Genomic DNA, 43,240 nt, shown 5'->3' on the forward strand with positions numbered 1-43,240 from the left:
AAACTCTTCAATTTAAGATTTTGTTCGGCTCAATGAATACTGAACATTACATAAGTAATGTTTGAATTGACTGTGCTGAATCTTTCGATTCAATGGTCACTTCGTTTCATTGAAACCTAATTTGATACCGAAGTATCGAATTGGATTATCATCAACGAGTGCCCACACAGATTGATAGGTCTATATTGTTAAAGAGCAACTCTTCTTTGTGATTGACATCACTTCGGAAGAGGCGGCCATTCTAGCGAGATAATTTATCGTGTCAAACACTTTCTTCAAATTATTTCGTTTTTCTTTTCAGCCTTATCAACTTCGCTTAAACCCTTCTGAGCCCTTGCCCTGTCGACGAGGAGGCATTATAGAGATCGCGCTCACATTGGCAAGTGTTATTTTTCAAAAATTGCAAAAACAATGGTTAAACGATGAGTTTTCGATCAAACCTTTATTTATTCAACTTTACCCCCAAACTCTCACACAACTTATCCACAGAGTTGTGCTTTGAGACGTATTTTTCAAGTACCATAAATAAAGAAAGCTGCTTTATTGCAGCTATCTTTATTAAACTTAACCTAAACTCTATTTAAAGAGTATTATGGCTATATGCCAGACCCATCTTGTTCAGAGCCATCATCTTCGTGTAGGCCACATTCTCGCTTTAAGCCAAAGAATCGAGTTTCTTCCTCCGACATTCCCGGCTCCCATTTACGAGTGGTATGTGTATCACCAACTGAAAGGTAACCTTCATCCCATAATGGGTGGTATTTAAGGCCGTGTTGTTCTAAGTAGTAATGAACGTCTTTATTAGTCCAATCAATTACTGGTAGAAATTTAAACACACCGTTCTGAATTGATAGAATCGGTAAACCTGCACGAGATTTACTTTGCTCTCGACGCAATCCAGAGAACCACGTTCCAACATTAAGCTCTTTTAACGCTCGACGCATCGGCTCAACTTTATTGAGCTTGTTGTATTTTTCAATTCCCTCTACACCCTGCTCCCATAATTTTCCATATCGAGCTTCTTGCCAATTCGCACTTTCTTTGGCTCGATAAACTTTTAAATTTAGGTTGAGAGCATCTGTCAGCTCATCGATAAATCGGTACGTCTCAGCAAACAGGTAACCAGTATCGGTTAGAATGACGGGGATGTCCGCTTTGGCGCGAGTAACTAAATGAAGCATAACCGCGGCTTGAATACCAAAACTAGAAGAAACCGCGAACTCGCCTTCTAGATTATCTAAAGCCCACGCTACTCTCTCTTGTGCTGAAAGCTTTTCGAGCTCGACATTAATTTGAGCAAGACGGAGGATTTGCTCCGTCTTTGTTAATGTCAGTAACTCTGTGAGCTCCAGCTTGGATGCTACAGAATCAAGCATGAAAGTCCCTCTTTGATACGAGCACTTCTTGGATAATGCCAGCACGAATAGTGAAATCGCCAAAGGCTTCGCCTTCTTCACGCTCTTTCGACCATCGAGCCACCAGCAGATCAATCTCTTCTAAGATTTGCTTATCCGTGATGTTCTCTTTATACATTTTTGGTACTCGAGTACCGGCACGGTTACCACCTAGGTGCAAGTTGTAACGACCCGGCGCTTTGCCAACTAGACCAATTTCAGCCAACATTGCGCGACCACAGCCATTTGGACACCCAGTTACACGCAAAATGATGTTGTCATTTTCTGGTAGGTTGTGCTTCTCCAGAATCCCCTCCACATCAGTAACAAACTGAGGAAGGAAACGTTCAGCTTCTGCCATCGCTAGCGGACAAGTTGGAAAAGCAACACAAGCCATTGAGTTCTTACGCTGTTCACTTACGCCGTCGTCCATTAAGCCATGTTCACGAGCGATCTTTTCAATCTTCGCTTTTTCGTTTTTAGGTACACCCGCAACAATTAGGTTTTGGTTTGCTGTCATGCGGAAATCGCCTTTGTGGATTTTGGCAATTTCAGCAACACCCGTCTTAAGTGGTTTACCTGGAAAGTCTAATAAGCGACCGTTTTCGATGAAAAGCGCTAGATGATATTTACCATCAATTCCTTCTACCCAGCCAATACGGTCACCACGTTCTGTGAATTCATATGGACGGCTTTGCTCAAACTTAACACCAGCACGTTTCTCGACTTCCGCTTTAAAGACATCGCTACCTACACGATCCAATGTGTATTTGGTTTTTGCGTTCTTACGGTTTGAACGGTTACCCCAGTCGCGCTGAGTTGTTACTACAGCTGCGGCAACATCAAGTGTCTTGTCCAGCGGAATAAAGCCAAAGTCGTCAGCGCGGCGCGGATAAGTTGATGTATCGCCATGCGTCATCGCTAAGCCGCCGCCGACCAGGACGTTAAAGCCTACCAGCTTACCGTTATCTGCAATCGCTACGAAGTTGAGATCGTTAGCGTGTACATCTACGTCATTTTGCGGTGGGATAACCACTGTAGTTTTAAACTTACGTGGTAAGTAGTTCTTGCCTAGAATCGGTTCGTCTTCTTCCGTGCTTTCTACTTTTTCACCGTCTAGCCAAATCTCTGCATAAGCGCGCGTCTTTGGTAATAGATGCTCACTGATCTTCTTCGCCCATTCGTAAGCTTCTTGGTGTAACTCTGACTCCACTGGGTTAGTGGTACACAACACGTTACGGTTTACATCACCCGCGGTTGCAATCGAATCAATGCCAATACTGTTGAGCGTTTGATGCATCAACTTAATATTCGGTTTTAATACCCCATGAAACTGGAACGTTTGGCGAGTCGTCAGACGAATACTTCCATATAAAGAGTGCTCCGTTGCGAACTTGTCGATCGCTAACCATTGCGTTGGCGTGATGATGCCTCCAGGCATACGAGCACGAAGCATCACATTATGTAATGGTTCCAGTTTTTGCTTTGTGCGTTCATTACGGATATCACGATCGTCTTGTTGATACATACCGTGGAAACGAATTAACTGGAAGTTGTCGGCAGTAAAGCCACCTGTAATAGGGTCCTGTAAATCTTGCTCAATAGTGCCACGTAATAAGTTGCTTTCTCGCTTCAGGCGCTCGTTATCAGATAGCGGCCCTAACTCTTCACCTAATACAACCTGCTTATTATTGTCCGTAGAAAAAGTCATTAGTACACATCCCTCTGATAACGTTTCGCTTTACGTAGGTCATTAATAAATTGTTCTGCATCGTCACGCGGCATCTTGCCTTCTTGTTCAGCAACGATAACCAATGCGTCATGCACATCTTTTGCCATACGCGTTGCATCACCGCAGACATAGATATAAGCGCCTTCTTGGATCCACTGCCACACTTGAGCTGCGTTTTCTAAGATGCGATGTTGTACGTAAACCTTTTCTACTTGGTCACGACTAAAGGCAACATCCAATCGGCTTAGTACTCCTGACTTGAGATACTTTTGCCATTCCACTTGGTACAAGAAATCTTGAGTGAACGTGCGATCACCAAAGAACAACCAGTTTTTGCCTTCAGCATCGCGGTTTTCACGTTCCTGAATAAAGCTACGGAATGGTGCGATCCCTGTGCCAGGACCAACCATGATAATTGGAGTACTATCATCTTCCGGCAGTTTAAAGTTGTTGTTATGCTCAACAAATACTTTAACTTCATCTCCCTCTTCGAGACGTTGTGCTAAGAAACTAGACGCACCACCATATCGTTTTTCGTCGTTTTGTTCGTACTCAACCAAAGCAACCGTTAGGTGTACTTCTTCATCGACCTCTTCTTGGCTTGATGCAATAGAGTAAAGGCGTGGAGTAAGACGACGAAGCAAACCAATCAACTCATCTGCGGTTAACTTGGTTTTCTTTTCTGCCAGTACATCAACGATTTGAGTATTTGCAGAGTACTCGCGAAGCTTATCTTTATCTTCAACTAACTTTTGTAGCTTCTTGCTACCGGATAACTCGGCAAACTTTGTGATGAGCTGCGGGTTAGATGTTGTGATTTCATATTTACTCACAAGAGCACTGTGGATTGACAAGCTTTCACCATCAACGTCAACAGTCTCAACCCCAGACAAACCGACCTTACCAAGAATGGCATTTGCAAGTTCCGAGCTATTTTCAAACCACACACCTAGTGCATCACCTGGCTGATACGTTAAGCCCGAGCCTTCTAAGTCGATTTCTATATGACGAACGTCTTTTCCAGAGTCACGGCCCGTGATTTTTTGACTGGTCAGTAACGTCGCAGTGTACGGATTTTGTTTATTGTAAGGAGAGTGCGCAGTCGCAGCTTGACCCACAGGAAGTTGAACCACATCCGCTTCAGAGCCAGAAGAAAGTGTATCTTTTACCTTGTCTAACGCATTCTTACGCCATTCAGTTGCGCGGGCTTCATAATCCACATCGCAATCAAGACGCTCGATAAATGGAGTCGCGCCTAGCTTTGATAGGTAAGTGTCGAAGTCTTTACCGGTCTGACAGAAGAACTCGTAGCTAGAATCTCCCAATGCAATAACACCATATTGCAGGTTTGGCAGCTTAGGAGCCTTCTTCGATTGCAAAAACTCATGTAGCTCAATGGCATTATCAGGCGCTTCGCCTTCGCCGTTAGTCGATGCCACAATAATGACATGCGTTTCTTTGGCTAAGTTTTTACCTTTGTAATCGCTTGCATCAAAAAGTTCGACTGCAATTCCTTCTGCTTTTGCTTCCTGTTCCAGAGCTTCAGCAACACCTTTAGCATTGCCCGTTTGGGAAGCAAAAATAATACTCAACTTACCTGCTGGCTTCGCTGATACGGCTGCCGTTGCTTGTGCAATTGGCGTTACCGCTGTGTTTGGTTGATTTTGAGCTAATCCCCAAAAATACCCACTGACCCAAGCAAGTTGCTGTGAAGACAACTCAGAGACAGTTTGTTGGAGTGAGCTAATTTGTTGGTCATTCAGAGGGCTTGCGATTGGAGGATTTCCTCCTTGCCCATTATTATCTTCAGACACATTCTTGTGAGAATACTCATTCTTTTGAAAAGACATTATCACGACATCCCTATTCATTGCGTGACGATAGAGTACCCACTCTCCTTAATAACAAGAAAGAATAGAAGTGAATGTTTTATAACTTTTTGGAAGTAAGAACGGCTTACTTTTTGCTCATCGATCTTCAATGCGGACTTGTTGAAAGCCTACTGCCATTGCCGATTTTGACGCAGTATCCAAATCTTCATAAAGACATTCTTCGCCGTGACTGTCCGTTAGAAAAACAAAACCACCGCGCGCATGTCTGAACTCTACAACCCAACCACCCTCTTGGATTGCAGGCTCAATAATCGCTTCGATAAGCTGATTTTCACGGAATAGATGTCTTAGTTCATTTATTGTCATCGCTATCCCTGCTTTAACTTTCACATTGCTCCTAGGTAAGCATGGTCTAAGTCAGCCAAATAGGGAGAAATTTCGATTAGATATAATGAAGTGATATAAAAAAACGCCGCTTATAAAGCGACGTTTTAAGTAAATCGAATATCTAACATGGCTGAATTTAGAACGCGTATTCCGCACTCACAAAGAAGCCGTTAGCAAAAATAAACTCTTTCCCTAGATCCGACATGAATTTATCGGACTCTAAATCAATCACACGGTAACCTCCACGAAAAGCCAGTCGAGCTTTTTCGAGCGGTACATTGTATTGAACACCTGCCATGAAATCGGTGCTTTTGATACCTTTGTTGTCACCAAAGTTTATCTCACCAATCACATCAAAGTTTGTATCCGGAACTTGAATTTCTGCGTAACCATACCAAGCCCAAATCAGCTCATCAAATTCTTCTACACGCCTGCTTGAGCCAGCATCAATGTATTTAGTGTCACTTAAATTACTGAACGTGAGACCCGCATCAAAGTGCAATAAATCATGCTCTAGAACGTGGTAATACAAGGTTAAATCGAGCTTATCGAACCCCATGTAATCCGCATCAACACTTGAGTAACGAAGGCGCGCATTAGGGACATATTTAACATCATGTTCAATCGCCGCGTAAAAAGTGCCTGCGGTACTGCTATCTCGTCTCACTTCATTAACTTTAGTGTCGGCAGCCCATACCTCTGCGCCGACTTTTGTCGATACAGAGTACTCTGCAAAAACAGGAAAAGATACTGCCAACGATAATGCCGTTAAAGCGATGTTCGCTTTATTTGTCATGTAGTATTTACTCCGAGATAGCTGATATTCACGTAGAGGACGTGAGAGGAAATATACCATATTCTCACGCCTCTCCATCAACTAAATGATGTTACTCATTATTTATAGCGGGGCTGAGCGACGTAATTCTTGAAGAACCAAATACCCAATGCAATCACGATTAACCATGGTAATAGTTTAAGTACCGCTCCAACCATTCCCAGTAAAAACATCACAACTAACGCAATACCAGTTGCTGCGAATACGGTCATCATTGTGATACCCGTAACCAACAAGGTCGCCGCGAAGACTAAAATAAAGATTAGCTCCAACATAATCACTTCTCCATTTGTTTTCAATAAACAGAGCAGTTTCCATACCAACTTACAGAAACGAAGTTAAGATTATGATTTTTAATAAAAAAAACAAAGCCAGAGGCATTTCTGCACTCTGGCTTTATCATTCTTTAGTTGGTAATTTTAGCCATTCACTGGCGAATTTTACACATTCAATTCTTTTGGAATCTTAGCTAGCGCGTCTTGCAATACTTCTAGACCAGAACCTGGTTTGTGCGCATTTTCACTGATATGACGACGCCATTGACGAGCACCGGGCATGCTTTGGAACAAACCTAACATGTGGCGGGTAATATGACCAAGGTACGCACCTTTCGCTAATTGCGCTTCAATGTATGGATACATCTCTTCAACAATTTCGCTGCGTTTCTTCACTGGAGCATTAGAGCCAAACAACTCTTGATCTACCGATGCCAGTAAATATGGGCTTTGGTATGCTTCACGACCAATCATCACACCGTCAAGATGCTGAAGATGTGCTTTTGCTTCTTCTAATGATTTCACGCCACCGTTAATCGCAATCGTTAGGTGTGAGAAGTCTTGCTTCAATTGGTAAGCGCGTGGGTAATCCAATGGTGGGATCTCACGGTTTTCTTTTGGGCTTAGACCACTTAACCATGCTTTACGTGCGTGGATAGTGAACTGCTCACAGCCACCCTTTTCTGAAACAATAGAAACGAAATCCGTTAGGAATTCGTAAGAGTCTTGATCATCAATACCAATGCGAGTCTTGACTGTTACAGGGATATCGACCACGTCTTTCATTGCTGCGACACAATCCGCAACTAACTGCGGTTCAGCCATTAGGCAAGCACCAAATCGACCGTTTTGTACGCGGTCAGATGGACACCCCACATTTAGGTTAATCTCATCGTAGCCACGCTCTTGCGCTAGCTTGGCACACGTAGCCAAATCTGCTGGGTTTGAACCACCAAGTTGAAGGGCTAACGGATGCTCTTCTTCGTTATAAGCCAGGAAATCTCCTTTTCCATGAATGATCGCACCTGTCGTCACCATTTCAGTGTACAACAGGGTTTCTTTGGTCATTAAGCGATGGAAGTAGCGACAATGACGATCAGTCCAATCTAACATGGGAGCCACGCTAAATCTCCAACTCTTTGACACATCAATATTACTAGACAAGTCTATATTTTGCAAAGAATTATGTATTTTCTGTTCTCGATTCATTTTCAATTATTCTCAATCATTTTTCGCTATTGCGTGCCCCATATGAATCCCATAATATATGGGGCACGCATTCAAACAACTATCAAGGAACCATAGATGGCCAGCTTTACATTGGAGAAACGTAAAACTAGCAAAGGGGTGCTGCGATATAGATGTGTTGTTCGATTAAAAAAAGGTAATGAAGTAGTATATCGTGAATCTCGTACTTTCGGGAAAAAAGCCGACGCAAAAGCATGGGGGACAGCGCTTGTATCCAAACTCGAAACGCATGGCCTACCAGGCAAATCCCCGGAAGTCACTCTTCGAGAACTGATCATCATGTACTTAAATGAACCTCACATTGCGCAAAGTATTGGTCGTTCAAAACGTTACGGTCTCAACATGTTAATCGATACAGAATTAGCAAAAATCCAAGCGAACACGTTGACCGTTGCCAACCTAGTTCAGCACTGTAAAGATCGTAATGACGCAGGGACCAGTCCTCAAACAGTATCCGGTGATATTTCATATCTTCGCAGTGTTCTTAAAGCAGCAAAGCCAGTTTTTGATATAGATGTTAACGATTCTGTCGTACAGGAAGCTTACTATACTCTTTATCAACACAATCTAATCGCCAAATCAAACCGAAGAAGCCGACGCCCTACAACGTCAGAGTTGGAAAGACTCAAGATAGAACTTAAGAAAAGACAAGAACATCGTGCTGCCCATATCCCGTATTTAGATATTCTGGATTTTTCTATTTTGAGCTGTATGCGAATTGGAGAGGTGTGCAAAATTCTCTGGGAAGACGTTGACGAAGGAACTAGAGCTGTTAAGGTTCGAAATCGTAAAGATCCCCGTAAAAAAGGAGGGAATCATATGTGGGTTCCACTTTTAGGGGAAGCTTGGGAAATTTTGAATAGGCAGCCCAGAACAAATGACCGTATTTTTCCCTATATAAGTAAAAGCGTTTCTAGAGGTTTCGAACGTGTAAGAAATTCCCTAGGTATCCAAGATCTTAGATATCACGACCTAAGACGAGAGGGTGCAAGTCGCTTGTTTGAACAAGGCTTCTCGATTGAAGAAGTTGCTCAGGTGACAGGGCATAGAAATCTAAACACCCTTTGGCAAATTTACACGGAGCTTTTTCCAAATCGCGTCCATGAAAAATTCAATTTACTTCAAAGACAAAAGCTATTATCAGAAAAGATAGTCTAATTATCTTCAATAAACTAAGTGCATGTAACCTAGGCGTAAAGTTTGATTACTAATATTTAGATTGGAAGCAGAGATACCCTGAAAATACAATATCAGTTCAGACAACCCAATGCCTTTTATGCCGAGCTAAACATGAGTTACATTAAGTATAAAAATACGCAGTCACTCATGGGCTTTGATGTGATGGACGCACCTCCCTTCTAGCGTCGTTGTACCAAACTAATAGTACAACCATTAAGAGCAGGAGTAACAAGTATGTCTATTAAAGTTGTCGGTATTGATATAGCGAAAATCTCTTCCAAGTGTGTGTTCTGGGTACAAATGGACAAAAACTTCTTAGAGTAATGTAAGCGCTCAATGAACCAGTGAAACCTTACTCTGCCTCACCGATTTCCACATTCCACGGCATGAGGTCAGACATATCATCGTTGAGATCGCGCTTCGGCAACTCACTAAACAGATGTTGGAAGTAGTAGTACGGGTTCATATCGTTGGCACGACAAGTCATCACAAGGCTATACAGGTTTGCACTCGCATTTGCACCGTCCACCGACGTGGAGAACATCCAATTTTTGCGACCAGTCGTGAACGGTCTGATATCTCGCTCAGTCACGTTGTTATCGATACTTATGTCGCCATCTTCCAGATAGGTAAGCAGTTTTTGCCATTGGTTTTGTGTATAGCCGATGGCTTTGCCAAGTAACCCTTTGGGTAGGACGTTTTGACTATCAAGCCATTGTTTGAATTCATCCAATATGGGTCTGGCTTCTTGTTGTCGGAGTTGGTATCGAGATTTCGCATCTAACCCTTTGGCTTTCTTTTCAACTCCGTATAATTTGCTAATGAAGTTCAGCGCTTTCTCGGGCTTGCCTGCTTTTTTCGATGGTGATGCTTTTTGAGCGTCAGTGAGTTTTCTGCGGACATGCGCCATGCAAGCCGCTTGAGTAACGTCTTCAAGTTTGTCGTAAGCGCTGTAGCCATCCGAGAGCAAGTAACCGGAGTAACCCGCTAAAAAGTCTTGTACGCACTGTGCTCGACGACTTGGTTGATAGTCATAGATTACTACGGGATGCTCTATGAACTCACCGCTACGATAGACCCACATGTACGATTTAGATTGCGCTTTCTTATCTTCTTCACGCAAAACTTGAACCGTGGTTTCATCAGCGCAGATAAGCTTTTCTTGCAGCAACTCGTTTTTCATCGCTTCAATGATGATCTGTACCTTGCTTCCCAGTTGAACACACCAGTTGAACACACCAGTTGGCAAGGGTTGCACGACTAATATCAATACCAGAGCGGTTAAGAATATCCACTTGGCGATAAAGCGGCAGTGCATCGACATACTTTGCTGTGACTACGGCGGCGAAGGCGTCAGCGCTTCCAATGCTTTTAGGGATCATGCTGGCGGGCTTTGGTGCAGTGACGATCTTTGATTCAGTCTGTGTTTTTTCACAATGTCGGCAGGCGTACTTAGTGCGTTCGTGGCGTATAACACTGACCTTCTGCGGAATGATTTTCAGCTCCTCGGAGGTTTCAACTCCGCACTGATGTAAAGGCTCATCGCAGCACTCGCAATATGGGGCATTGAGTTCATGTTTATGAACTTCACGCTCGAGCTCTTTTGGAAAGGGCTTACGGCTAATGCCGATCAGTTAAGCGATAAATGAGATCGGTTGAACGATCCTCCAACTCGTTTATAAAGGCTCTAAGAATTCAATCTTAGAGCCTTTTCTTTTGCAATTAACTACAGCCTTATCACTTGCTAATCGCTATGTACCAAACACTGACCAACTGGGAAAGCTAAGTGATATTCTCTCCCCTGATTTTATTAACCAATGCCTTGAAACTACTGGTGTAGCAACTATTCGTAAACGTCGAATCCCCCTTGATATGGCTGTCTGGTCTGTGATTGCTATGTCTTTATATCGACAAGAGCCTTTATGGAGCATTGTGTCAAAAGCCCAACTGATGCTACCAGGTAGGAAATCGTTGGTAGCCCCAAGCGCTATTGTTCAAGCTAGACAACGACTAGGAGATGAAGCGGTAAAGCAAGTTTTTCATCAGAGTCAAAGGCTTTGGAATCAAGAGGCACAACATCCCACATGGTCAGGGTTGAAGCTGCTTGCCGTCGATGGTGTGCTTTGGAGAACGCCGGATAGTGATGAAAATCGAGAAGCCTTCAAAGCCCCTTCAAATCAGAATGGCGACGCGAGCTTTCCTCAAGTTCGCATGGTATGTCAGATGGAAGTGACCAGTCATATGCTTATTGCTAGTGCTTTCGATAGCTATAAAACGAATGAAATGAAGCTGGCAGAAAACCTAATCGAAACTACTCCAGACAATAGTTTAACGATGTTCGATAGAGGCTTTTTCTCGCTTGGTCTGTTGAATCGCTGGGCTTGCACTGGTCGCGAGCGTCACTGGATGATACCAATGAGAAAAGGGACTCAATACACGGTAATAAGTAAACTTGGAAGAAACGACAAGCTTGTTGAGTTGAAATCTAACCCTCAAGCTAGGAAAAAATTCCCAGACCTACCAGAAGCCATACAAGTACGACTGATAACTCGAACAATCAAAGGGAAAGAGGTCAATATCTTCACATCCATGACAGACGCAATGCGTTACCCAAGTTCAGAAATAACGGACTTGTATAGCCATCGTTGGGAGATAGAGGTAGGTTACAGAGAAATGAAATCAGCGCTTCTTAAAAATGAATTTACACTAAGAAGTAAAAAGCCAGAGATGGTTCGCCAAGAGTTATGGGGACTGCTTTTAGCCTATAATATACTGAGGTATCAGATGGTTAACATGGCCTCCAGCATACCTGGCTTATATCCAAACCAACTGAGTTTCACGACTTGTGCTCACGCCATTATTCATCTAATCCATGGCTTCTGGCTAGAATCAGCTGGCACGATACCAAAGAGGATCACTCACTTGATAGAAGAGACCTCTCACCATGTATTGCCTATCAAACGAGAAGATAGGATATACCCGAGGGCCGTCAAAGCAAAAGTCAGAAAATACCCTAATAAAAAGAAAGCCAGTCAGCTTAACTGACTGGCATTAGGGCTTACGGCCTGTTTTTTTCTTGTCATCGTCGGATTTAGCCGTACTTTTTTGCTGTTCCGCTTCGTTAAACGTACCTTTGGGTGTTTTTTCACTTTGTGATGAGAAGTGCTTTGATTTACTTAAATTGAGCTGTTCAACCAACAACTCAATTTTGGTTTTGAGATCGGCAACCTCCTCTTGCTTTGCCGCAAGCAGTTTATCTTTAGCTTCGTTCTGTTGGTGAAGCTCAAGCAGCATAGCTTTTAACTGGTCAATATCATCAGGGAGGTCGGTCATATCAAGGCTCAGGTCATCTTAATGAGTTAAGTGTGACAGCGAAAAAGGATCGTTCAAGCCCAAAATGACGATCAGTATCAGGGCTCACACTTCTAGATGATAAAGGGGTCTATGAGCTTTAGCGTGATCGAGTGTCAGTCCAGAAAGAAGCCAACTCAGTTGTTGCTTAGTAATATGAATCGCGCCGTCTTCGCTGGGACTTGGCCACTTGAACGTGCCTTTTTCCAAGCGTCGATAATAAAGCCAAAAGCCATTGGTGTCCCAAAATAAGATTTTCAATTTATCTCGGGAGCGATTGCAAAAGATGAACCAAGATTCACTGAACGGATCCATCTCCAGAGTTTCGGCGACAATCAGCGATAGCCCATCAATGGATTTACGCATGTCAGTGACTCCAGAGATGAGGTAAACCTTACCTGATGGCATCATTGCAGTGCTTCAACCCAAGACTTAATTTGTGACGGGCTTAGCGTTGTCGGCAACTCTGCTCGAATGCCATTGCTGAGTGTCAACACTACACAGCTGGTACTGGCGGTTAGCTCCGATACTACTATGGGCTGCACCTTGGTTTCAGGCTCAAGTTGTGTGAGCTTTTTCGACCAATAATGAAACGTTTGATAACTTAGTTTTTGCTCGATGCAAAACTGTTTGATGCTTAATTTACTTTGTTGCTGCTGTTCTAGAATGGCAGCCCAGTGCTCTCGTTTACTTTGTTGATCCATAGTACCTCCGATAAAAAAGGCACTATGGCAAACGATGAATTAAGTTGTAAGGTGTGGTTCATTAAGCGCTTACACCAAAAGTAAAACCATAACCAATACCATGCCAAGAACAATGTTAACTGATATTCGCTGGGAACTGCTACTCCAAGTTATGAAAAGTACAGGTCGTATTTACGATAAAACTGAACATCGAATGACATTTGAAGGAATACTTTATCGAATGAGAACAGGTGTTCCTTGGCGAGATCTCCCCTCTGAGTTCGGAGAGTGGAGTACTGTTTACAGACGATTTAATCTTTGGTCAAAGAAAGGGGTTTTAGATAAACTTTTCAAAAGCTTATCTAGCATGGCTGATTTTGAATGGGTCTTTCTTGATGGCTCTATAGTTCGAGCGCATCAGCATAGTACAGGTGCCGCGACTGAAAGCTCAGAGCAAATAGGAAAAAGTCGCGGGGGCAACTCAACCAAAATTCACTTAGCCGTAGATAGTGGCGGCCTACCGATTTGCTTTGATTTATCAGAAGGACAACGCCACGATATAGTACATGCCGAAAGCTTAGTTGAGCAACTCGATGAAGTTAATACCATCGTTTGTGATAAAGGATATGACAGCGAACCTTTCCGTACTTTTGTTAAGGAACGTGGCGGAGAAACGGTAATTGCTAAACGCAATTACGGACAAGATATAGACAAAGACAGCATGGATTGGTGTCTATACAAGTATCGTCACTTGGTTGAAAATGCCTTTGCGAGAATTAAGCATTATCGAGCTATTTCAAGTAGATATGACAAGCTAGAAAGAAATTATGCCAGCATGTTATCGCTGGCATTCATGTTAATGTGGCTACCGATGTATTGTTGAATACGAAATGTACAGCAAAGATCAACACGCCCTAGAAACCGTAGCAAACATGCCACCGTGTTTGATTGGAATGGAAGCTTTTAGCAGCGCTCATTTTTGGGCCCGAGCTTTTGAAAAAGTAGGACATGAAGTTCGACTTATTGCTCCTAAGTTTGTCTCCCCTTATCGATTGTCAGGTCGAACAGGAAAAAATGACACTGCTGACGCCCAAGCGATTTGTGAAGCGGTTCAACGTCCTCATATGAGATTTGTTAGCATCAAATCTGAAGAACAACAATCCATCCAGTGCCTACATCGAGCTAGGCAAGGGTTGAACGAAGAAAGAACGTCAGTGTGTAACCGTATTCGAGGTTTACTCTCTGAGTTTGGGGTCATTGCTCCGCTATCACCAGAACGATTACGCAATGAATTTGAAGCAATGAAAATTCATCTTCCAGCTTTAGCTACCACCTGTATCGATGAGCTATTTCTTCATGTTGATAACATCGAACGTAAGCTTCTGAAGTTTGACCGACTCATTAATCTAGTTCATGTTCACCATACAAATGAACTTATTTGTATCAAATGCTTGATCCAATTCTTCATCCTTCTCCGATGAATACACTTTGCCATCTTTCGTCCAGTAATCTCCCGAAGATAGATAGGTGTAGAGGCGCAAGTATTCATAAGCGGCTTTGTTTGGCAAACGAGACGATAGACGCTCACAATATTTCTGTGCGTCAGCCTGACTTAAGAAGATGTCATGAGACTTTTTGTTACCTCTGAATCTTGGCAATAGATAAGTAAAGGCTTCATCTTTGTACAGTACCTTATTGGTGTAACGCTGAAGATCGGGCTCTTCTGCAGACTCCAGCTCAGCGATGACTGTAGGTGGTAACAAACTCTCAGAGAATCTTACTGTATCTTTAGGTTGAGCCTTTTCACTGTTCGCATCAGTCTTGTCTTCTACCGCTAAACGTGTAGGGACCGCCTTCGGAGCACTGGCTTTGCTCGCAAACGGGAAGAAGTAGTCGCCACCATTTTTAAGATTTAGCTTAAGCGACTGAGTTTTATGATTGTTCACGGCTCGCACACTATAAATACCCACATAGTTGCCCGTTACATCCACTCGCTCGCCAGAGCCGACTTTCTGGTCATTAATGTAGAAAACCGTTTGTGGTGAGTTTGAACGGAACACAAAGCGCACGTTATCAAGATCAAGTGCTTGTCTCAGTTCAACCTCTGTATTCGCACTGTAATTGTGCTTGTAACTTGCGTCAGCAGTGAAAGAAAGGTCGCCGTTTAATTTTTGGTTTGCATCCACGACTTTAAAGCTCGTGAGTTTGATTCGAGATAAACCACCTTTGCTTAATACAAAAGCGTTCTTGATAGAAGGGAGATTTCGGTTTACGCACGTTGATAAACTTTCCGCAACGTTACACTGCAATTGACCAGAATAAGTATCGTTTATCACACGTTTTGATTCATTCAAATGACGCGCTTTTATCTTTTCGTACAGAGCAAGGAGTGCGTCATTCTTCACCCGCTCAATTTGACTTGCCTCTTGTTGGTCTTGTGACAATTGCTGCTTAGTTTCGACCAACAACTTCCCTGCGGTTTCAATTTCATTTTTCATTGAATTCACTTTGGCAGACATATTGCGCAAAGTCAGAATTAAGGATTCGTCATATACACCATCAACCAACTTGTCTTTCAAGCGATTAGAGTCAGATTTGATCATCTCGACATTGGTCGCCAATTTGATCTTGGTGGACTCTATTTCAGCATTCAATTTATTGTAGTGCGAGATGTTTTCATCAATTCTCAGCGCACTGTACTGCTGGTCGTAAGCAGTATTAATGCTGCTTAATGTATCTTGCTCGTTAAAGTTAATGAGCTCTGAGGCAGCGGTCATACCACTCCACGCTACCCCCACCATAATGGCTATTATTGTTTTAGATTTACTCACTGCCACTCCAAATTGCCCCACCACGACACCATTGTTGTTAATGCTTCACCTTGCGTTTTAGGCAAGGTGAACGCTCTACGATTAAAACCTATTCCGTTGGCTTTACTTCGTCTGGTTTTATTTGATCTGGTTTTGCCTGATCATTCTTAGAAGCCCATATTTCTGAGCGTCTGTTTTGTGCTCGCCCCTCAGCGGTTGAATTCGACGCAATCGGCTGAGTTTCACCAAATGAACGAACGACAATACGGCTTTTATCCACGCCTTGCGCAATCAAACCGTTAGACGTTGTCAACGCACGTTGCAAGCCTAACGATTGGTTATAGCCTTCAGAGCCCTTGCTGTCGGTATGACCATCTACCGCAATAGCACTATCGCTATTTTTAAGCGAACCTGCGAGTTGATCCAGGGCTTTGCTGCCCATTGGTGTTAAGTTGGATTTATCAAAACCAAAATGCAGACGCGCAACCAAGCCATCACCTTGATGATTGTTATGTTGATTGCTAATCCATGTCGTACAGCCTGTTTGATCCAACCCTAACTTTGATTTACCTGCCAATGCTTGTTTGAGCTCACCATTGTTAGACTTCTGCTCTATTTGTAAAAAGCCCTGTCGATGTTGAGCAATTCCGACAACGTCATCCACTTTGATACTATGTTGGTACTCGCTGAAGGTATTGTCGCAATAAACGCTAATCCCCTCTTCTGCCTTAACTATCAGGCTAAACGGCAACGTCGAGATAGCGAATGCACCAATGACTAACTTTTTCATATTTTCCTCTAGTACAACTTAGTTATTCCGCTTGTTTTTGAGCCTTTGCGGATGAGTTCTTCTATCTTTTCAATCAATTCATCTAAGTTAGATACATCAATGATGTCTTCACTTGGATTAACAACACAGTCTTGAAAACCACTTTGTTGAGATGCACGGAAATCGATACCAATAACACCGATGTATAAGCCCGGAATCTCTGCTCTGGCTTTATCACACATATCGTTGTCTACTAGCCCCTTCAGAATGCCGTTGTTAGGGCTTTCTTGCCCGTCACTCAAAATCAGCAACATCTTGATTTTCTTGTTGTAAGCTTGCTGCTCTTCTTCATCGGTACTGTTTGGGTCTCCATCATGAAGAACTTGAGACCCTCTTAATATGCCTTGAAACGCTGCGGTACCACCGTCTGCCCACATCGACTTAATCGAGTCCAAATCTGAAAGTTTGTTCGACAATGGGATGTTATAAAATTGCGATGAATATGAAGAACCATGAGCATTAAACAGTCGGGTGCCGCTCACACCATAGAAATTAGGCTTTAATCCTGATTTATCAGTAAACATGGTCGATACCGAAGTCGGTAAATCAACATAGTTGTAGACATCAGCTACGGCGTAGCGATCTGCTTCGAGAACATCACGAATACGTTTGGCATAATTCTGATTCTCTGACCGAGGACTTTGGCAGTACGACTGCCGATAAGCACAATAGTACACTTCGCTTGCCGAATACGTGCGCCAGTAGTCCCAATCGATATCGTTGTAACTATAAGGTGACAAATAAGCCTTGTACCCGTTCTTGTAACTTAGTTGGCTTGTCGCATTGGCTCTATTGCCTGCCACAATTTCTCTGGTGCGAACGTTAAACGGCACAAAACCAACTCGGTTAAGCAGTTTGTCTCCGGTGGTGTCTTCTCCAGGCTCATCACAAACGTCTTTCCACTCTCCGTCGACGAAGTCTTGACGGATTTTTTTACAAAGAATCTTGTTTGATATCTGATCGATCGCGGTTTTCAAATCGTCAATTTTTTTGCTCCGACTTGAGCCCCACTTATCATTCATCGAGCCAGAAAAGTCCGAGACGAAAACGATATCAATGTTGTTATCCCCAAGATAAGCAGGGTACTTTCTTGCCAGCGATCGTCCAGCTAATTCCTGCTGCTTATCAAACGATGGGATAAAGCTGCTTGCAAACCAAGAGTCATGCGTTGTTCTGGCGTTCACTGTGTATTGGATATACTCAAGAGCACCAGTATCCTTATCTTCCGCTTGATAAAAACGTTGAGCAGAAAGGTTGGTTGACTTGATATCTCTCACATAGTTTTCGACATACTTCGTTGCCAGCGCACGGGCTGCACCCGGTTGGTCTTCAATCGTAACGGCCATTGCCGCAGCTTCCGCTGAATCCCTTAGTCGGCTCGACTCCTGCACATAACGGGTGCCCTCAACAGCCCAAAAAGTGACGCCCATAATAGGCACGAGCAACAAGCCCATCCATACAGCGGCGACGCCCTTTTGTTGTTGGAGACTTCGATGCTGATATTGCTGCATTCTCATTTCACTATCTCCCTGGCATTATTGAAGAAGAGCCAACTTTTACGGTTGTGCCAGTACCGCCATTAAAGAACGGCTTGAACCAAGAGCTTTGCTCCTCACAAAGGCTGACGCGGTACAATGGATACACCACGCCCTTTTCCACCGGAGCCAAATCTGCGTGTGCGAGTATTGAATCCGTTTTGCAATTTAGTCTGTTGTATTTACTGCTGGTAAATACCGCCACATTCACTTTATTGGTCAATGACTCGATTTTGATAGCCACATCGTTTGGGGGCGTGCCGAGCATTCGACTCGCGACTTTGGATAAGTCTTCTAAATCGGCATTGGTTACCGCTAGATTTTTTCCACCTAACACGTCGCCCTCAAAGTAACGCGAACGCTCTTTGATTACGTTCACCAACGCAAAGCTAGAACGATCAAGCTTGGCTCGCAAAAGTAACTGATAGCTCAAATCCGCGGAAAAAAGGTAAACACCCCATAACGCAGTAAGAATAAACACAAGCTCAACCGTAAATGAGCCTTTTTGGCGTTTTGGAGAACATACACCTTGTTTACGGAGCGTCATCTTTCCACCCACCCCTCATGCTCTAAGTTCAGTACCATTGTGCTTGAGATATCTCGATCTGCTGCACCGGCAAGTTTTATGATCGGAGAGTAACGATAGGTGACCGTTATCTCCGCTAAGTTGTATTTGAAGTTCAAGCCCTCATCCGAATAGCCTCTATTCGCAATGAAGTCATCATAGGTTTTGTAGTAACGACCTTTGATAGAAAATCGCGAGCTATCGATTAAGAAATGCCACAAGTTACCATCAGCTTCGATCAGAGATTTAAACTTGTCCTCGTACTGCTGATTTATGCCTTTGCCCTCGTAAATCTTGGTGTTTCGTATAGTTTCTCGAAGAGAATATTCCGTCATGTTCACAACATAGATTTGGTAACTCGACTCAAAGATGGCAAAAGTGGCAAAGAACAAAACGAGCGCGCCCATGACGAACTCGATCGCCGTTACCCCTTTTTGTTTAGAAAGCAATTTCATCATTAACTCCTATATTGAGTTAATTCGACGGCGATACTGTGGAGCTCTTGATCCGAAAAATCACCTTTGAGTAGTTTCTTCGCCGCATCCATCTGCTGCGCTTTCATAAGGGCAATCGCTAGGTTTGCCTTCACTACTTTATTTTCCGGATTATCTTTTAGTACTGGTATCAGTGTTTCGATGGCTTGCTCGTATTCACCATTTGCCATATGAATCATCGCGATGTTGTTCTTGATCGCGACATCATCATAACCACGCAAACGTGCATTGTTCAGCTCTTGGTAAGCCTCTTCGTATTTGCCTAACTTGGCGTACGACACACCCAGTAATACATGGATTTGTCCCGATTCATTACCCGTTTTAATGGAAGATAAATACGCCTCTACCGCGCTATCAGTGTCATTTTTTGCATCAAACACTTGCCCTTCTAACTGGTACAAGTCAGGGCTCTCTATCCCCTCTTTTTGCAAATGCTGAACATAAAAGTTTGCCGACTCGATATCCCCTTTATGGAAATACGCCCATGCCAGCTTTTCTTTCACTTCGGGATCTTGCGAACCCTGCTCTAACTGAGATTTGTAGTGAGAGATTAAACCATCGTAGTTTTTCACTTTTTCCATGCTCGCGACGTCATCTTGTAGCTGACTCTGCTGCGAAGGTGTCGATTGACAACCTGCCAACACGCCCAGCACTAACAAAACGAGAGAAATGCGTTTTCCAATCACTGGTTACTCTCCTAAATATTTAATGTCATTTGCATGATTCCCGGTGCGAGAATCAGAATAACGATCGGGAACATGATGAAGAGGATCAGCGGGACACTCATCTTAGCGGAGAGTTTGCCTACCTTTTCCTCAACGGTCAGGATTTGCACTTTTCGCATGTCTTCAGCGAGATCGCTCAACACCTGAGTCACCGATGTACCGTATTGCAAGTTTTGAATGATAGTCAGCACGAAGCTTCGTATTGGCGGCGTTGGAATACGATCACTGAGGTCATTTAGCGCTTTTTCTAGCCCGTGGATCTTTGCCGAATCTGAGGTACGTTTTATTTGGTAGCAAAGGTCAGAGTCAAACTCAGCCAACTCTTTACCCAGATAAACCAATGCCGCCTCAATCGTCATACCGGTTTGCACGCAAACTGACATCATGTCCAGCAAGTACGGTAACTGAGATGATGTTTTACTGATCAACATCTTGCGTCGCATTTGAAGCAAAGTATCCGGCAAGACAATCACGCCAATAAGCGTAAAAATAATGATGATTAGCTGATTATTTGCTGTCATATCCGACAACAACACCAATCCTGTAACAACCACAAGCACCGCTAATTTGGCAGGGAAGTAGAACTTCGCCCACTCTGTGTTGTAATAGCCGGCCTCGATGAGTTTTTGTTCCAGCTCCTGTCGATGCTCTTTACCGAAACGAACAAAAAAGCGGTTAACACGGGAAGGCGCACGTACAGCATCGCCGCCAATATAAAGGGCGACTTTTTTGCGTCGTTGTTCTGTACGAAACGAATCGAAAATCAAGAAAAGCAACGAAACAAACAGTACTATAAGGGCAATCAATAGCATCATGCGCGTACTCCTCTGACTAACAACCAAACAATGAACAAGCCAAATAACTCACTGCCAAGTACATAAAACAACACGATACGACCAGAAGGGTCATACAAGACGAAATTGACGTTGTCAGGGTTTACATAGTTTAGAATGATCATGAAAATCAACGGAATTGCCGCAACAATCTTGGCAGAAATTCGCGCTTCAGACGTCATGGCCATCTTCTTTTTCTCTAGGGTTCTTGCGTCCACCAAAACTCGAATAAGTCTTGCTAGTACGCCTTTCAGCTGACCGCCTCGCGCAATATTTGCTCTAAGGGTTACAGTGAAAAACAGAAACTCTGGGTAAGGGTAGTTTTTACACGAACGTTGAAGTACCACTTCCGGAGACTCACCCAACTTAAGTCGGTCCCCCATCAGTTTAAACTCGCGCCCAATCGAGTTATCCATCACCTCGCCAACATAACTGATGGCTTGCATTAAGCTGTTACCCGCGGTTACCGCGCTCATCAGAATGTTTAGCGCATCAGGGAAAGTGTTTTTAAAATCACGTCGCCTTCTTGTCACTAGGTAGCGGTAACCCATAATGGTAAACACCAAAGACAAGCCTACGATCAACCCGGTGTTCGTCATCAAAAACAACTTAACCACGACGTACCAAGAGGCGATGAGACTCGCCGTGATATACAAAGCGATATACAGCGATGAACGTGGTCCAAGTACTTTTAGTGTTGGAGAAATAGACTCTTTGAACTTTTGCCAACTTTGTTTTCGTACCAGTGATTTTACGTTGATAGCATTGAAGTTTTCCGCTTCAGCTTCTTCAATGTTGAAAAACTGATCGACCTTTTTGACCTTTGAGTCTCTGACCAAAAGCAGTACGAACGCAAAGAGGATAAGTGAGAGCCAAAGCATGTTATATCCCCTTAAACGATGCCATCAGCTCGTCATACAGCCCGAAGAATTGGGCTTTCTTTACAAGCTCAGATCGTTGCATGATGCCGCTGGTTACGAAGTCACCTTTAACGGTTTCTCCAAAATGTGCATCGTCATAACGGAAACGGTAGATCTCTTCCATCACCACACTATCGCCTTCCAAGCCGACGATTTCAGAGATACTGGTGATCTTACGAGACCCATCGCGCAGTCGGTTAACCTGGACAATCATTTGCACAGCGCTGACGATGGTTCTTCGAATCGCATCAAGCGGCTGATTTAAGTTCGCCATCATGACCATCGATTCCACACGCGCAATCGCATCTCTCGGTGTGTTGGCGTGCAGTGTAGACATAGAACCATCGTGTCCCGTGTTCATGGCCTGCAACATTTCAAACGCTTCAGAGCCACGACACTCACCAAGAATGATTCGGTCTGGACGCATACGAAGTGCGTTAATCACCAAATCACGCTGCGTCACCGCCCCAGTCTGCTCAACGCTCGAAGTTCGCGTTTCCAATCGAACCAAGTTAGGTTGTTGCAAGCGTAATTCCGCCGCATCCTCTATGGTGACAATACGCTCATCTTCAGCGATGTATTGAGACAATGCGTTAAGCAGCGTCGTCTTACCTGAGCCCGTACCGCCAGAAATCAGCACATTCATTCGACAACGAGACGCAATCATCAGCACTCTCGCCATGTCAGGAGACATAGAACCAAAACCAATCAAATCTTCAAAGCCGATGTTCTGCTCTCTGAATTTACGTATTGAAATCGAGGTCCCATCCAACGCAATGGGTGGGATAACGATATTCACACGGCTGCCATCTTCAAGTCTGGCATCAACCGTTGGAGACAGTTCATCAACACGTCGTCCAACACGCGAAGCAATGCGTTTAGCAATTGCTAACAACTGCTCTTCGTTGACAAAAGACACCTCTGACTTTTGGACTTTACCGTGTCTTTCAAAAAAGATGTTGTTAGGTCCATTTACCATGATGTCAGAGATAGACTGATCTTCAACCAAAGGCTGCAATGGACCTAAGCCAAACAGTTCATCAATTAAGCTTTTCACCAAGCCTGACTTCATCATCGAAGTGATCGGACGTTGGTAGCTGTTTGCAAGAAGATCAACAGCGGCTTGGATTTGAGCCTCTAAGTCTCGGCGGCTCATTTTCTGAACCACTTCAGCATCTAGTGCTTCAAATATTTGCCCGCGAAACGCAAGGTATAAGTCTTTATTCGAACTCATTTAGCACGCACCCTCTTCAACCAAGATCCCATGCCTTTTTGATCAACAGGTTGACCATTAATCAGCTTGACCAGTAGTTCCATAGAACGGTTAATATGACGATCGTGCTTATGACCTCGTTTGCCATCAATAATGATGTGCGACAACGACTTGCAGTACCCCACTTCGAGGTCAACATCCGCACCTAAGTATTTGGTAAGGTCAGGACGTTGTAATACATACGCGTTTTCCGGGCGGTGATAATTCACCAATGTAATCACACGAGTTCGGGACGATAATGTGAGCTGTAAATTAGAAATTTTCTCAAACAGTCGTTTGGCACTTCTTACAGAAGAAACCGACGCATCCAAAACCAGCACTACCACATCAAAGTTTTCTACCAAGAGTTGAGGTTCAACTTTGAAGTCCACACCGCCCGAGAAGTCTTCAATAATGAAGTTCGTGTTTCGAGCTAAAAGATCACAGAGCGTCTGGTTATAGTTGAGAATATCGCTTTGACTCATGTCGCCATCGATAGCCAACAGACGCAGATTTTTTCGTGCGTTAAACAGGTAGCTAAGCGCCCCCTCTACATCCATTTCATGCAAGGGAGCAGTAAACTCATCGATACCGCGCGGTTTAAAATCTTTCAGTCCCAACAAAACATCGATATTGGTATCTGCGTATTGGTGATCAACCAAAATGGTATCGGAACCTTGAGTGGATAGTAACGAACTCAATTCAGTAGTAATGAATGATGCACCAACACCACCTTTTGAACCCACCACTGCTACACGCTTCGCCTTACGCTTCTGGCTGACACCAGAGAACGTCTTCAAGTTCTTACTAACATGGTTTAAGAAGTCTGCGAACTCTTGTTTGTTCACCGGCCAAAAGACGTAGTAAAAGCCCATGTCTTTGAGGGAACGAAGCGTCGAAATTGCATCTTCTTTCCCAATGACCACGACACCTTTGTGTGTTGGTAGTTTGCTAGCGAAAGACTTAGCATCTTCAACGACGTTGTTCGATTCGTTCAGTTCAAGGATAACAATATGACTGCTATGTTGTTCCGTCAGCTTGGTTAAGCCTGCGTTAGCTCTTACACATTCTGGGTCATTCCAACCTTCGAATCGAAACACTTCCTGAACAAGGCTTAAACACTCTTGTGATTGATAAAACAACGTACATCCAGCAACACCTGTCGTCGAAGACTGTGCCGGTTTTGCTTTCGTTGTTAATGCTTTAGTTAAATCAAACATTATTATTCTCCTACCAATCTAGACTTGTAGGACACTTGTTTAAGACGCATCGATTCAACAAAACAGTCTGGTTCACCTAACTGAACTTGAATCTGTGCAGGCGAGCATTGCTGGGTTTGTAAACGCGTTAACGTCACTTGGATATTCAGATCACTTGGTAAAGCTGGCGTATAACGATATTCCACTCTTTGCGGGGCAATAATGTGTGACGGATACTGCTCAAATGTCTTCTTTAACATCGTTTTACTGCGCGCGGATTTGTAATCGATCACGTAAGTGGCTTCTTTATCCATCGATTCGATTTTTTGAATCAGTTGCTTAATCTGCTTTTCTGTTTCTGCACGATTCTTTACTGCAAACTCAAAGCTATGATGCTCTTTATACACCACGGCTTCAGCGCCATTTCCGCCAAAATATCGCTCTGTTGCGCAACCAAAGAGTGACGATGTCAATAAAGCAATAAGTACTAGCTTCTTCATTGAATAAACCCTCCTTCAGATAGCAGACGAATCGTCGCATCCGATGACGTGTTAGAATTACCGTCAGAATCAATATTCAACCAACGCGCTAACGTTGAGGTTTTCTTGATGTGTGGCAGCTGAATATCTTTCGGTTTGATTGGTTCCACGAGGTTTACTGTTGCCACGATGATCAACTCAGTTCGCTTTCTTTCTGTCGTTGCTTTACGAAATGCAGCACCAAGTATAGGAATGTCGCCAATGAAAGGGATCTTTTGCATTTTCTCTAAATCAGCACTGCTCATTAACCCGCCAAGGATGAAGCTGTCTCCGTCTGCCAGTTCAACGGTTGTCATTGCACGTCGTGAAGCCAATTGCGGGACTCGAATCCCTATTGCTTCAACGTAGCTTTCTACTTCGCTCACTTCCGGAGCTAGCTGCATTCGGATTTTGTCTTGACTAAGTACTTTTGCTGTAAGGTCGAGCTTAATACCAAACTCTTTAAACGAAATATTTACTCCGTTGCTGTCAGATACAATGACAGGCACTTCACCACCGACAAGGAAGCTCGCCGATTCACCGGAAAGTACCGTCAGGTTCGGCTCCGCCAAGACTTCTGCAACCTGATCATCACCCAATGCAGTGATCAAGGTACTTAGGTTTGCCGCATCAAATTGGTCAAATACGAACTCACCCGCTTTAGAACCAATAGAACTCCAGTCGACCCCAACTGTTTTACTAAAAGATTCATTAACTTGAGCGACTGAGATTTTGACGTTTACCTGTTGTGTCGTTGCAACCTTAATGCGTTCAATGATTCCTTTCCAAGTCATATTGCGAGCGAAAACCATGCTCTCTGGCTCTTCATGAGCTGAATAGTCAGATTTGAACTCCAGCTTTTCGACTTTCTCCCACTTCTCGGTTTTTGCTCGTCCAAGTAAGGTTGCCACCATGCGATAAATATCATCACGAGTTTCTTCAGAATCAACAACACCACTCACTGCGACTTGCTCGCCCACCGATTGAACCTTGACTTTGGCATCAGGAAAATGGAACTTGAGTTGACGTCTAACCTCGCTTAGATCCAAATCAACGATGATGCGGTCAGAAAGCAACACATCATCGTCTGTTCCATAGACAATCAAGCGAGACTGACCAATGCCATTGGCAAAAACCACTAGCGTATTGTCATTAATGATTTTGTAGTCGGCGATATCAGGGTTACTGATAAACACCTTTCCAACCGGCATCTTTAATTGAATGTGCTGACCGTCATTAAGTGTGATAGATCGGTCAGCAGCAAAAGTGTTTGTTATAGAAAGCAAGCCAATCAAAAGAGAGGTAAAGGAGACGCACAGTACTTGCTTAATTCGATGGTGTATCATCATTACAATGCCTCTCTAGGATCATTAACGTTACCGCGTAACTCTTCGATTCCGGTATAATTGTCGATAACATTGCGTACTTCCGCGTATTCCGGCTGCGTATAGGTTTGGCTTCGATAAATTTCGATATGCATAGTTCGTTGAGCCAACGCTAGCTTTGCCAACTCATCTGGCTTCACTTCGATAACCACCGTCGTCATACCGTCTTCTTTATTTGGTGTTCGAGCGGTAATGTTGCTGTTTTCACCCTCGCCATCACCAATATTGAGTACTTTGACATGTTTTAGGAACATGGACGCTTTTACACCTCGAAAGCGCTTCGGCTTATCCATATTTTCAGCAAGGTTAGCGTTTGGAGAGCTCACGGTAAGAATGTCGATATATGAGCCAGGACGAATGTAATCTTTGATTAAGTTCTGAGCACTTACTTGCAGTGGATACAAGGTCATGCCTTCCGTTACCAGTAGATCGATATACCCTGGTTGACCGGGAGAAACTTGGTACTCTGGTAACACAACATCGCCTGGATTTAGGCTTCGGTTTAATAAAACGGATGGTGAAAAACTGATTTGTGCGTCTTCTCTGACGCCAAGCGTTAGTGCTTCACTAAGTGGGAGCTGTTGTTTGATAACTCCTTGTGCACTAATCGCATGTCCTTTTTCATAAGCTTCGGTGGTCATCCATACAGCAACATGCTGTTCATCTTTGTTATCGACCACTTCAGCGACAGCTTCGGGTTGAGGTTGACTCTTGAACAAGTCGACAACGCCAAGCGCGCCTACGATCAAGGCAACAATAGCAACAAGTAAAACCAGTCGAGATCTCATAATGTGCCCATTCTTGGAGGTTTAAATATGTGGCGTATTTTGAGTTAAAATTATTAAATAAAATCCAACACTAATTGCTATCCCATACGGGATTCCTTCTTGAATATTCACCTTATTGCTTATAATTTTTCTAGTAATCAAATAAATAACTGCTAAAAAACCGCCGGCAAACGCCGTCATAATATAGGCCCATGGTAGGTCATTGAGAGGGATTGTCAGTGACAACACTGCGGCATATTTAATATCACCAGCTCCAATCCAAATCAGAGCATAGAGTATTAACCCTATCCCTAGCACCAGCAAAAAGGTTGTAATCTGAAGATCTAATGGTGAAAGAAAACTCTGCAACAAGAGGAGTAAAAGCAAAGCGTTATTTTGTATTTTACGATGAAGAAAATCGACAATAGATACATACAAACACATCACCATCAACATTAATAAATATAACATAATAAACAAAAAGCCAACATTTGTACTGTGAAATTCAAATGATTTTGGATAAAAAACACCAGAATAAAAAATTCTAGTGTTTTTTATTTACTATGTACTATTTTGCTGCATCTTTCGCTGTAGAGATGCTAGATCCGATTGTAGTGAAAGCCTCTTTTAATTGCTTAATAAATCCACCATCCTCACTAACAGCAAAAGCAACCAAAACTGCCATTGCGACACCGATTAGACCGTACTCAATTGCTGTTACACCACGTTCATCACTTTTAAAATGTGATAAGAATAAGGTTGTTTTGACATATAATTTAGTTAACATTGATTAATACTCATAAAGTTAGTTTATAGAGACATAACATTAACAATAACTAATAACTAATTAAAGTATAATATAATTTCAAGTTGTTTCTTTTTTGAGACGTCGCGTTAGAATTTATATGGAATTTGATGTAATAAAGGGTCGCGGTAGGAATGGCAGTCACCTGCCACCCCCCGCACAGATCCGGACGTGCGCTACTAACGCATCCGGCTCCTACCTCGAGTCATACCGTCAAATCGCTTATCAGGGTATGGATGCATTATTCGTGGGGACGGGATCCACAATGCCAGATAATGACTGAATCGCTCCCACGGCATCCTTTTGCGTTGGCTTCGCCTTTTCAGGGCTTGTAGCCATGCTTTCTTTACTTCAAGAATAAACATTCCAACTGATTTCAGGTTATGCGGGACCGCATAGTAATTCATGTGCCCCATCACCACCCTGTTCAGCCATGAACCTGTCTCACCTATTGGCCGGTGCAGTCGTTTTCTTTTAAGCTCCTGACGGATCTGCTTAAGCTGCCCTCGTAATCGAGAGCGCTTGGTCTTCCGCTTCACCGTGAACCACCCTTTTCGGGTCCGCCCCATATAATGGGTAAAACCGAGGAAGTCGAAACTGCTGCTCCGCTCCCTGGCTTCGTGCGCTTCTCTTGCCGCACTCGCTCCGAATGGGATCAGCTTTGTTTTATCCGGGTGGAGCTTCAACCCAAACTTTTCCATCCGGGCTGATAGCGCTACCAGATATTGCTCCGCGTCTTCTTTCGACTCAAACCCCAGGACACTATCGTCGGCGTAGCGCACTACGCTAACTCGACCTAGGCATGCCTGTCTATATTTATGTGTCCACAGGTCAAAGACATAGTGGAGGTAAATATTAGCCAGCAATGGCGAGATCACAGCACCCTGTGGTGAGCCGATATCGGACTGCATTCTGTGCCCATGTTCATCCAGCGTGCCTACCTTCAGCCACTGGGTGATCAGCCTGAGCATACGCTTATCAGATACCCTGTGTGACACGAACCGTAGCATCCAGTCGTGTTCAATGGTGTCAAAGAACTTGCTGATGTCCAGATCCAGTACCCAGTTTACCTGGTTGCGTTTAATAGCAACTGATAACGCATCAAGTGCATCATGTTGCCCTCGCCCAGGCCGAAAGCCATAGGAAAAACCAAGGAAGTCCATCTCATAAATCTGGTTGAGGATAGTGACAACCGCTTGTTGTACTATCTTATCTTCCAGACAGATGATACTAAGTGGCCTTTGTGAGCCATCTTCCTTGGGGATGAAGACTCGCCTTGCTGGTTTTGGACGATACCGCCCCAGTTTCAGCGACAGTAGGAGTGCCTGAATGTTAGAAGGCAATGTCTGTTCATAGGCCTGCCAGGTAACACCATCACATCCTGCTGCTGATTGTCTTTTGAGTTGGTTAAAACTCGTGACAAGTAACTCTTCATCTATGAGTGAGAACAGATTATTAAATGTTTGTTTCTTGTTCCTCTTTGCAAGTTGACGTACAGCCAGCAAGCGGGACGTCCCGGAAATCCGGCGCTGAGTCCGGCCGGGGGCGCAGTGTTGGCTGTTGCTCTTGGTTGAACCCCTTCCCTCCACCAACTCCGCAACCACTTCACTGGTTTTGTTCGCTGGTTTCCGCGGTACTATGAGTTCATCCGACTTCCTGCTCATCCCTACGGCTCACCTTGCGGGTTTGCACTACAGGCTCCTTCCGTTTGAAAGGCCCGAACAGGATCTCTCAGGTTCCGTACGTTGAATTTCTCTGCATGCACAGGGTCTCCGACCCCGGGAGGCATTGCCTTGAGCTTGCCTTTTACGCTCAGGCAATTGTTGGTTTCTGTTTCACTTAACAACATCACCGCCTCCTATATGGTGATAACGTGGCTCAATACCTGGCCTACAGATGCCTCTACTAACACTTCACATTGCCAGTTACCTGACACTGCGCATAGCTCGAGGACCGGGCGAGTGGCTAACTCTTACCCGGGAGGGACTTTCACCCTCTATTCAACGCCAGCTTTGCCTGACGTTCTAAGCGTTCACCGAGGTATCTTGACTTACCAGATCTGAAGAAACATATGCAGTTTATAGATCAAAAACGTTTGGGTACGGTCTCTTCGTCACAACAGCCGTGATGATTTCACTCAACACTGACATTGCCGATAAGCCACGCTTTTTGCAGGTTTCGATGAGGGTATGTATCCTACTTCGGAATTTATCACCTGCATCCGAGGTCGTTCCGAAGCTAATTTTCCTTTGAATGACAAAACCTCTAATACATCGCTCAGCTTCATTATTGGTTAAGGGGATTGACGTTTTCTTGAGGAAAACCCACAAGCTCTCTCTATGTTTAAGCAGTAACTTGCATCGCCCTCTATACCGCTTGACCATCACACCTGTCCCTTTGCTCAACCAATGATCGAACGATTTTTGTAGCCTGTGCATTCGCCGCAAGTACCGTGAATAATCCAATTCACCTTGCTCATAACGATGCCGAGTATGGAAAATGGCGTTCGTCAGCAAACAAAGATGTTTGCCAATATAAGCGGTGTGGCCACCGCCACTATAATCCGCCATTTGCTGAAGATTGCGCTTCACATGTGCCCAACATAACTGATGACGGTCTGCGGCTATCCAGTTATAGCTTGGGCATTGGTCGCTAACCACAATGCCTGCATAGTCTTCATCGATGACCTTTTTTGCTGAGGAGGTTGAGCGTGAATAGAGTATTTGTTCATAGACAAGGTCATCACTGGCCACTAACCAACACCAACGAAGGCCCGTTTCATCATTTCGGTGATGAGAGGTTTCGTCAGCATGAATCAAAGTCGCTTTCTTTAACGCTTGTTTTATCGCCTGATGCAATGGCGTTAGCATTGAAGCGACCTTCGTTTGCGCTTCGCTAATCGCGCCGACCGAAAAGGTTGTGCCAAGCTGTTCTTTAAGTAGAGATTGGATTTTCCGAACACTGAGGTGATATTGCCCTGCAAGAACTCCAATGTAACTTAATAAGTTCGGCCCTATAATCCCTTGCGATGCATCGTCAGGCTTTTGAGCCTTGACGGTTTCTTTACAGTGCCGACATTGGCCTGAAAATAAACGGTATTCGGTGATATCGACAGTGGGTTTTGGAATATCGAAGACCTGATGGCGGTAGTAAGGGCCACCTTGAACATCGATATCAGACTGGGCACAGCAAGGGCACACTTCAGGAAAACAATCGATAACTACATCCGTTGCTTTCAGTCGTGAGAGTTTTCGTTGATGCCCTGTGTGGCCTTCTTTAGCTCCTCTCGAATTGCAACCACTAGAGCTTTGATCTTTTTTCGCTCATGCTTGTCCTTAGGGTTGTCAGACGAAGGTGGTTTCGATGAATTTTTGGAGTTAGTAGCTTGTTTATCGGTAAGGTGGCGCAACTGTTCCCACAACTCTTCAATCAGTGCGTTTGCTTCGTTAAGGTCAGAGGCTACGGGCGGTTCCTCTTGATATTTAGGGGCTTTCTTTCTGCTCATAACAAACAGGATGAAGCACTGGAATGCTCACTCAATAGCCAAAAATGGATCAAGTGCTGAGTGTCACACTTTTTCTGTCAATAGGGGCTTGGTGAACACTTACGAAACGGTCAATGACCAACTTAGCCTTCGGGGCATGCTGTTTTACCGAAGCGATGTATGCCTGTCCCATATCGGTGGCGACGGCTTCAATCGGTTTTTTACAACGCGGCTTCCGTTTCCAAAAGCCGTTAAGGCTTTCGGCCTTCTTTCCTTTCTCTGTATAAATGACGGCACTTGTCTTCATATCAATCACAACCGTCATGAAGCCACTTTTTGAGCCACAGTAAATCTCATCAATTCCAATGTGAGTGACGTTTTTAAGACAAGGTTGAGAGTATCGCTTTTGCAGGTAATGCTTCTGAATATCTTTCACTGTATCCCAACAGACACCACATAGCTTGGCAATGGCATTGATGGTGACGTTCAAGGCTGACAGCGAGAGAACATACTGTTCAAAGCCCTTTGTGTAACGCACCTTGGGACGAGGAACAAAATTAAGCGGCAAATACCCGAGTGTATTACAGGCTCGGCATTCAATCCGCTGGTTTGCTATCTGGATGTAACAGGGGCTAGTGCCAATTGGCGTAGCGATGAAACGGCGAACCTTACCACCTTTTTTTATGACATCACGACTACGACATGATGGACATTTAATATGAGGATTGTGTGCTACGTGAAAGATGGTCGCGTCACCATCAAACTCTGTAGAGCAATAATGGAAAGGGCCGCGTATTCCAAAGCGATGGTAAAGAAGTGAAGTTGACATTAACTGGCTATTTTTGGCGATATGGTATCAGAAAAGCCATTCAGGTATCGATTTTCCGGATGAACCGTCTTTTCTTTCTGTTCCAAGACTAAGCCAATTTTTTTGACTATAACTGTTTGGTTCATAAGTCTGTCCTTAGTTGAAAGGCCGCGGCGCTAAAGTTTTCAGTTGATTTCAGTTCATTTCGTCGACGATTATTATGGTATCTGTGCCAGCTGAATAATTAGCACTCTGGAACTGTCCAAGCAGGGCTATTTGACGGTGATTTTAAGAGTGAGGTGGGATGATTTGGGGGAATGGCTATTACATAACCATAAAGTGATACGCTTTCACATGTGAAAGTGGGAGTCACGCAGTAGCGGTAACTCCTTTTGGTTATGCTTTAATCACAGTGGTGGTCTTGCTTGATTGTTCTGTATAGTTGCTTCGCTTTTTCTTGGTCGGGCGTTGTAATAAGAAATATCTTATTTTCAGTTCTTGAATAGAGTGCTCGTGGCCCGCGATAGACATTCAACATAGCTCTGAGCATGATTTTATGAGCATTCAAATCTTTATTTTTCAATATCTCATCTAGTGCGTCACCCGATGTCACCAAGACTTGGTTGTCATACTCGATATTGACCTCACCAACCAACAGGCTTCCAGATCCGATAGCTATTTGGTTTTTGAGTTCTTTGATTGCATCTTCAATAGTGATAATTTTCATTTTGTCCTCCAGGTAAATCTATTGTCATTTTTTCATATCTGATGACGTCTGCTTAGCTATCAAGTTGCCCTTCTAAGGCACACACACTTGTTTATGGCGGGCTTATCTTTGTTCTGACGTAAAATATTAAAAAAAATAAATAAGTATTTGTTTTGGGGTTGCGTTATTAGCTTTTCATGAGACGCTGGATATATACAAATAAATGGAGATATCGAGATGAATAAGTTTTTTAGCGCAATCGCGTTGACGACTTGCTTGGCAATCACAGGCTGCGTTTCAACTTCAGAGCCTGCTGTTTACGACAGTAGTCACAGCCGTGCTTACAATATTGCACAGGCTGGTGGTTTATATGATGTAAAAGACAAGAAAGTCCCGCGAGCTGACTATGAATCGCTGAGCTTCGCTGGTGATGCAACAGCAAACACGCTACTTTTTACTTCGTCAGCGGGCTTGGGCATGAGCCTTTCAGAAGGCTTCGGTATCGGCTTGCTCACTGCTGCTCTGGAAAACCCAGATCCAGCCCAACGCAATAGCATCGTAGCTTGGATGCCACAATCTGAAGCCGAATCGCCAGAACAGGCTCAGAAGCTGCTGCTTGAGCAGGTGATGCAAGCGATGTCGGAAACTTTAAATGAGCTTGGTGCTGGCTATGAAAAAACATCAGCCACCGATGATGAAATCACTGAGTTTTACTTCTATAGCGATGAGTTAGGATGTCCAAAATATGAACAGGGCATGACCAACCGCGATCTTTGCTACATGCGGGCGCAGATCATTGAGCCTTACCTCCACGTTAGCCCTGAGTTCGTCGAGAGCAGCACTCAAGCCTACACTTTCAGTTCCAATCACAAGTATCGCTATCATAGATTCCGTGTTACGGCTGGAAAAACCGCAACTCTTCCATTGGAGCAAATCTATGCTTCAGTCAGCAAAAAGTTGCCTGAGTGGGCCTATCTATACATCGCGTCTGGCAACTTACAGTTCGGTGAGCAAAGCGTAACCGCGCCTTACCTGCTTGAGCAAGGTCAGCCTCATCTGTTCATCACTCAAGATGACTCCTGAGTAAGAGGCCAAGCTGATGATGACATTAACGACATTTTCCGAGAAACAATCTGACTCACAAGCATATGTATACTGGCGTGTTGGCACCAAGCGAGGCGGCATTCTTGACGTAACTTTAGGGTTTGAGCATAGCGACAGTGCGTTGATTGCGGAGCTGTATGCCATCCAACATTTGCTCTTTGTTTTGAAAGTTCTTGGCCGTGAGCCGGGTTCTGGCAACGGTTATCGTTTGACTGTATCGAAAGGTGCAATCAAAAAGCTTGCTCTTGGGCGTTCCGATAAAAAATATGCCTTTAAATATTCGGCCTTCCTGCGAAATCGTATGGTTGGTGTCACCATCGAGGTTTCACGGTCGCAGGTTTTTTTTACCAGTGATTGACGATACTCCAATAGTGGATCTTGCTGTTGGTTCGCACGATGGGCTCTGTGAGCTTCAGACCATTATTACGCCAGCGATGGGCAAGGTGAGAATTACCAAACATGCTGTCGAGCAGTATTTATCGCGACTCAACTCAGGTAAGCCTAAGAGTCCTTGGCTTTCGCTGGTTAAGCGTTTAAAGCATCCTAAGTTATGCCTCTCCTTCTTGACGGACAAGGTTCGCCAGCATAAGGCTCAAAAGTACGGCACCGCTGATAACATTGAGGAGTGGCGGCATCCTGACGATGAATTTCGCTTCCTTGTGTTAAAAAACGGGGATACTCGCACATTAGTGACCAGCTACCCTCGCTGTTGATGGTGGGCTCCGACTTTCACATGTGAAAGTCGGAGGCTAAGTAAATGCTGATTGTTTTTCGCGGCCAGCTACCTCGTTTTCAGTGGCCTTAGGTCACTAAAGTAATTACATTTTATCTGGGGTCATTGGTAATAGCGCACTCTGTAGTTGCCCATTCTGGGCGCAATCCTGTTGTTTTAATGCTTTGGTGGTTCACCGCTTCTGCCAAGCAACTTCCATAGCAGGCAAAATGCGTAAAAATGATCTCTCAGTGTTGTTTCGCTAAGCTCTTCTCGTCGATGGTAGTAACGGTGGATATGTGCCCGGCCAACCTGGGCTGGCTGTTTTACACCATGCTCGTTAGCCGCAATATCTTCCAGTGCCGTTATCAGCCGCTTAACCATATTTCGTCGCGCAATCTTACCGCCGTGACGCACATATTCGTGGCATCGTTGTTTGACCCATCGTTCCATAATCTTCAGCCCAAATAATTGTTTGTTACGTCAATACGACCGTGACCCAGTTCTCTTGCTACTTGAGTACGGATCTCTTTATCCAATGCCCTCGCATGTGAAACGCTGATCTTCAGTTTTTCAGCAAGGTATTGATGGTGAGGCCTACCGTGACCAACTTCCGCTCGAACTGGGCATTCAGCTCGCATCAGTGTCAGGTAGCGCTCTTGAGCATAATGGTGGCGCTCTCCATGAAAATTTACCGGTAAACGGGCGGCTTCTTTATAAGCGTCTTGACGAAATTCTTTATAGGTCTGGTGAGCAGGGATCAGGCTTCTACCATCTTGAATTGCAGCCGCTCGTTGTAAAATTTCTACTTGTTGCTGAGAGAGGATGGGCACGCAACGGTGGCGTCCTCCCTTTGTGCCATCTTTAATATCAATTACAGACTTTGTTGTCGCTTGTTTAAGCGCGGCTTCAGCATTTAACTTGGCTGACTCTTCAAATCGCAATCCAAGTTCCCGTTGCAGATCCAGCAGCACGCCAATTCGGTCCGACGCAGCTGAGATTGCCAGATTATGAAGCTCAGGCGTGGCACTTCGGCTTTGTTCACAAACCCCGGTTCTGGTTGGTAAGCCGCCTTCACGCACCGGATCTACCCGCACTTGATTATCTCCTCTGGCGATCTCCATCACCCGATTAACTGCACTCATGTAGTTTTGTGCAGTCGCCGGTGAGATCTGGTCACGCTCAAAGCGATCTCGCAAATGCGCAGCATATTGTTGTAGGTGATGAGTCTCCAGCTTGCGCATGTCTTTTATCTCAAGCTCCGATTTGGCCCATGTCGCAAACACCCGCCATCGATCATGGAGTATTTCTCGTGTTTGAAAACTTTGCACATCTTCCTTTAGCGCATTTAACCCAGCTCGGATCATATCCCTGTTTTGTAAGCCAAAATTGTAAGCGTCTGGATTTGCTCGTTCGCACCTCATTGCTCTCGTCCCTCAGGTTATTCAACTAGCGGCCATGCTTTTCATCATTGATTGGTAAGTGATAAGGCAGTTTTTCTAACAGCTCTGCTTGCTGCTTGGCCTCCGAGATCTTGCTCGGCACATAGGGTAGATAAGCCCGATACCCACGGTTTTAGTTACTGATAAACAGTTACGAATGAACATCGCTATGGAGAAAGCAACTCGTTCAACTACCTGGTTCGTTGCATCGATGCGTTGTACCGGTAGCAGATCCGGCTAATGTCATCGTCTTTGTTTCCTTGTATTGATGGAAGGAACCTGAGATAAGCAGGATTTTTCGTGCATTTTCGTGCGCGGTGCGAAAGCCCTGACGCATTGAGCTTCAAGGCTTCCGTCGGGGGTAGCTACCCCCGTCTCTGTTCCCTGACGGTAAACAGAGACGGGGGCGAAGCATCAGCTCCGCAACAATAGCAACATCAGTTGCAGGTTGTTGCTCAGGAGGAGATCGAGCATTTTTGACTGGCTCAGGAGGGAGCCTTGAAGCTGAGACCTTTGGCTGGTCGCAGGTAAGAAGCATTGTGCTGCGCAAAACGCATACAGCAGCAATGCAGCAGCACAACGCTGCACACAATAAGAATAGAAACATGATGTTTCCTCCGTTCTGTTAGATTTCAGGCGGAGGAGTGCCCTATCGGGGGTCACATCCCCCAGATGGGTTAACTATGTAGAGCCATTCGGCTGTAAGTATTTTGAAGTGGTTTATGCTATTTCTTGGTAACGATGACTAGCTATCAGCGACCGACTTTGGGCGGTATTCCATCTTTTATGATAGTTTGGTTAGTCTGTGTGTCAACTGCTATCAAAAGAGGCTTTTTAGGTTGCTTTTCGACGTAATTTTCAGTCCTTTCGTCACAACTATTAATCCAAAAGCAACTTTTCGATGGCTTTCAAACGGTAACTCTTCACCCGCGAGCTATTGACTGTGGTTTACGCTAGGAATGCTGGCACCTGATAATTCACTTTAAGCATGTGGTGTTCGACGATTTCACGTAACCATTTATAGGCCGAGATCTGCTGAAGTTTGGCAGTCTCTATGAGTGAGAACATGCGCTCACGGAACAGATCTCCTCGATATGAGCGAGTCACGTAGCAGCACTTTCTCATCAATATATAATTACGGAGGACCCGCTCTGCGGCATTGTTCGTTAATGGGCACTTGGGGTCATCCATAAAACGCCACACCATAGCATCATCAGATATGAGATTTTGGCACCGACCTCGATAACGTTTCGAACATTGATAACTGCCCAGTTTGAGCCAATGAAGCCAGCTTTTTCTCAACCGCCTGAGCCGGCGATAGTATTGGGTTTTGTTGATCTTCTCTTCGATATATCGATGATGGCACCTGAATACACTGTGGGCGATCAAAGCGAGTTTTTCCCCGATTTTTTGATTTTCAGGACAAACACTCTCCTCTATGGCGATGACGTTTCTTAAGATGTGCGCCCAACATAGTTGCCGTTTTGATTCATCAATGTATTTGTAGGCCGAGTATTGGTCGGTCACTAAAAGGTGTGAAACGGCTTCGCCAAGCAATCGCTTTGCGGCATGTTGGTTTCGGCCGCTGTTGATTTGAAAGAAAGCAGCGTCATTACTCAGTGCTGCCCACATCCAGCGTTTTTCGTTATTGCGTTGATGTGAGGTCTCATCGGCCATAATCAGTTGAGAGGCTTTAAGTGTTTCATGGAGCTGTGTGTGAGTATCCTCTAAGTACTCCGTCACTCGGCCTTGTGCAGCTGATATCGCCCCTGTAGAGAAGTTAAGTTGAAACACATCCTTCAGCATAGATTGTATTTTACCTATGCTTTGGTGGTGCTGCGTCGCTTGAATTGCGATAAAGCTATGTAGATTTGGGCCCATCTGAACATCAGGTACACCCGTAGGAAGCTCTGCTTGATGCTTATCACCACACCATGAGCACTCTCCTTTGAAGACCTGATGCTCTACAAGAGTGTAAGAGATATCAGGCAAATCAAAGATTTGGTGTCGTTTATAAGGCTTTCTATTTGGAATAACACAACCACCGCAATGGCATGTTTTATTTGGTAAATATTGCTCAACCGAGGCACTGTCTTCAATGGGGTGAAGCAGTCGGCGGTGGCCTTTATGACCTGGTTGAGCTCCTGGCTTTTTTCCAGATTTCTTCCGATTCGGCGAAGTATTCTTGGCTTTATTGTGCAAAGGCTGTTGAGATGACGGCACAGAAGAGTTTCGGCTATTTTGGTTTAGTCGGTCTTCGAGTTCGGCCAGCTTGTTCCATAGAAAATGGATGATATCTTTCGCCTCTTCAGGCGAATCGAAATCTGGTGGTGGAGGTAGCGTTTTCTTATTCATACCTCCAGATTGCCAGCTCAGAAAGATCACTCAAGTTGAGTATGGGATCAAGTTAACCTTGTCACATAACTTCGCTGTCAAGGCTTCGCGGGTGAAGAGTTACATTATATTTACGCTTAGTTCTAGCTGAGTTTTCTTTGATTTTTTTGTTAACAAACCAAATGGGTAAGTATTTTTCATTTATCAACATTGAAACTGGAGCATAAAAGCTTGATGAACCAAAGAATTCTCCTCCTTCGTCACAAGAGCTTTTATATCTAGTTTTCACTGTCGCTTTTATACTTTTATTCGTTTTGCCAGCCGCGACTTTCACACAAACAAAAGCTTGGCCATTTTTAATCAAAACTTTTTCTAGCTGATCAGCAAAGTGCTCAGCTTTCTTTTTTATTTCATCAACATTGTAATCAAACGCCACTTTCGACAGGTTACGTGCAACAAGTGAACTACTATTTTCATCAAACTTAAATTCACGCCGTGTGCGTTGCAACAAATGTAATAAATCATTTTTAGCGTTAAATTTTAAGCTTGTAAAAATATCTGGCAACTGAATCTCAACATATCGTCCAGCCAACCAAAAGCTCAGCATATTAATCATAAATTTGCCTCCTTTCTTTTTTCATCAATATAATTAGCTAAATCGATTACGCTTACTAAATACTCTGACTTTTGAGATTCACGAAAAGCGGTGATTGGTAGTCGATTAGCTGTCGCTCGATCCTTAGCAGTCCTTGGAGCCAAGCCAAAGTATTTCTCAGAAATCTGGCTCAATGGGACTACAGCTGTATTAAATTCAGCCATCAACAAAAAAAGTGTATTCAAAGTAAACTCCTCCATTTCCAATCTGAACTCAATTATTATCGTGCGTTTTAATGTGCAACATATAACGTGGATCTGCCCTTTCCGGGCACTTAGAGACGTTTTTTTAAGTGTTTAAGGGCTTTGATGTGTAATTCGAGGGAACTAAATCAGAAGGTTGCGATCTGATCGGCTAAGTAAGTTAATCATCCTAGTCTCATGCCGAAACCTCGCTACAAAACAACGAACTGGAAACAGTACAACAAAGCCTTAATCAACCGCGGTTCACTCACTTTCTGGATTGATGAAGAAGCCATTCGCCAGTGGAAGCAGAGCAAACAAAATAAACGAGGTAGACCTCGTCAGTTCAGCGACTTAGCCATTACTACTGCGCTTATGGTGAAACGAGTTTTCTCAATGCCGTTGAGAGCATTGCAAGGGTTTATCGATTCTGTTTTTTCATTGGCTAACGTCCCTATAGTCTGCCCACATTAAAGGGTGGGATCGAACTTTAACCACTGAAAATAAAAGACTTTATTTTATTGGGAACTTTTCAAGGTAATCACGATCTGATCATGAAGTTAAAAATATGAGAAACTCGTGCATGATTATCATTGAGCAGCTAAAAAAAGTGAAAGATACCCGTTCGCATATCAACCAAGTGTATCCTGTTATGGAAGTGGCTTTCTTGGTCATAACCGCCATGATTTGTGGTCAAAATAAGTGGACTGATATTAAGGATTTCGGCGAAGGAAATATCGAGTGGTTGCGTGAGTATCTCCCCCTACGACAATGGTCTCCCCACTCGGCATAATATTGCCGCGATAATGAGAACTGTTGTACCAGAGACGCTCTTGGAAGCGATGGTAGGCTGGGTCAATTTGCACAGAGAAAAGCATGCTCAGCCCATAATCAGCGTTGATGGGAAGGTTCTAAAAGGAGCGAAAGCAAGCAAACAAGAACACCCTCTCTATATGGTTTCGGCATTTGACGTAGATGAAGGTTTGACTCTCACACATCAACCTTGTGACGGTAAAGGTATGGAGCTAATAGCGATAAAAAACATGCTCGACGCTTTGGATGTCAGAGGGTGCTTATTAACTGCTGATGCGCTTCATTGTCAGGTTGAAACACTGAATAAAGTGGTTGATAAAGGGGGTGATTTCTTAGTGCAAGTCAAACTGAATCAGCCAAGTTTGTTAGCAGAGATTGATGCGCAGTTCCAAGACTATTGGGCTTTGCCAGAAGAACAACAGGAATCGTATATCACTGAAGATAAAGGGCATGGAAGAGAAGAGATTCGTGAGGTTTACGTGCTTCCTGCCTCCTTCAGCGAAGAACTCAAAGATAAGTGGAGTGTTGTAAAAAGCATTGTTGCGGTGGTAAGGGATAGAAGCATCAAAGGGAAAGGAAGCTATGAAACATCGTACTACATTTGCACAGACCATTTGTCTTTAGAGTTAGCCTCAAACGCAACAAGGAAACACTGGCACATCGAGAACCAGCAGCACTGGGCTTTGGACGTTATTTTCAAAGAAGATGAGCAGCGAATTTACGCTGGGGACTCGGCATTGAATATGGCTTGTTGTCGCCGATTTGTGCAGAACCTCTTCAGGAAGTCAGAAGGGAGCGTGTCTGTACCAAGGAAGATGAATAAGGCTACGTGGGACAAAGATTATAGAGCAAAAGTTCTCTTTACATCAGCTTAACAAAGTACGTTCGCGCCCTTGCCCACATTACAGTTGTATCAGTCGAAGAGCTAAGCAAGTCGAGGTTTCATTTAAACCAAAGAGTAGAGGTGCAATACAGCATCTAGCTATTGATGCAACAGGTCTCAAGGTTTATGGCGAAGGTGAATGGAAGGTCAAGAAGCATGGTACTGACGGGAAGCGTAGAGTCTGGAGAAAGTTGCATTTAGCGGTAGGCACCAGCACTCACGAAATCGTCGCGGCAGAACTGAGTTTATCTAATGTTACCGATGCAGAAGTCCTCCCTAACTTGCTCAAGCAAACCCGCCGAAGAATTATCGAGATATCTGGCGATGGCGCTTATGACACAAGGGATTGCTACGATGCCATACGGTTCAAGCGAGCTGTTCCACTCATCCCTCCAAGAGAAGGGGCAGCCTTCTGGGAGAATGGTCACCCTAGGAATTTAGCGGTAGGTTGCCAGAAGCTCTACGGCTCCAACAATAAGTGGAAAAAGCGGTACGGCTATCATCAACGCTCACTATCAGAGACAGCAATGTATCGAGTGAAGCAGTTGTTAGGTGGGCGATTAAGTCTGAGAAACTACAATGCTCAGGTTGGTGAAACTTACGCGATGATTAAAGCGCTGAACAAACTTACAGGGCTTGGTATGCCTGAAACTCAGTGTATTGTATAAGAATCAACCAATTGCAGGCAGTTTGGTTCTCTGACCGAATTACGCAACAAAGCCGTGTTTAAGTGGAAAGCCTGTCAAGGGTTCCAGTGGCCGAATACGGGCTTTAAAGCGCCAGCCTTGCTCTGCTATGGAAAAATGAACTAAACGCGAACTATGAGCTAAAGCGGCCACCCCTTGACTGGATTGCAACGTAATAGCCTTGACTGAGGAGGTTGGCTTCAGGCCGAAGGCCGCGCCATCCTCCTGAGTCCCCGGCGGCGAGGGGTTCCCCCCTTGGGGGGCGGAGGGGGGTATCACTGGCCCCTAGCGCGAGCTAGGAAATGGCCAGGCATTATTTTCTTTTCCTCATAACTCACACAAAGTGATCTATAGAAATAGTTTGTATCTTAATGATTTTAATGAATAGAGCGGGTTTTGCGCATAACTTTCCTGTGTGCGCAGATAGACAAATCTACCCACTTGCAGATAAGAGTGGATAACTAAATTAATCCACAAGGAAAGCCACAGGAAGCACCTGAGCGCGTCAAAAATAACAGTGAGTAATGTTAAAAGGTGGGGAGATCCTGCCGGATCTTGGCTTGCAGGAATGACAAACGCCGGACATGTGCCCAGCTAGGTTTTAATCCGATTGGATTTATTGAACGATATCAGGTGGCGGGTGACTAATGCCTATATCCATACTGTTCATGCGCTCCCAAACTAGCTTATTGAACTGCTCACTGCTTAGTTGGGCAAGCTCATGGGCTGGCATAGACTTGGTGAGGGACGTAGCCACTTCATGCTTGCGTTCGTCCAAACTCTTGGATGCTAGCTTGTTCCGGCGGCGTTGAGCGCCAGCGTTCTGCTTACGGCACTCCCATGCACGTTTGAAAATTTGTTTACGTTTACGCATTCTCGCTACTGCTACCGTGATGATCTCGCCCTCATCGGTAATGCCTTCATTGCGCAAAGCCAGCTGTTGTTCTCTCTGTAAGTTCAGCTTTTCAAGGTTGGCACCCGCCAAGCGATAAAACTCATCAGTAAGCACCAGAACTTTAGGGAACCAAAAGCCATTAGCCTGATCCCATACCATGCCACTTTTCGGGCTGGATTGGTCGCCATCAGAATGCACATAAGCTAAACCGAACGGTATCATGACTTCATCAATAAAACGACTAATCCGGCTTACGGTTACTTTGCTTTCAGTAAGGTACTGCTCACCCGTTTCTGGGTCTGTTACCCACGTTTTGGACAGTTCGGCGGCCATATCTTCCAGATCGAGTTCAATGATACCCGTCACCAAATCGTGGCGTGATAAGCACAACTGAAACATAGGATTGATAAGGTTGCGGCGCACGTGTTTAAAGTCACGCTGACGGCCAGCAGCCTGACGCAAGTGAACAAAGTGGGGATCGCGGGAAATGTCGCGCTTACGACAGAAGTTGAACGTTTTACCCAGCTCACCCGGTAAATTCTTCCAAGATGCAGGACGGACGTAAATGGGCTTTGGGTTTAAACAACAGGTGCTGTGAGTTCCTCTCTTGCGTTTGGTACTTTTACAACACAAGCCATTGGAGTGAGAGCTCGCTCCCCTTCCTGCTAATTTTACGTTATTAGAATACACCTTGGCACTTCCCCGCTCTGGAGAAGTAGTGCAATCTCAACAAATTTGACTTGTTAAAAATCCACATTTTGCTACACTAATCCTCGAATGAAAGACTAAACCCGTGAGGAGCTCCAACTCCGTTATCAGCGGGTTTTGTTTTATCTGTCATCAAGTTTTTGATTAGCGTAACTATCTGTCCCACTTTCACATGTGAAAGTTAACGTGCCCCCCTATCAGGGAAAATTCACGTACGTGCCCATGTTTAAAGGGTTTGTAATGCATTGAGTTCTCAGTTTTTGAATGTGACTGGT

40 protein-coding genes and 6 pseudogenes are annotated in these 43,240 nt (G+C 44.3%); 10 read left to right on the forward strand and 36 right to left on the reverse strand.

The window, feature by feature from the left end; genetic code table 11:
- Positions 1-596: 596 nt before the first annotated feature.
- From R7041_RS13285 to dusA, 7 genes are all read right to left on the reverse strand, one after another.
- Positions 597-1,376 carry a phosphoadenylyl-sulfate reductase gene (locus R7041_RS13285; RefSeq protein ID WP_005382748.1) on the reverse strand — a complete coding sequence of 260 codons (780 nt, stop codon included), beginning with the start codon at positions 1,374-1,376 and terminating at the stop codon, positions 597-599.
- The gene (gene cysI, locus R7041_RS13290) at positions 1,369-3,105 is read right to left on the reverse strand and encodes an assimilatory sulfite reductase (NADPH) hemoprotein subunit (protein WP_047104170.1); all 1,737 of its coding nucleotides are present in this window, start codon (positions 3,103-3,105) and stop codon (positions 1,369-1,371) included. Before cysI ends, R7041_RS13285 begins: the two co-directional genes overlap by 8 nt.
- The gene (locus R7041_RS13295) at positions 3,105-4,976 is read right to left on the reverse strand and encodes an assimilatory sulfite reductase (NADPH) flavoprotein subunit (RefSeq protein WP_017633538.1); all 1,872 of its coding nucleotides are present in this window, start codon (positions 4,974-4,976) and stop codon (positions 3,105-3,107) included. The genes cysI and R7041_RS13295 overlap by 1 nt, the downstream gene beginning before the upstream one ends.
- Positions 4,977-5,093: 117 nt before the next feature.
- The gene (locus tag R7041_RS13300; protein ID WP_005381264.1) at positions 5,094-5,324 is read right to left on the reverse strand and encodes a hypothetical protein; all 231 of its coding nucleotides are present in this window, start codon (positions 5,322-5,324) and stop codon (positions 5,094-5,096) included.
- A 157-nt stretch (positions 5,325-5,481) separates the two neighbouring features.
- The gene (locus tag R7041_RS13305; RefSeq protein WP_005381265.1) at positions 5,482-6,141 is read right to left on the reverse strand and encodes a TIGR04219 family outer membrane beta-barrel protein; all 660 of its coding nucleotides are present in this window, start codon (positions 6,139-6,141) and stop codon (positions 5,482-5,484) included.
- Positions 6,142-6,239: 98 nt separating this feature from the next.
- Positions 6,240-6,455, reverse strand: coding sequence for an envelope stress response protein PspG (gene pspG, locus R7041_RS13310; protein ID WP_005381266.1), 216 nt, complete (start codon positions 6,453-6,455; stop codon positions 6,240-6,242).
- A gap of 165 nt (positions 6,456-6,620) precedes the next feature.
- Positions 6,621-7,664, reverse strand: a complete 1,044-nt coding sequence (gene dusA, locus R7041_RS13315; RefSeq protein ID WP_281067057.1) for a tRNA dihydrouridine(20/20a) synthase DusA — start codon at positions 7,662-7,664, stop codon at positions 6,621-6,623.
- Positions 7,665-7,760: 96 nt separating this feature from the next.
- On the opposite strand from dusA, the gene R7041_RS13320 reads away from it, so the two are divergent.
- Positions 7,761-8,861, forward strand: coding sequence for a tyrosine-type recombinase/integrase (locus tag R7041_RS13320; RefSeq protein ID WP_258512643.1), 1,101 nt, complete (start codon positions 7,761-7,763; stop codon positions 8,859-8,861).
- Positions 8,862-9,234: 373 nt separating this feature from the next.
- Here the strand turns inward: R7041_RS13320 and tnpC (R7041_RS13325) are convergent.
- Positions 9,235-10,501 (reverse strand): annotated as a pseudogene (tnpC, locus tag R7041_RS13325) (IS66 family transposase); the annotation flags it as partial.
- Between the two features lie 97 nt (positions 10,502-10,598).
- On the opposite strand from tnpC (R7041_RS13325), the gene R7041_RS13330 reads away from it, so the two are divergent.
- Positions 10,599-11,927, forward strand: coding sequence for an IS4 family transposase (locus R7041_RS13330; protein WP_065274129.1), 1,329 nt, complete (start codon positions 10,599-10,601; stop codon positions 11,925-11,927).
- A gap of 9 nt (positions 11,928-11,936) precedes the next feature.
- Here the strand turns inward: R7041_RS13330 and R7041_RS13335 are convergent.
- The 3 genes and pseudogenes from R7041_RS13335 to tnpA all read right to left on the reverse strand — a co-directional run.
- Positions 11,937-12,215 (reverse strand): annotated as a pseudogene (locus R7041_RS13335) (IS66 family transposase); the annotation flags it as partial.
- Positions 12,216-12,299: 84 nt separating this feature from the next.
- Entirely contained in the window at positions 12,300-12,644 is a 345-nt protein-coding gene (gene tnpB / locus R7041_RS13340) for an IS66 family insertion sequence element accessory protein TnpB (RefSeq protein ID WP_140055896.1), read from the reverse strand.
- Positions 12,641-12,937, reverse strand: a complete 297-nt coding sequence (gene tnpA, locus R7041_RS13345; RefSeq protein WP_140329035.1) for an IS66 family insertion sequence element accessory protein TnpA — start codon at positions 12,935-12,937, stop codon at positions 12,641-12,643. The genes tnpB and tnpA overlap by 4 nt, the downstream gene beginning before the upstream one ends.
- Before the next feature lie 100 nt (positions 12,938-13,037).
- On the opposite strand from tnpA, the gene R7041_RS13350 reads away from it, so the two are divergent.
- The gene (locus R7041_RS13350; protein ID WP_257888034.1) at positions 13,038-13,799 is read left to right on the forward strand and encodes an IS5 family transposase; all 762 of its coding nucleotides are present in this window, start codon (positions 13,038-13,040) and stop codon (positions 13,797-13,799) included.
- A 40-nt stretch (positions 13,800-13,839) separates the two neighbouring features.
- Positions 13,840-14,328: pseudogene (locus tag R7041_RS13355) on the forward strand (IS110 family transposase); the annotation flags it as partial.
- Here the strand turns inward: R7041_RS13355 and R7041_RS13360 are convergent.
- The 19 genes from R7041_RS13360 to R7041_RS13450 all read right to left on the reverse strand — a co-directional run bounded on the left by R7041_RS13360 (position 14,323) and on the right by R7041_RS13450 (position 32,572).
- On the reverse strand, positions 14,323-15,717 hold the full coding sequence (locus R7041_RS13360; RefSeq protein ID WP_258512658.1) for a hypothetical protein: 1,395 nt from the start codon (positions 15,715-15,717) through the stop codon (positions 14,323-14,325). The pseudogene R7041_RS13355 and the gene R7041_RS13360 sit on opposite strands and share 6 nt — an antisense overlap.
- Before the next feature lie 118 nt (positions 15,718-15,835).
- The gene (locus R7041_RS13365; protein ID WP_253649807.1) at positions 15,836-16,516 is read right to left on the reverse strand and encodes an OmpA family protein; all 681 of its coding nucleotides are present in this window, start codon (positions 16,514-16,516) and stop codon (positions 15,836-15,838) included.
- 8 nt (positions 16,517-16,524) lie between these two features.
- A complete protein-coding gene (locus tag R7041_RS13370; protein ID WP_213907411.1) occupies positions 16,525-18,072 on the reverse strand; it encodes a TadE/TadG family type IV pilus assembly protein in 1,548 nt (515 codons plus the stop codon).
- Between the two features lie 4 nt (positions 18,073-18,076).
- Positions 18,077-18,637, reverse strand: coding sequence for a tight adherence pilus pseudopilin TadF (gene tadF / locus R7041_RS13375; protein ID WP_257888036.1), 561 nt, complete (start codon positions 18,635-18,637; stop codon positions 18,077-18,079).
- Positions 18,634-19,110 carry a TadE/TadG family type IV pilus assembly protein gene (locus tag R7041_RS13380; protein ID WP_257888037.1) on the reverse strand — a complete coding sequence of 159 codons (477 nt, stop codon included), beginning with the start codon at positions 19,108-19,110 and terminating at the stop codon, positions 18,634-18,636. Before R7041_RS13380 ends, tadF begins: the two co-directional genes overlap by 4 nt.
- Positions 19,111-19,112: 2 nt before the next feature.
- Positions 19,113-19,835 carry a tetratricopeptide repeat protein gene (locus R7041_RS13385; RefSeq protein ID WP_257888038.1) on the reverse strand — a complete coding sequence of 241 codons (723 nt, stop codon included), beginning with the start codon at positions 19,833-19,835 and terminating at the stop codon, positions 19,113-19,115.
- 11 nt (positions 19,836-19,846) lie between these two features.
- Complete coding sequence (locus R7041_RS13390) at positions 19,847-20,689, reverse strand: type II secretion system F family protein (RefSeq protein WP_257888039.1); 843 nt, start codon at positions 20,687-20,689, stop codon at positions 19,847-19,849.
- A complete protein-coding gene (locus R7041_RS13395) occupies positions 20,686-21,588 on the reverse strand; it encodes a type II secretion system F family protein (RefSeq protein ID WP_257888040.1) in 903 nt (300 codons plus the stop codon). The genes R7041_RS13390 and R7041_RS13395 overlap by 4 nt, the downstream gene beginning before the upstream one ends.
- A 1-nt stretch (position 21,589) precedes the next feature.
- Complete coding sequence (locus tag R7041_RS13400) at positions 21,590-22,861, reverse strand: CpaF family protein (RefSeq protein ID WP_257888041.1); 1,272 nt, start codon at positions 22,859-22,861, stop codon at positions 21,590-21,592.
- Positions 22,858-24,099 (reverse strand): CpaE family protein, encoded by a 1,242-nt coding sequence (locus R7041_RS13405; protein ID WP_257888042.1) that lies wholly within the window; start codon positions 24,097-24,099, stop codon positions 22,858-22,860. The genes R7041_RS13400 and R7041_RS13405 overlap by 4 nt, the downstream gene beginning before the upstream one ends.
- Positions 24,100-24,101: 2 nt before the next feature.
- The gene (locus R7041_RS13410) at positions 24,102-24,578 is read right to left on the reverse strand and encodes a hypothetical protein (RefSeq protein ID WP_017190738.1); all 477 of its coding nucleotides are present in this window, start codon (positions 24,576-24,578) and stop codon (positions 24,102-24,104) included.
- Positions 24,575-25,945, reverse strand: a complete 1,371-nt coding sequence (locus R7041_RS13415) for a type II and III secretion system protein family protein (RefSeq protein ID WP_257888043.1) — start codon at positions 25,943-25,945, stop codon at positions 24,575-24,577. Before R7041_RS13415 ends, R7041_RS13410 begins: the two co-directional genes overlap by 4 nt.
- A complete protein-coding gene (gene cpaB / locus R7041_RS13420; RefSeq protein WP_258512645.1) occupies positions 25,945-26,769 on the reverse strand; it encodes a Flp pilus assembly protein CpaB in 825 nt (274 codons plus the stop codon). The genes R7041_RS13415 and cpaB overlap by 1 nt, the downstream gene beginning before the upstream one ends.
- A 21-nt stretch (positions 26,770-26,790) precedes the next feature.
- Complete coding sequence (locus tag R7041_RS13425) at positions 26,791-27,219, reverse strand: prepilin peptidase (protein WP_257888072.1); 429 nt, start codon at positions 27,217-27,219, stop codon at positions 26,791-26,793.
- Positions 27,220-27,316: 97 nt separating this feature from the next.
- Positions 27,317-27,535 carry a Flp family type IVb pilin gene (locus R7041_RS13430; RefSeq protein ID WP_257888045.1) on the reverse strand — a complete coding sequence of 73 codons (219 nt, stop codon included), beginning with the start codon at positions 27,533-27,535 and terminating at the stop codon, positions 27,317-27,319.
- A gap of 197 nt (positions 27,536-27,732) precedes the next feature.
- Positions 27,733-29,217, reverse strand: coding sequence for a group II intron reverse transcriptase/maturase (gene ltrA, locus R7041_RS13435; RefSeq protein WP_258512646.1), 1,485 nt, complete (start codon positions 29,215-29,217; stop codon positions 27,733-27,735).
- Between the two features lie 414 nt (positions 29,218-29,631).
- Positions 29,632-31,058, reverse strand: a protein-coding gene (gene tnpC, locus R7041_RS13440; protein WP_373273928.1) for an IS66 family transposase whose coding sequence is annotated in 2 segments (ribosomal slippage) — positions 29,632-30,863 and positions 30,863-31,058 — 1,428 coding nt in all. Because the reading frame shifts where the segments join, the coding sequence is not laid out codon by codon here.
- 49 nt (positions 31,059-31,107) lie between these two features.
- Positions 31,108-31,866 (reverse strand): transposase, encoded by a 759-nt coding sequence (locus R7041_RS13445; protein WP_257888047.1) that lies wholly within the window; start codon positions 31,864-31,866, stop codon positions 31,108-31,110.
- 382 nt (positions 31,867-32,248) lie between these two features.
- Positions 32,249-32,572, reverse strand: a complete 324-nt coding sequence (locus tag R7041_RS13450; protein WP_257888048.1) for a hypothetical protein — start codon at positions 32,570-32,572, stop codon at positions 32,249-32,251.
- A 216-nt stretch (positions 32,573-32,788) separates the two neighbouring features.
- Between R7041_RS13450 and R7041_RS13455 the strand changes: the two genes are divergently transcribed.
- Genes R7041_RS13455 through R7041_RS13465 form a run of 3 tightly spaced genes read left to right on the forward strand, consistent with a single transcriptional unit; the run spans position 32,789 to position 34,368 of the window.
- Positions 32,789-33,634, forward strand: coding sequence for a hypothetical protein (locus R7041_RS13455; protein WP_258512648.1), 846 nt, complete (start codon positions 32,789-32,791; stop codon positions 33,632-33,634).
- 16 nt (positions 33,635-33,650) lie between these two features.
- Positions 33,651-34,013: a hypothetical protein gene (locus R7041_RS13460; protein ID WP_258512650.1), complete on the forward strand. Its 363-nt coding sequence runs from the start codon at positions 33,651-33,653 to the stop codon at positions 34,011-34,013.
- Positions 34,006-34,368 (forward strand): hypothetical protein, encoded by a 363-nt coding sequence (locus R7041_RS13465; protein WP_258512652.1) that lies wholly within the window; start codon positions 34,006-34,008, stop codon positions 34,366-34,368. Before R7041_RS13460 ends, R7041_RS13465 begins: the two co-directional genes overlap by 8 nt.
- A 176-nt stretch (positions 34,369-34,544) precedes the next feature.
- On the opposite strand, the gene R7041_RS13470 is transcribed toward R7041_RS13465, so the two are convergent.
- The 5 genes from R7041_RS13470 to R7041_RS13490 form a co-directional block, all read right to left on the reverse strand.
- Complete coding sequence (locus tag R7041_RS13470; protein WP_258512654.1) at positions 34,545-34,820, reverse strand: hypothetical protein; 276 nt, start codon at positions 34,818-34,820, stop codon at positions 34,545-34,547.
- Positions 34,821-34,825: 5 nt separating this feature from the next.
- Positions 34,826-35,698, reverse strand: a complete 873-nt coding sequence (locus tag R7041_RS13475) for an integrase domain-containing protein (protein ID WP_318128641.1) — start codon at positions 35,696-35,698, stop codon at positions 34,826-34,828.
- A 1,059-nt stretch (positions 35,699-36,757) separates the two neighbouring features.
- Positions 36,758-38,164, reverse strand: coding sequence for an IS66 family transposase (gene tnpC / locus R7041_RS13480; protein ID WP_258512394.1), 1,407 nt, complete (start codon positions 38,162-38,164; stop codon positions 36,758-36,760).
- A 61-nt stretch (positions 38,165-38,225) separates the two neighbouring features.
- The gene (locus R7041_RS13485; RefSeq protein WP_318114919.1) at positions 38,226-38,759 is read right to left on the reverse strand and encodes a hypothetical protein; all 534 of its coding nucleotides are present in this window, start codon (positions 38,757-38,759) and stop codon (positions 38,226-38,228) included.
- On the reverse strand, positions 38,756-38,983 hold the full coding sequence (locus R7041_RS13490; protein ID WP_225484611.1) for a pyocin activator PrtN family protein: 228 nt from the start codon (positions 38,981-38,983) through the stop codon (positions 38,756-38,758). Before R7041_RS13490 ends, R7041_RS13485 begins: the two co-directional genes overlap by 4 nt.
- Positions 38,984-39,178: 195 nt before the next feature.
- On the opposite strand from R7041_RS13490, the pseudogene R7041_RS13495 reads away from it, so the two are divergent.
- The 3 pseudogenes from R7041_RS13495 to R7041_RS13505 form a co-directional block, all read left to right on the forward strand.
- Positions 39,179-39,451: pseudogene (locus tag R7041_RS13495) on the forward strand (transposase); the annotation flags it as partial.
- A gap of 112 nt (positions 39,452-39,563) precedes the next feature.
- Positions 39,564-40,668: pseudogene (locus tag R7041_RS13500) on the forward strand (ISAs1 family transposase).
- Positions 40,669-40,687: 19 nt separating this feature from the next.
- A pseudogene (locus R7041_RS13505) lies at positions 40,688-41,344 on the forward strand (IS5-like element ISVpa3 family transposase); the annotation flags it as partial.
- A 634-nt stretch (positions 41,345-41,978) separates the two neighbouring features.
- Here the strand turns inward: R7041_RS13505 and repA are convergent.
- Entirely contained in the window at positions 41,979-42,947 is a 969-nt protein-coding gene (gene repA, locus R7041_RS13510; RefSeq protein ID WP_258512503.1) for a plasmid replication initiator RepA, read from the reverse strand.
- Between the last annotated feature and the right edge of the window lie 293 nt (positions 42,948-43,240).

Source organism: Vibrio sp. 1751 (assembly GCF_033339895.1).
Classification (GTDB): domain Bacteria; phylum Pseudomonadota; class Gammaproteobacteria; order Enterobacterales; family Vibrionaceae; genus Vibrio; species Vibrio alginolyticus.

Excerpts from the sequence above, each read along its gene's own strand:
- R7041_RS13285 (WP_005382748.1), bottom strand. The coding sequence starts at position 1,376 with ATGCTTGATTCTGTAGCATCCAAGCTGGAGCTCACAGAGTTACTGACA.
- cysI (WP_047104170.1), bottom strand. The coding sequence starts at position 3,105 with ATGACTTTTTCTACGGACAATAATAAGCAGGTTGTATTAGGTGAAGAG.
- R7041_RS13295 (WP_017633538.1), bottom strand. The coding sequence starts at position 4,976 with ATGTCTTTTCAAAAGAATGAGTATTCTCACAAGAATGTGTCTGAAGAT.
- R7041_RS13300 (WP_005381264.1), bottom strand. The coding sequence starts at position 5,324 with ATGACAATAAATGAACTAAGACATCTATTCCGTGAAAATCAGCTTATC.
- R7041_RS13305 (WP_005381265.1), bottom strand. The coding sequence starts at position 6,141 with ATGACAAATAAAGCGAACATCGCTTTAACGGCATTATCGTTGGCAGTA.
- pspG (WP_005381266.1), bottom strand. The coding sequence starts at position 6,455 with ATGTTGGAGCTAATCTTTATTTTAGTCTTCGCGGCGACCTTGTTGGTT.
- dusA (WP_281067057.1), bottom strand. The coding sequence starts at position 7,664 with ATGAATCGAGAACAGAAAATACATAATTCTTTGCAAAATATAGACTTG.
- R7041_RS13320 (WP_258512643.1), top strand. The coding sequence starts at position 7,761 with ATGGCCAGCTTTACATTGGAGAAACGTAAAACTAGCAAAGGGGTGCTG.
- tnpB (WP_140055896.1), bottom strand. The coding sequence starts at position 12,644 with ATGATGCCATCAGGTAAGGTTTACCTCATCTCTGGAGTCACTGACATG.
- tnpA (WP_140329035.1), bottom strand. The coding sequence starts at position 12,937 with ATGGATCAACAAAGTAAACGAGAGCACTGGGCTGCCATTCTAGAACAG.
- R7041_RS13350 (WP_257888034.1), top strand. The coding sequence starts at position 13,038 with ATGCCAAGAACAATGTTAACTGATATTCGCTGGGAACTGCTACTCCAA.
- R7041_RS13360 (WP_258512658.1), bottom strand. The coding sequence starts at position 15,717 with ATGGTGGGGGTAGCGTGGAGTGGTATGACCGCTGCCTCAGAGCTCATT.
- R7041_RS13365 (WP_253649807.1), bottom strand. The coding sequence starts at position 16,516 with ATGAAAAAGTTAGTCATTGGTGCATTCGCTATCTCGACGTTGCCGTTT.
- R7041_RS13370 (WP_213907411.1), bottom strand. The coding sequence starts at position 18,072 with ATGAGAATGCAGCAATATCAGCATCGAAGTCTCCAACAACAAAAGGGC.
- tadF (WP_257888036.1), bottom strand. The coding sequence starts at position 18,637 with ATGACGCTCCGTAAACAAGGTGTATGTTCTCCAAAACGCCAAAAAGGC.
- R7041_RS13380 (WP_257888037.1), bottom strand. The coding sequence starts at position 19,110 with ATGAAATTGCTTTCTAAACAAAAAGGGGTAACGGCGATCGAGTTCGTC.
- R7041_RS13390 (WP_257888039.1), bottom strand. The coding sequence starts at position 20,689 with ATGATGCTATTGATTGCCCTTATAGTACTGTTTGTTTCGTTGCTTTTC.
- R7041_RS13395 (WP_257888040.1), bottom strand. The coding sequence starts at position 21,588 with ATGCTTTGGCTCTCACTTATCCTCTTTGCGTTCGTACTGCTTTTGGTC.
- R7041_RS13400 (WP_257888041.1), bottom strand. The coding sequence starts at position 22,861 with ATGAGTTCGAATAAAGACTTATACCTTGCGTTTCGCGGGCAAATATTT.
- R7041_RS13405 (WP_257888042.1), bottom strand. The coding sequence starts at position 24,099 with ATGTTTGATTTAACTAAAGCATTAACAACGAAAGCAAAACCGGCACAG.
- R7041_RS13410 (WP_017190738.1), bottom strand. The coding sequence starts at position 24,578 with ATGAAGAAGCTAGTACTTATTGCTTTATTGACATCGTCACTCTTTGGT.
- R7041_RS13415 (WP_257888043.1), bottom strand. The coding sequence starts at position 25,945 with ATGATGATACACCATCGAATTAAGCAAGTACTGTGCGTCTCCTTTACC.
- cpaB (WP_258512645.1), bottom strand. The coding sequence starts at position 26,769 with ATGAGATCTCGACTGGTTTTACTTGTTGCTATTGTTGCCTTGATCGTA.
- R7041_RS13425 (WP_257888072.1), bottom strand. The coding sequence starts at position 27,219 with ATGTTATATTTATTAATGTTGATGGTGATGTGTTTGTATGTATCTATT.
- R7041_RS13430 (WP_257888045.1), bottom strand. The coding sequence starts at position 27,535 with ATGTTAACTAAATTATATGTCAAAACAACCTTATTCTTATCACATTTT.
- ltrA (WP_258512646.1), bottom strand. The coding sequence starts at position 29,217 with ATGAGCAGGAAGTCGGATGAACTCATAGTACCGCGGAAACCAGCGAAC.
- R7041_RS13445 (WP_257888047.1), bottom strand. The coding sequence starts at position 31,866 with ATGTCAACTTCACTTCTTTACCATCGCTTTGGAATACGCGGCCCTTTC.
- R7041_RS13450 (WP_257888048.1), bottom strand. The coding sequence starts at position 32,572 with ATGAAAATTATCACTATTGAAGATGCAATCAAAGAACTCAAAAACCAA.
- R7041_RS13455 (WP_258512648.1), top strand. The coding sequence starts at position 32,789 with ATGAATAAGTTTTTTAGCGCAATCGCGTTGACGACTTGCTTGGCAATC.
- R7041_RS13460 (WP_258512650.1), top strand. The coding sequence starts at position 33,651 with ATGATGACATTAACGACATTTTCCGAGAAACAATCTGACTCACAAGCA.
- R7041_RS13470 (WP_258512654.1), bottom strand. The coding sequence starts at position 34,820 with ATGGAACGATGGGTCAAACAACGATGCCACGAATATGTGCGTCACGGC.
- tnpC (WP_258512394.1), bottom strand. The coding sequence starts at position 38,164 with ATGAATAAGAAAACGCTACCTCCACCACCAGATTTCGATTCGCCTGAA.
- R7041_RS13485 (WP_318114919.1), bottom strand. The coding sequence starts at position 38,759 with ATGATTAATATGCTGAGCTTTTGGTTGGCTGGACGATATGTTGAGATT.